This is a genomic window from Parasaccharibacter sp. TMW2.1890, from assembly GCF_023337645.1.
GTDB lineage: Bacteria > Pseudomonadota > Alphaproteobacteria > Acetobacterales > Acetobacteraceae > Bombella > Bombella apis.
The window spans coordinates 173,015-230,685 of record NZ_NWUV01000001.1 but is presented as its reverse complement, the minus strand read 5'-3'; the positions used below and the strand labels follow the sequence as shown (position 1 = coordinate 230,685).

The 57,671-nt window shown below is 61.8% G+C and carries 53 protein-coding genes, 1 tRNA gene and 1 riboswitch (2 of these 55 running past the window's edge); of the genes, 27 read left to right on the top strand and 27 right to left on the bottom strand.

Annotated features, from left to right (window positions below; all coding sequences use genetic code 11):
- Positions 1–464, bottom strand: partial view of a transketolase gene (tkt, locus tag CPA54_RS01050; protein ID WP_232086305.1) — the start only. Its footprint begins 1,588 nt before the window's first position; 464 of the gene's 2,052 nt are visible here — the first part of the coding sequence; its start codon is at positions 462–464; the stop codon falls past the left edge of the window.
- Positions 465–835: 371 nt separating this feature from the next.
- Between tkt and CPA54_RS01045 the strand changes: the two genes are divergently transcribed.
- The 5 genes from CPA54_RS01045 to CPA54_RS01025 all read left to right on the top strand — a co-directional run bounded on the left by CPA54_RS01045 (position 836) and on the right by CPA54_RS01025 (position 5,385).
- Positions 836–1,339, top strand: coding sequence for an ankyrin repeat domain-containing protein (locus CPA54_RS01045; protein ID WP_043560832.1), 504 nt, complete (start codon positions 836–838; stop codon positions 1,337–1,339).
- Entirely contained in the window at positions 1,336–2,400 is a 1,065-nt protein-coding gene (gene hisC / locus CPA54_RS01040) for a histidinol-phosphate transaminase (RefSeq protein WP_081562945.1), read from the top strand. Before CPA54_RS01045 ends, hisC begins: the two co-directional genes overlap by 4 nt.
- A 44-nt stretch (positions 2,401–2,444) precedes the next feature.
- A complete protein-coding gene (locus tag CPA54_RS01035; RefSeq protein ID WP_043561572.1) occupies positions 2,445–3,683 on the top strand; it encodes an aminopeptidase in 1,239 nt (412 codons plus the stop codon).
- A gap of 22 nt (positions 3,684–3,705) precedes the next feature.
- Positions 3,706–4,158, top strand: coding sequence for a hypothetical protein (locus CPA54_RS01030; protein ID WP_081563440.1), 453 nt, complete (start codon positions 3,706–3,708; stop codon positions 4,156–4,158).
- 483 nt (positions 4,159–4,641) lie between these two features.
- Entirely contained in the window at positions 4,642–5,385 is a 744-nt protein-coding gene (locus CPA54_RS01025; RefSeq protein ID WP_248630366.1) for a response regulator transcription factor, read from the top strand.
- Between the two features lie 101 nt (positions 5,386–5,486).
- Here CPA54_RS01025 and glmM read toward each other — a convergent pair whose 3' ends face one another.
- From glmM to secA, 15 genes are all read right to left on the bottom strand, one after another.
- Positions 5,487–6,851, bottom strand: coding sequence for a phosphoglucosamine mutase (glmM, locus tag CPA54_RS01020; RefSeq protein ID WP_043561575.1), 1,365 nt, complete (start codon positions 6,849–6,851; stop codon positions 5,487–5,489).
- Between the two features lie 196 nt (positions 6,852–7,047).
- Complete coding sequence (ftsH, locus tag CPA54_RS01015) at positions 7,048–8,934, bottom strand: ATP-dependent zinc metalloprotease FtsH (RefSeq protein ID WP_043560846.1); 1,887 nt, start codon at positions 8,932–8,934, stop codon at positions 7,048–7,050.
- A 149-nt stretch (positions 8,935–9,083) separates the two neighbouring features.
- Positions 9,084–10,373, bottom strand: coding sequence for a tRNA lysidine(34) synthetase TilS (gene tilS, locus CPA54_RS01010; protein ID WP_249085388.1), 1,290 nt, complete (start codon positions 10,371–10,373; stop codon positions 9,084–9,086).
- A gap of 5 nt (positions 10,374–10,378) precedes the next feature.
- The gene (locus CPA54_RS01005; RefSeq protein ID WP_249085387.1) at positions 10,379–11,323 is read right to left on the bottom strand and encodes a tol-pal system YbgF family protein; all 945 of its coding nucleotides are present in this window, start codon (positions 11,321–11,323) and stop codon (positions 10,379–10,381) included.
- 132 nt (positions 11,324–11,455) lie between these two features.
- The gene (gene pal, locus CPA54_RS01000; RefSeq protein ID WP_043560851.1) at positions 11,456–11,938 is read right to left on the bottom strand and encodes a peptidoglycan-associated lipoprotein Pal; all 483 of its coding nucleotides are present in this window, start codon (positions 11,936–11,938) and stop codon (positions 11,456–11,458) included.
- Positions 11,939–12,089: 151 nt separating this feature from the next.
- Positions 12,090–13,457 carry a Tol-Pal system beta propeller repeat protein TolB gene (gene tolB, locus CPA54_RS00995; protein WP_249085386.1) on the bottom strand — a complete coding sequence of 456 codons (1,368 nt, stop codon included), beginning with the start codon at positions 13,455–13,457 and terminating at the stop codon, positions 12,090–12,092.
- A 25-nt stretch (positions 13,458–13,482) separates the two neighbouring features.
- The gene (locus CPA54_RS00990; RefSeq protein ID WP_052349152.1) at positions 13,483–14,508 is read right to left on the bottom strand and encodes a hypothetical protein; all 1,026 of its coding nucleotides are present in this window, start codon (positions 14,506–14,508) and stop codon (positions 13,483–13,485) included.
- Between the two features lie 11 nt (positions 14,509–14,519).
- Positions 14,520–14,954, bottom strand: coding sequence for a protein TolR (gene tolR, locus CPA54_RS00985; RefSeq protein WP_043560856.1), 435 nt, complete (start codon positions 14,952–14,954; stop codon positions 14,520–14,522).
- A gap of 5 nt (positions 14,955–14,959) precedes the next feature.
- Positions 14,960–15,691, bottom strand: coding sequence for a protein TolQ (tolQ, locus tag CPA54_RS00980; RefSeq protein ID WP_043560857.1), 732 nt, complete (start codon positions 15,689–15,691; stop codon positions 14,960–14,962).
- Positions 15,692–15,818: 127 nt separating this feature from the next.
- Entirely contained in the window at positions 15,819–16,253 is a 435-nt protein-coding gene (locus CPA54_RS00975) for a YbgC/FadM family acyl-CoA thioesterase (protein ID WP_043560860.1), read from the bottom strand.
- Positions 16,254–16,277: 24 nt separating this feature from the next.
- Positions 16,278–17,327, bottom strand: a complete 1,050-nt coding sequence (gene ruvB / locus CPA54_RS00970; protein WP_373364562.1) for a Holliday junction branch migration DNA helicase RuvB — start codon at positions 17,325–17,327, stop codon at positions 16,278–16,280.
- A gap of 29 nt (positions 17,328–17,356) precedes the next feature.
- Positions 17,357–17,995 carry a Holliday junction branch migration protein RuvA gene (gene ruvA, locus CPA54_RS00965; RefSeq protein ID WP_249085385.1) on the bottom strand — a complete coding sequence of 213 codons (639 nt, stop codon included), beginning with the start codon at positions 17,993–17,995 and terminating at the stop codon, positions 17,357–17,359.
- Positions 17,992–18,498 (bottom strand): crossover junction endodeoxyribonuclease RuvC, encoded by a 507-nt coding sequence (gene ruvC / locus CPA54_RS00960; RefSeq protein WP_043560866.1) that lies wholly within the window; start codon positions 18,496–18,498, stop codon positions 17,992–17,994. The genes ruvA and ruvC overlap by 4 nt, the downstream gene beginning before the upstream one ends.
- A complete protein-coding gene (locus tag CPA54_RS00955; protein WP_043560868.1) occupies positions 18,495–19,244 on the bottom strand; it encodes a YebC/PmpR family DNA-binding transcriptional regulator in 750 nt (249 codons plus the stop codon). Before CPA54_RS00955 ends, ruvC begins: the two co-directional genes overlap by 4 nt.
- Positions 19,245–19,345: 101 nt before the next feature.
- A complete protein-coding gene (gene secA / locus CPA54_RS00950; protein ID WP_043560873.1) occupies positions 19,346–22,003 on the bottom strand; it encodes a preprotein translocase subunit SecA in 2,658 nt (885 codons plus the stop codon).
- Positions 22,004–22,331: 328 nt separating this feature from the next.
- On the opposite strand from secA, the gene CPA54_RS00945 reads away from it, so the two are divergent.
- The 8 genes from CPA54_RS00945 to CPA54_RS00910 all read left to right on the top strand — a co-directional run bounded on the left by CPA54_RS00945 (position 22,332) and on the right by CPA54_RS00910 (position 32,922).
- The gene (locus CPA54_RS00945; protein ID WP_227431380.1) at positions 22,332–23,285 is read left to right on the top strand and encodes a peptidylprolyl isomerase; all 954 of its coding nucleotides are present in this window, start codon (positions 22,332–22,334) and stop codon (positions 23,283–23,285) included.
- 3 nt (positions 23,286–23,288) lie between these two features.
- The gene (gene argJ / locus CPA54_RS00940) at positions 23,289–24,524 is read left to right on the top strand and encodes a bifunctional glutamate N-acetyltransferase/amino-acid acetyltransferase ArgJ (protein WP_192847991.1); all 1,236 of its coding nucleotides are present in this window, start codon (positions 23,289–23,291) and stop codon (positions 24,522–24,524) included.
- A 234-nt stretch (positions 24,525–24,758) separates the two neighbouring features.
- Complete coding sequence (locus CPA54_RS00935) at positions 24,759–26,021, top strand: NAD(P)/FAD-dependent oxidoreductase (protein WP_249085384.1); 1,263 nt, start codon at positions 24,759–24,761, stop codon at positions 26,019–26,021.
- Positions 26,022–26,257: 236 nt separating this feature from the next.
- Positions 26,258–26,995 carry a 2OG-Fe dioxygenase family protein gene (locus CPA54_RS00930; protein WP_249079333.1) on the top strand — a complete coding sequence of 246 codons (738 nt, stop codon included), beginning with the start codon at positions 26,258–26,260 and terminating at the stop codon, positions 26,993–26,995.
- 78 nt (positions 26,996–27,073) lie between these two features.
- Positions 27,074–27,622 carry a hypothetical protein gene (locus CPA54_RS00925; RefSeq protein WP_249085383.1) on the top strand — a complete coding sequence of 183 codons (549 nt, stop codon included), beginning with the start codon at positions 27,074–27,076 and terminating at the stop codon, positions 27,620–27,622.
- A 334-nt stretch (positions 27,623–27,956) separates the two neighbouring features.
- On the top strand, positions 27,957–28,937 hold the full coding sequence (locus tag CPA54_RS00920; RefSeq protein ID WP_249085382.1) for a homocysteine S-methyltransferase family protein: 981 nt from the start codon (positions 27,957–27,959) through the stop codon (positions 28,935–28,937).
- Positions 28,938–28,980: 43 nt separating this feature from the next.
- Complete coding sequence (locus tag CPA54_RS00915; protein WP_249085381.1) at positions 28,981–31,491, top strand: TonB-dependent siderophore receptor; 2,511 nt, start codon at positions 28,981–28,983, stop codon at positions 31,489–31,491.
- 39 nt (positions 31,492–31,530) lie between these two features.
- Positions 31,531–32,922, top strand: coding sequence for a cytosine permease (locus CPA54_RS00910; RefSeq protein ID WP_249085380.1), 1,392 nt, complete (start codon positions 31,531–31,533; stop codon positions 32,920–32,922).
- Between the two features lie 15 nt (positions 32,923–32,937).
- Here the strand turns inward: CPA54_RS00910 and CPA54_RS00905 are convergent.
- A tRNA-Gly gene (locus tag CPA54_RS00905) sits at positions 32,938–33,011 on the bottom strand.
- Positions 33,012–33,179: 168 nt separating this feature from the next.
- Positions 33,180–33,260, top strand: a riboswitch (SAM riboswitch).
- A gap of 78 nt (positions 33,261–33,338) precedes the next feature.
- Here CPA54_RS00905 and metZ point away from each other — a divergent pair.
- From metZ to ispF, 3 genes are all read left to right on the top strand, one after another.
- On the top strand, positions 33,339–34,550 hold the full coding sequence (gene metZ / locus CPA54_RS00900; RefSeq protein WP_192847986.1) for an O-succinylhomoserine sulfhydrylase: 1,212 nt from the start codon (positions 33,339–33,341) through the stop codon (positions 34,548–34,550).
- A gap of 161 nt (positions 34,551–34,711) precedes the next feature.
- On the top strand, positions 34,712–35,188 hold the full coding sequence (apaG, locus tag CPA54_RS00895) for a Co2+/Mg2+ efflux protein ApaG (protein WP_154981641.1): 477 nt from the start codon (positions 34,712–34,714) through the stop codon (positions 35,186–35,188).
- A 26-nt stretch (positions 35,189–35,214) separates the two neighbouring features.
- On the top strand, positions 35,215–36,438 hold the full coding sequence (gene ispF, locus CPA54_RS00890; protein ID WP_052349156.1) for a 2-C-methyl-D-erythritol 2,4-cyclodiphosphate synthase: 1,224 nt from the start codon (positions 35,215–35,217) through the stop codon (positions 36,436–36,438).
- A 99-nt stretch (positions 36,439–36,537) separates the two neighbouring features.
- Here the strand turns inward: ispF and CPA54_RS00885 are convergent, their stop codons facing one another.
- From CPA54_RS00885 to aat, 8 genes are all read right to left on the bottom strand, one after another.
- Positions 36,538–37,251, bottom strand: a complete 714-nt coding sequence (locus CPA54_RS00885) for an ATP12 family protein (RefSeq protein WP_249085379.1) — start codon at positions 37,249–37,251, stop codon at positions 36,538–36,540.
- A 20-nt stretch (positions 37,252–37,271) separates the two neighbouring features.
- Positions 37,272–39,884: an AsmA family protein gene (locus CPA54_RS00880; RefSeq protein ID WP_249085378.1), complete on the bottom strand. Its 2,613-nt coding sequence runs from the start codon at positions 39,882–39,884 to the stop codon at positions 37,272–37,274.
- 69 nt (positions 39,885–39,953) lie between these two features.
- Positions 39,954–40,925 (bottom strand): RluA family pseudouridine synthase, encoded by a 972-nt coding sequence (locus CPA54_RS00875; protein ID WP_249085377.1) that lies wholly within the window; start codon positions 40,923–40,925, stop codon positions 39,954–39,956.
- Positions 40,922–42,307: a replication-associated recombination protein A gene (locus tag CPA54_RS00870; RefSeq protein WP_373364564.1), complete on the bottom strand. Its 1,386-nt coding sequence runs from the start codon at positions 42,305–42,307 to the stop codon at positions 40,922–40,924. The genes CPA54_RS00875 and CPA54_RS00870 overlap by 4 nt, the downstream gene beginning before the upstream one ends.
- A 43-nt stretch (positions 42,308–42,350) precedes the next feature.
- Complete coding sequence (locus CPA54_RS00865; protein ID WP_249085376.1) at positions 42,351–45,644, bottom strand: DUF3971 domain-containing protein; 3,294 nt, start codon at positions 45,642–45,644, stop codon at positions 42,351–42,353.
- A gap of 102 nt (positions 45,645–45,746) precedes the next feature.
- Positions 45,747–46,262 carry a peroxiredoxin gene (locus tag CPA54_RS00860; protein WP_086431169.1) on the bottom strand — a complete coding sequence of 172 codons (516 nt, stop codon included), beginning with the start codon at positions 46,260–46,262 and terminating at the stop codon, positions 45,747–45,749.
- A 4-nt stretch (positions 46,263–46,266) separates the two neighbouring features.
- Positions 46,267–47,184 carry a hypothetical protein gene (locus CPA54_RS00855; RefSeq protein WP_156878838.1) on the bottom strand — a complete coding sequence of 306 codons (918 nt, stop codon included), beginning with the start codon at positions 47,182–47,184 and terminating at the stop codon, positions 46,267–46,269.
- Between the two features lie 35 nt (positions 47,185–47,219).
- On the bottom strand, positions 47,220–47,894 hold the full coding sequence (gene aat / locus CPA54_RS00850) for a leucyl/phenylalanyl-tRNA--protein transferase (RefSeq protein ID WP_081562935.1): 675 nt from the start codon (positions 47,892–47,894) through the stop codon (positions 47,220–47,222).
- A 32-nt stretch (positions 47,895–47,926) separates the two neighbouring features.
- Here aat and CPA54_RS00845 point away from each other — a divergent pair, with 32 nt between their 5' ends.
- Complete coding sequence (locus CPA54_RS00845) at positions 47,927–48,124, top strand: hypothetical protein (protein WP_043560907.1); 198 nt, start codon at positions 47,927–47,929, stop codon at positions 48,122–48,124.
- 79 nt (positions 48,125–48,203) lie between these two features.
- Here CPA54_RS00845 and CPA54_RS00840 read toward each other — a convergent pair whose 3' ends face one another.
- Together CPA54_RS00840 and CPA54_RS00835 are read right to left on the bottom strand one after the other, a co-directional pair.
- Positions 48,204–49,019 (bottom strand): EcsC family protein, encoded by an 816-nt coding sequence (locus CPA54_RS00840; protein ID WP_249085375.1) that lies wholly within the window; start codon positions 49,017–49,019, stop codon positions 48,204–48,206.
- A gap of 57 nt (positions 49,020–49,076) precedes the next feature.
- Positions 49,077–49,496 (bottom strand): EVE domain-containing protein, encoded by a 420-nt coding sequence (locus CPA54_RS00835; RefSeq protein ID WP_081562934.1) that lies wholly within the window; start codon positions 49,494–49,496, stop codon positions 49,077–49,079.
- A gap of 201 nt (positions 49,497–49,697) precedes the next feature.
- On the opposite strand from CPA54_RS00835, the gene ccmC reads away from it, so the two are divergent.
- From ccmC to CPA54_RS00785, 10 genes are all read left to right on the top strand, one after another.
- Positions 49,698–50,447, top strand: a complete 750-nt coding sequence (ccmC, locus tag CPA54_RS00830; RefSeq protein ID WP_249085374.1) for a heme ABC transporter permease CcmC — start codon at positions 49,698–49,700, stop codon at positions 50,445–50,447.
- Complete coding sequence (gene ccmD / locus CPA54_RS00825; RefSeq protein ID WP_043560918.1) at positions 50,444–50,635, top strand: heme exporter protein CcmD; 192 nt, start codon at positions 50,444–50,446, stop codon at positions 50,633–50,635. The genes ccmC and ccmD overlap by 4 nt, the downstream gene beginning before the upstream one ends.
- Positions 50,636–50,668: 33 nt before the next feature.
- The gene (gene ccmE / locus CPA54_RS00820) at positions 50,669–51,217 is read left to right on the top strand and encodes a cytochrome c maturation protein CcmE (RefSeq protein ID WP_052349160.1); all 549 of its coding nucleotides are present in this window, start codon (positions 50,669–50,671) and stop codon (positions 51,215–51,217) included.
- 19 nt (positions 51,218–51,236) lie between these two features.
- Positions 51,237–53,243, top strand: a complete 2,007-nt coding sequence (locus tag CPA54_RS00815; RefSeq protein WP_408902142.1) for a heme lyase CcmF/NrfE family subunit — start codon at positions 51,237–51,239, stop codon at positions 53,241–53,243.
- Positions 53,234–53,836 carry a redoxin domain-containing protein gene (locus CPA54_RS00810; RefSeq protein ID WP_249085372.1) on the top strand — a complete coding sequence of 201 codons (603 nt, stop codon included), beginning with the start codon at positions 53,234–53,236 and terminating at the stop codon, positions 53,834–53,836. Before CPA54_RS00815 ends, CPA54_RS00810 begins: the two co-directional genes overlap by 10 nt.
- On the top strand, positions 53,833–54,285 hold the full coding sequence (locus CPA54_RS00805) for a cytochrome c-type biogenesis protein (RefSeq protein ID WP_086431173.1): 453 nt from the start codon (positions 53,833–53,835) through the stop codon (positions 54,283–54,285). Before CPA54_RS00810 ends, CPA54_RS00805 begins: the two co-directional genes overlap by 4 nt.
- A 3-nt stretch (positions 54,286–54,288) precedes the next feature.
- On the top strand, positions 54,289–54,750 hold the full coding sequence (ccmI, locus tag CPA54_RS00800) for a c-type cytochrome biogenesis protein CcmI (RefSeq protein WP_043560921.1): 462 nt from the start codon (positions 54,289–54,291) through the stop codon (positions 54,748–54,750).
- Entirely contained in the window at positions 54,747–55,115 is a 369-nt protein-coding gene (locus tag CPA54_RS00795) for a hypothetical protein (RefSeq protein ID WP_052349162.1), read from the top strand. Before ccmI ends, CPA54_RS00795 begins: the two co-directional genes overlap by 4 nt.
- 79 nt (positions 55,116–55,194) lie before the next feature.
- Positions 55,195–56,862, top strand: coding sequence for an NAD-dependent malic enzyme (locus CPA54_RS00790; RefSeq protein WP_154981648.1), 1,668 nt, complete (start codon positions 55,195–55,197; stop codon positions 56,860–56,862).
- Positions 56,863–56,905: 43 nt separating this feature from the next.
- Positions 56,906–57,671: the 5' portion of a lyase family protein gene (locus tag CPA54_RS00785; RefSeq protein ID WP_249085371.1), read on the top strand. The gene runs 641 nt beyond the window's last position; 766 of the gene's 1,407 nt are visible here — the first part of the coding sequence; its start codon is at positions 56,906–56,908; its stop codon lies beyond the right edge, outside the window.

Below are 57,671 nucleotides of genomic sequence, written 5' to 3'. Positions count from 1 at the left end.
TGATAGCCAAAGAGGTCGAACCCCGGGCGGCCGTAATGTGTGGCAAGCCATCGCTCGGCCATGGCCATGCCCACCGCACTGCTGCACCCCTGCCCCAGCGGGCCGGTCGTGATCTCCACCCCGGCTGTCAGCCCGTATTCGGGATGGCCCGGTGTGCGGGATTCAAAACGGCGGAAATTTTTCAGGTCTTCCAGCGTCAGGGCGGGGCGATCGACCACCTGCCCGTTCTCAATATCCTTCACCCCGGCCAGAAACACCGTGGCATAGAGAAGGATGGACGCATGCCCACCCGAGAGGATAAATCGGTCACGCCCCGGCCAAAAGGGATCGGCCGGGTTATAATACATCGTAAACTGCCAGTAAGCATACATGGCCGGGGCCAGAGCCATTGCGGTACCCGGATGGCCGGATTTTGCACGCTCCACACTATCCATCACCAATGTGCGGATCGTGTCTATGCTCATTTTCGACAGCATACTGTTCACTGATCTAACGTCCTCAATTCAAACAATCATCCGATCACCCACAGCAGGCTCATGCCCCTTAACACGGCCCGATGCAGTCCGGATATTTCACAAGTGGCCTTATCCTGCGAAAGAACGCAATGCCCTACCGGCAAATAAGATCAATTTTCCTACCCATCCCTTACAGACAGGCTGGACCTGTCAGACCCGGCGGCAGATTCCGGTCAGCCTGCCCTCTTCCATCAGGCCTGCCGCAACCACATATCCTGCACGCCAGAAAGGCCTTTTCCCCCTTGACCTGACCACCGGCAGGCAGGACATTCAGAGGCCTCTGACACGACCCATTCTTTTACCGCAAAGGCAGCCCATCCATGACGCAGCCCGAAATGTCCTTCACCCCGGAGCAGATCACCGCTCTCTTCATCGATGCGGCCCGCAATGGTGAGAATGATCTGGTCAGGCAGTTTCTTGAGGCCGGCATGCCGGCAGACTGTGCCGACAGCCGGGGCTATACACCCCTCATCGTCGCCACCTACAACGACCAGCTCGACACGGCCAGCCTGCTGCTGGACAACGGGGCCGACCCGAACGGCGTGGACGCCAAGGGGGCCACGGCGCTCTCCGGTGTGGCCTTCAAGGGGTATGAGGCCATTGCCCGCCTGCTGCTGGAGCGTGGCGCCAATATCGACCAGGCCAACCATGCCGGGCGCACGCCGCTCATGTTTGCCATCATGTTCGGACGGCAGGGCATGGCCCGCCTGCTGCTGGAACGTGGCGCCAACCCGGACATCCGGGATACGGAAGGCCTTTCCGCCAGAGACCTTGCCCACCGCCAGGGCCTTGGCAGCCTCTTTGCGGAGGCCACCGCCCCATGAGCCGTTTCTGGAACCGGCAGGTCCACGACCTCCAGCCCTACATCCCCGGTGAACAGCCCCGCATGACCAATCTGGTCAAGCTGAACACCAATGAGTCCCCCTACGGTCCGTCCCCCCGTGCGCTGGAAGCGATGAAGGCCAGCGTAACTGATGACCTGCGCCTCTATCCAGACCCGACAGCCCTGGCCCTGCGCACGGCCATTGCTGAACAGGAAGGAGTTCCGGTCGAGTGCGTCTTCACCGGCAACGGTTCTGACGAGGTCCTGGCCCACGCCTTCCGGGCCCTCTTCCGTGACGATGCGCCGGTCCTGTTCAGCGATGTGACCTATGGCTTCTACCCGATCTACTGCCAGATGTTCGGGCTGGATTACCGCACCATTCCCCTGCGGGATGATTTCACCATCGCACCAGACGATTATGACGGTCCGGCTGGTGGTGTCATAATCGCCAATCCCAATGCCAACACCGGCATCAGCCTGCCCCTGCCAGCCATTGAAGGACTTCTGAAGCGCTTCAATACCCAGACGGTCATCATCGATGAAGCCTATGTCGATTTCGGCGGGACCAGCGCCGTGGCCCTGACACAGCGTTATCCCAACCTTCTTATCGTCCGTACCTTCTCCAAATCCTCCGGTCTGGCGGGGCTGCGCGTGGGCTATGCCATCGGCTCGGCGGAGCTGGTGGAAGGGCTGACACGGGTAAAAGACAGCTTCAACTCCTATCCGCTGTCCCGCCCGGCACAGGCCGGGGCTGAGGCCTCCATCCGGGACACGGAGTGGCTGGAACAGACCACCACCCGCATCATCGCCACACGGGAGCGCACCGTGGCAGCCCTGCGGGAGCGTGGCATGACGGTCCTGCCCTCCACGGCCAATTTCATTCTGGCCCATCACCCCTCATGCCCAGCTGACACGCTTTTCACCGGCCTGCGGGAGCGGGCCATCATCGTCCGCCATCAGGGCGGCAGCCCCCGCATCAGCGACTGGCTCCGCATCACCATCGGCACGGATGAGGAGATGGACGCCCTGCTGGCCGCACTGGATGACCTGCTGCCCCGCTGACGCATCAGCCCCCTCATCATTTTACAGATTAACAGGACAGACCCATGCCCACATCCTCTTTCACACATGACCAGCTTCTGGACCGTCTGGCCGAAGTTTCCGTCCGTACGGGGCTGAACATCACACCTGGCCAGCAGCTCATCATCACGGCAGGGCTGGAAGCCGTACCCCTCATCCGGCGCATCACGGCCCATGCATACAAGGCCGGAGCGTCACTGGTCACAACCCTGTATCAGGATGATGAGACTACGCTGGCCCGCTTCCAGCACGGTCATGAAGACAGCTTTGACACGGCAGCGGGCTGGCTAGCCAACGGCATGGCGGAAGCCTTTGGCAAAGGAGCCGCCCGCATGGCCATCACGGGGGGGAACCCGACCCTGCTGAAGGACCAGAACCCGGACCACATCTCCCGTGTCAGCCGGGCCAGCTCCACGGCCTATCGTCCGGCCATGGAACGCATCACCAATTTTGACATCAACTGGAACATCATTGCCTGCGCCACACCGGCCTGGGCCGAGCAGGTTTTTCCACATCTGCCAGCAGAGGAAGCCCTCACCGCCCTGTGGAATGGCATCTTCCAGGCCTCCCGCGTGGATGTGGCCGACCCGGTAGCCGCCTGGGCGGACCATAACCGGACCCTCCATGCCCGTGCTGCCATGCTGAATGACCGCCGCTTCGACGCCCTGCACTTCACCGGACCGGGCACAGACCTGACGGTCGGGCTGGCGGATGGCCACCTCTGGGCCGGTGGTGCCGAAGAAGCCAAGAATGGCATTGTCTGCAACCCGAACATCCCGACAGAGGAAGTCTTCACCACCCCACACTGTGCCCGTGTGGAAGGGACCGTCTCCAGCACCAAGCCACTCTTCCATCAGGGATCGCTGATTGACGGAATCCGGGTCCGCTTCGAAAAGGGGCGCATCGTGGAGGCTCATGCCAGCAAAGGCGAAGATGTGCTGAAACGCATTCTGGACAGTGATGAAGGCGCACGCCGCATTGGCGAGGTTGCCCTCGTACCCCACTCCTCCCCCATCTCCCGGAGTGGCATCCTGTACCAGAACACCCTGTTCGATGAGAATGCCGCCTGCCACATCGCTCTTGGGCAGGCTTACACGAAATGCATGACCAACCCTGAAGGGCAGAGTGAAGAAGAGCTGATCGCCCGTGGAGCCAATCATTCCATCATCCATATCGACTGGATGATCGGTTCCGACAGGATCAACATTGACGGCCTGAAGGATGGCCAGCGCACACCCCTCATGCGCTCTGGCGAATGGGTCTGACCCCTCCAAGGAAACAGTAACCGTGACCATTGCTCTTGACCCCGCCCGCCTGCCAAAGCTGGACATCCTCTCCCTCGCCCGGACCGGCCTCATCCTCCGTGCCGAGCGGGAGACACCCGATACGGGTATCCCCAGTTTCCTGACCCGGTCAGGCTGGGTCGAGCTGGTCACCCATCACCGTCGCTCCACAACCGACGGAATTGAAACGGAGGAGCAGACAGCCAACCGCCTGCTCCCCGCACTGGAGCGCATCTGCGCCCGCCTCCTCAGCGAGGCGGCCCGTGGGGCAAAGGCACAGGACAGGCAGGATGCCTCCGTCTTTACCGTGGAAACAGACCTTTTCCCCAGCTCTACGCAGACACGCATTGTCCTGGTTGCAGACAGGACCCATCCCGTTGCCTGCGCCCTGATCGGCACGCCAGAACAGATCACCCAGCTTCTGGCCTCCACCGATACGAAGAGCGGTGAAGCCTGAAACGATTCGGACCTCCTACATCCTATTTCCAAATGTTTTACCCTCGAAATAGGATTAAAACAGTTTTATTTTATCATTAAAAGAATTGATGACCTGCCCCGTTCCCATAAAAAAAATTAGGAACGTTCTATAACCCTTGTTCGACAGGCCCATTTAGCAAAACTATATTGTTGCTTAATTTTTCACTTATATTTAAATACAATTTTTTACTATGGTAATTGCTGAAAATAATTTCAGTATTTAAAAAAAAAATATAAATTAAATGTAAGTATAACTTCATATTACCTTATCAGAAGCCTATCATATTCTTCTTTTCTGTAAAGAAAAACATCAAAAAACCCATTATTTGACACAAAAAAGTCCTATGATCCTGACATATACGACGAAAGTTCTGGTTGTATGGATTGCTAAAAAAACAATCAAAGGTTGCATTTCATAAAAAATCTCTTCCATAATACAACCGTTCCAAGGGGAGTTGAAATTATGCGTATTCTCATCGCTGATAGCGACAGCGGCGCTGTAAGCCATCTGGTAAAGGTACTGGGGAAGTCCTCTTACGCGGTCGACCACGTCAAAACCGCCGATGAAGCCCTCAACATGTTCAAGCACTATGAATATGATCTCTTCATAACCGAGCTGGTACTGAGCGACCTGCCGGGAGAAGAGCTCATCCGTCAGGTCCGGCGCTCCCGGATCTCCACGCCCATCATGGTTCTGTCCGTCCGGACAGACTCCCCGACCAAGGTGGCCGCCTTCTCAGCTGGGGCTGATGACTACGTTACCAAACCCTTCGACATGAGCGAGACCCAGGCGCGCATCCAGGCTCTGACCCGCCGTTCTTACGGCATCGCTGAATCACGCCTGCGCGTTGGCCCGCTGGAACTGGACCTTGAAAGCCGGATGGTCAGCGTCAATGGTCACTTCCTGCACCTCACCAGCAAGGAATATTCCATTCTGGAGCTGCTGCTCCTGCGCAAGGGTGCAGTCCTCACCAAGGACATGTTCCTGAACCATCTCTATGGTGGCATTGACGAACCCGAAATGAAGATCATTGATGTCTTCATCTGCAAGCTGCGGCGCAAGCTTCAGCGCTTCGGTGCCGAACACATGATCACCACCGTCTGGGGTCGGGGTTACATCCTTCAGGATCCGGCCGTGGCGGCTGGTACCTCTGCTTCTTCGCAAGGCTTTACCGAAGGGTCAGCTCCCCTGCGTCAGGCAGGCTGAAATCCAGGCACGGAGCAGCCCTCCCATCTCCCGTGAAGTAAAGAAAAAGGCCCTTGCCCCATGGTGCAGGGGCTTTTTCCTTACTGAAAGGGAAAGGCTTTTCAGGCTCCGGCCAACGTCTGGATATGGGCACTGACCCGGTCCACGACCTCGGCTACCAGAGCCCTGTCCCGGGCCTCCACCATCACGCGGATCAACGGTTCTGTCCCGCTGGCCCGCAGTACAAGACGCCCCTTCCCCTTCAGCCGTTCTTCCGCCCAGCTGACAATCTCCCCAAGGGCCGGATGCTTCATGGGATTATCACCCTTGTAGGCCACATTTTTCAGGGTCTGGGGATAAGGCTCAAAAAGATGACACAGCTCACTGGCTGGCTGGCCGGATTCCACCAGAGCTGCCAGAACCTGAAGCGCCGCCAGCAGGCCATCCCCTGTTGTGGCGTGATCGGACAGCACCATATGGCCGGACTGCTCCCCGCCAAGATTGCCTCCCGTCTGGCGCATGCGCTCCACAACATAACGGTCCCCGACAGCCGTTCGATACAGGCTTAGCCCCTGCGTTGCCAGATAATCCTCCAGCCCGATATTGGACATGACAGTCGCCACGATCTCGGAACCATTCAGCCGCCCCATGCGCTTCCAGAGTGTAGCGATGAGAGCCAGTATCTGGTCCCCGTCCACCAGCTCGCCCCGCTCATTGGTGAACAGGACACGGTCCGCATCCCCATCCAGCGCAATACCGCAATCTGCCCCATGAGCCCGCACAGCTTCACAGAGTGCCTGCGGATGGGTAGAGCCGACACCATCATTGATGTTCAACCCATCCGGTGAGGCCCCTATGGTTATGACCTCTGCCCCCAGTTCCCAAAGGGCTGCAGGTGCCACACGGTAGGCAGAACCATGCGCACAATCGAGCACGATTTTCAGGCCATCCAGCCGCAATCCCCGCGGAAAGGACGATTTGACACTCTCAATATACCGGCCTGCCGCATCATTCAGGCGGGAGGCCCGCCCTATGGCCGCCGGCGATGCCAGCTGTCCGCTCAAATCGTCCCCCATCAGGGCTTCGATCTCTGCCTCAACAGCATCGGAAAGCTTGAACCCGTCCGGGCCGAACAGCTTGATCCCGTTATCCGTGAAAGGATTGTGGGATGCCGAAATCATGACACCCAGATCAGCCCGCAGGGAGCGGGTCAGAAAAGCAACAGCAGGCGTAGGCAGCGGCCCCAGCAGGACGACATCCACACCTGCCGAGAGAAAACCGGACACCAGGGCACACTCGATCATGTAACCGGAAAGACGCGTATCTTTGCCCAGCACAACCGTGTGGCGATGCTGGCGCCCTGTCTGCCGGCAGAAATACAGACCCGCCGCCTGCCCCAGCTTCTGGGCTATCTCCACCGTCATGGGTGCCGTATTGGCCTCGCCACGGATCCCGTCAGTCCCGAAAAACTTCCGCCCGTCTGCCATGACTTCCCCTCCGTCTTCCATACCATATGCGGCTTCTGCCAACAGCTGACAGGGCTTGCCTTCCTGCACCAGATGCTCCCTGCAATGCCAGCCATTCCCCCGATACGCAAGCCTTTCATAAACAGAACGGGCGCATGGCCAGTGCTGCCATGCGCCCGTCATCCCTGTCAGTCAGACCAGAATAGCCTCAGCCCGATCAGGCCGGCTGGGAGGCCACTTCTCCCCCACTGGCAGCGCCCGACATGGCACCGGAAGATGGCACCGACGGACGACGCCCATTGAAGGAATATTCCTCCTCTTCTTCCTTGCCCAGCGGTTCCCCCCGGATGACCTTTTTCACTTCCTCGCCCGTCAGCGTCTCATATTCCACCAGCGCCGCAGCAAGGGCATGAAGGGCATCAATATGGGTCAGAAGAGTATGCTTGCACTGGCCATATGCCTGATCGATCAGCTTGCGGACTTCCTGGTCGATCTCACGACCTGTCTGGCCGGAAATCTGACTCCTGTCCGTGCAGTCCACCATGCCGATAAGCTCGCTCATGCCGATCTGTGCCACCATGGACCGGGCTGTGCTGGTCGCCTGGCTGATGTCGGAGGCCGCACCGCTGGTCACGGCATCATGACCATAAATGATCTCCTCCGCCACACGCCCGGCCACGGCCACGACGATGCGGGCATAGGCCTCCCGACGGGATATGACATCAGGGTCCTTGTCCGGCAGGCTCATCACCATGCCAAGAGTCCGCCCACGAGGCACGATCGTAGCCTTGTGGATGGGGGTTGTCCCCGGGGTCAGCACGGAAGCAATGGCATGGCCAGCCTCGTGATAGGCTGTCATGCGCTTTTCTTCCTCCTCAATGACGGCAGACCGGCGCTCGGCACCCATCCATATCTTGTCCCGGGCCTCCTCAAACTGGGCCATGGAGACGACCTTCCTGTTCTGCCGTGCCGCAAACAGGGCGGCCTCATTGACAAGATTGGCCAGTTCCGCACCCGAAAAACCGGGCGTGCCCCGTGCAATCACCCTTGGGTTGACATCCGCAGACAGGGGCAGCTTCTTCAGATGAACCTGAAGAATCTTTTCACGCCCCAGCATGTCCGGGTTGGGCACGACGACCTGCCGGTCGAACCGGCCCGGACGCAGCAGAGCCTGATCCAGCACATCGGGACGGTTGGTCGCTGCAATGAGGATGACCCCCTCGTTACTGTCGAAACCATCCATCTCCACAAGCATCTGGTTCAGTGTCTGCTCACGTTCATCATTGCCACCTCCCAGACCAGCACCACGCTGGCGGCCTACGGCGTCGATCTCATCGATGAAGATGATGCAGGGCGCATTCTTCTTCCCCTGTTCGAACATGTCACGGACACGGGATGCACCAACACCGACGAACATCTCGACAAAATCGGATCCGGAAACGCTGAAGAACGGCACATTGGCCTCGCCAGCCACGGCACGGGCCAGCAGGGTCTTCCCTGTACCGGGAGGACCAACCAGCAGAACACCCTTGGGCAGGCGTCCCCCCAGACGGGTGAATTTATGCGGGTCCTTGAGGAAGTCGACAATCTCGACAAGGTCTTCCTTGGCTTCATCCACCCCGGCCACGTCAGCAAAGGTGACGCGCCCCTTCTTCTCCACCATCATCTTGGCACGGGACTTGCCGAAGCTCATCGCCCCCCGCCCGGCCCCGCCATTCTGCATCTGGCGAAAGACCATGAAGCCCAGGCCCAGCATCAGGATGATCGGCAGATAAGCCGCAATGTAACGAAGAACGGGATTATCATCACTCTGGGGCGGGTGGGCAGTCACCTCAACTCCAGCTGCCGTCAGCCGGGACACCATCGAGGGGTCGGACGGAGCATAGGTCTCGAACGACGTACCATTGGTCAGCACGCCGGAAATGTTCTGCTCCCGGATGGTAACGGACCGGACCTCATGACGCTCCACATCATGCACGAAGTCAGAATAGGCGATCTTCTGAACGGCCTGTCGGCTGCCCCCAGGCTGGAATGCCGCCAACATGCCGATGACCGCCAGGACGATGACCACCCAGATCGCAACATTACGGCCAATGTTTTTCATCTCTTCAAAAACCTCACAAATCGGGACGCACAGGCCGGGCCGGCGTCACACTCAGTGCCTTCAAGATAGGTATTTCTGGCAGCGTTCCCACCCCCATCAGGCCAAAATGGATGAAAAACCCTGATTCCGCCTCATTCGCACGGCCTGTTTCATCCCGTCCAGTCCCGTTCCCCTGTCAGGGGCGTTCCCCCATCCCAGACAAAAGTCACACGGGGCAGGTCGGGCCGCAGCCCTCTCATGCCCTCTGGAACTGCAACAGGTTCACCCCCAACCCACAGGGCAGGCAGAGCGGGCAGAACACAGGCCGGAACGGCCCGCCCCGCCCGCTGCCACGGTCCCAGAGCCGCCACGACCGCATCCGCATGATCAGGCCCCAGATACCGCCAGCGCCCGTCCCAGCACTGCCCATGCCGGGCCGGACGCTTTTCCGTCAGGTTCCGGGCCTCGCGGTACAGCATCCAGCCTGTTTCCCGCGCCCGGAGAGGATGCAGGCAGACCCGCCCCAGAGAGCCTTTTCCAGCCCGCCGCAGGGCCACAACAGCCTGACGGGAAGGCACATAATCCTGCCCCCCCACAAGGCGGATCAGCCGCCCCAGCAATTCATCCTCCAGCAACGGCTCCGTGTCATGATCCTCACCGCCCCCCAGCTGAAGAATTTCCGGTGCAAGTTTCAGCCATCCTTCCGGCTGCCAGGCTACCCCACAGGCCATGAGAGCCGCCAGCCGATCCTCAACCCTCTTCTGTCTGGCACAGGCACCCTGCCTTAGAACATGCATCGCCCGCCGCCCGGCATCTGTCAGATCCTGCCGGACTTCCACACGGCGGAAACGGCGGTTCTGATTTGATGGGTCCTCACACCAGGACACCCCAGCGGTGCGCAGCGTCATTTTCAGCCGTTCCGGCCGAATCCCCAATAACGGCCTCAGCAGAGTGATCCGCCCCCGCACAGTCCGGGCCGCCATGCCACACAATCCCCGGGGTCCACTGCCCCGCTCCTGACGCATCCAGAGTGTTTCCTCCTGGTCCGCCTCATGATGCGCCACCAGCAGAACGGAGCCTCCAGCGTCGATACAGGCACTTTCCAGAACACCGAAACGGGCTTCTCTGGCCCGGTTCTGTATCCCGCCGGGTCTGAGAGGGGCCAACGTGAGCTGCCGTGCCGGAATATCCAGTTCCGCAAGACGCTGGCAGGTCAGAGCAGCTTCCCCGGCCGATTCAGGCCGCAGGGCATGATCCACGACCAGCGCCAGAACATGGCGCCTCCACCCCCGGGCCAGCAGGGCCAATGCCATGGAATCGCCCCCACCAGACACGGCGATGCAGAGTGGATGCGCCGCCTCATCCGGCCCCACAGGACCGATCCGGGACATGATGTCAGAAAACTCACCGGGCGTGACGGGCCTCACCCCATCTTTATCCAGCTCCGTCGTCCCCACCATGCTCCTTAATGACAGCCTGCCCGCTCGCTGAAAATTTTCTCGGACGACTTCACCCGGGCCGAAGCATTGGGGAATTCCTTGTGCAGCCGTTGCAGGGCCTCGCAGGATGCCGTCCTGTTGCCCAGTGCCAGCATGGACGCCGAAACACCCAGCAGGGCCTCTGGTGCCCGTGGGGAATCAGGCGAATGGCTGTACACATCGTAGTAGGTCAGTGCGGCATTCTTGTAGGATTTCTGCCCGGCCAGCGACTGCGCCAGCAGATACTGGGCCTCCGTGCGGCTCCAGCCTGTCTTGCTCTGCTTGAGGGCCTGCCGGGCCTGTGTCTCCGCAGCCTCATACTGATGGGCCTTCAGGGCCGCACGACCTGCCTTGAGGGTATCGGCCACGGAAGTTGCCTGTGGCGTTGCCGGCGGCGGCGCTACGACCGCCGCCGGGGCTGATGCCGCCGCTTCCCCGGCTTCGGGAGCCGGACGGGACGCAGCATGATGACCATTCTCGAGGGCAAACTGCATGTCCCCCATCTGCTTCGCCACCGCAGCCTCATCCTGATGAAGCTGATTGCTCATCTGCTCCATCTGGCCATGCATCTCCCGCACTTGGCTCTCCAGAGAATTCACACGCTCCAGCAGATTGGCCACAAGATCGCCTCCGCTACGCCCTGATGAAACACCCGAAGACCGGTTGCTGTCATCACCGCTGGATGTCGGAAGGGGAGCGGAAAGATCCTCACCCTGCTCATCAACACTGCCCACACCATCACCCAGGCCACCACCATCATGCTGACGGGCCAGTGCCTGATGCTGCCGCATGATGGCCTCGCGGGAGAGACCATCCTCCGCCCATGCCGAAGCAAATGCTGCGCTTGCCGTGCAGGAGAGCAGCACGGCCCCCAGCGCACTTTTCAGAATGGCTGAAACAGGCCCCAGAACAGGCCGAGCAGAATGACCCATGATCTCATCTCCCAACGGACAGGCAATCATCACACATAAAAAAAATCGGGCCGGTTTCCTCAACCGGCCCGACCTTTCCCGGAAAGGGCATCATCTGCCCCTTCCTACAGGTTTCCCGGAACCGGGCCTGCTTTAACGGACAGACGTAATGGCGTTACGGTTCTGTGCCCATGCTTCCGGCGTATCACCATCAGCCGTCGGCCGGTCCTTACCATAAGAGATCGTCATGATACGGGACGGCGCCACACCCTTGGCCTCCAGATACTCACGGGCGGCATTGGCACGACGCTGACCCAGAGCAATGTTATACTCCTCGGTGCCACGGTCGTCACAGTTGCCAGCCACCAGGATGTTGACCTGCGGGTAACGGGCAAGCCAGGCAGCCTGCTTGTCCAGCGTGGCACGGCCTTCGCTGTTGAGCTGGTTCTTGTTCAGCTCGAAATAGACGCGGTCCCCGGCAGTGGCGACCAGATCAGCCTGGCTGCCCGGAACGGGACCCTGGCTCATCTGCTGCATGTTCTGCCCATCGCCATTGTTGTCGTGGTCCTTGTGGTTACCACTACAGGCGGTCAGAGCGCAGGCCATGCCCAGCACGGCGAACATCTTCAACTTCATGACAATCTCCTGCAAAAAGATGCACCCCAGTAGATGGGGAGTTTTTCACCCACCTGCAAGACGCAGATGGGGAAAGGCGGCTGGCAGCCCGAAGGCCACCGATGCCATGGAAGCACAAGGTCTCCCATGGCCAGAAAAACATTCCCTGCGCTCAGCGCCGCAGCGGCGACCAGGCCGGGTCAGAAGCCCCGGTCGTAGTAGGAATGATATGCTCATTGAAGCCTGCCACGTCAATCACGGCGATGGAAGAGCTGAAGCCCGCTCCCCCAGCCCCTGCCGCATTCTGGCGACAGAATGCCAGCGCACGGCCATTGGGAGCAAAGCTTGGGCTTTCCACCGTGAAGCCCTGTGTCAGAGACCGCTCACCAACGCCATCCGGCCCCATCACGCCAAGGGTGAACCCCCCTGAACCAATGCGGACAAAAGCGATCTGGTCCCCTCTTGGTGACCACACGGGCGAGCCATAGTGACCATGGCCGTAGGAAATGCGCCGGGCATCCCCACCATTGACGCTCATCACGTAAAGTTGTGGCGAACCGCCACGGTCAGAGTTGAAGACGATGTTCTGGCCATCCGGGCTGAAGCACGGGCTGGTATCAATCACACCCGGGGCCGATGTCAGACGACGCCGATGCTGGGTCGCCAGATCAATCAGGTACAGATCCGCCCCGCCATCCCTTGTCGTGGCGGACAGGATGATGCTCCGCCCATCAGGAGAAAAGCGGGGAGCGAAAGAGATCCCCTCGAACGTGCCCAGAATGGTCTGCTGTCCCGTATTGAGGTCATAGACATACACACGGGGCCGATTGTTGGCATAGGACAGAAATGCCAGCTGCTCGCTGATCGGGCTGAAGCGGGGTTCCAGCGTCAGCCAGCTGCCATTGGTCAGCATGTGGGCATTGGCCCCATCCTGATCCATGATGGCCAGACGGGTGGACTGATGCCGCCGGGGACCTGTACGGGAAATATAGGCGATGCGGGTATCGAAATAACCATCCTCACCCAACAGGCGCTTGTAGATGGCATCCGCAATGATGTGTGCAATGCGGCGCCAGTTGCTCTGGGAGGCCGTATAGGCCCGACCTTCCATCTGCTGGCCCGCCACAACGTCCCAAAGGCGCATCTCGACCCGCACGCTGTCAGACCCGGCGGCACTGCCAGCCACGGCCACACGGGCCCCACGGCCCTTCAGTGCCGAGAAATCCGGCTGAACGGAAGCCGGTACCGTTCCCCCCATGACCTGGAAAAGCCCTGTGCTGGACAGGTCGGCCGAAATGACGCCAGAAATCTGGTTCCCCAGCCCCGGCCCGAAATCAGGAATCACGATGGGAATGGGGGCCTGATGGGCGCCAGCGACCGTGATCTCTGCCGGAGCGCTGTCACCTGCTGCCCGGGCCGTCCCGCCCAGAAGAGCCAGCGGCGTGACAAGCACACCACCGGCGGCAGCACCGCCCAGAAGGGAGCGGCGGGACAGATGCCGCTGGAGGATGCCGGCTTCGGTATCAGAAAAAAACGACATGAAACAACCTCAGATAAATCCAGCCTCAGGGCTTGAACAGAAAACGGAACTGCCGCACCTGCCCCAGCAGGCGCTTCGGCACGGGCAGGCGGGAACAGGTTGGACTCAACACGGCATCCCTCGCCCGCTCGGCCTGGACCCGATAGGTCGGATCCGCTGCCATACGGGCACGGGTCTCCGGCAGAAATGTGACCATGCGGGCCTCGCCGGAGGCATCCACCGTCACCATCATGCGGGCAGAGAAATTCTGGTAATTCCGGGCCAGCGTATCCTCCTGGTAGCAGCGCTGCACGGACGACCCGATGGCATTCTGCTCACCACTTGTCAGCGCCCCGGTATCGCCATCAGGACGGCCACCACCACGGGGTGACCCACCCTGCGCCTGATTGGGCATCGCCTTGGGCGGGCGCTCCTGCTTCTCCTGGCTCCGGTACTCATCCAGCGTGGCCAGCAGGGAGCGGCTGTCCTCCTGCGTTTTTTTGGCCTCATGCTCCTGCTGGGTATGGGAGAGCTGCGGCTTGGCAGGGGGCTTTTCCACCTTGTGATCCGGCGCCTTGACCTGTGCCTGCTTATGCACGGGCTCCGGCTTCGGCTTTGCCTGTTCACTCACCTCACCCTTTTCCTGCACGGGAGCACGCTGCTGGACCGGCGTTTTCACCGCCACATGGGACGGTTCCGGCGCAGCCTGTACAGGCCGGGGTGGTGGCGGAGCGGGCGGAGGTGGCTCAACCGGCTTCGGCTTGGGCGGCTGTGGCGCCGGTGGGGCCTTTGTCTCCGTAGGTGCCTGCGGCGCCGGAACCTCGGCCTTGTGAGAAGACCGGGCCGCTGGCCGGGCCCCGCCGGTCGTCTCATACACCATGGTGACCGTCTGCTCGTCCGGCTGAGGTTCCGGCAGCGGTGGCTGTGGATGCCAGAGCAGAAAGCCCAGCACTCCCCCATGCAGCAGCAGGGAAGCCAGCACCCCGCCCGTCACCAGGCTGGACTGCTTCCTTTCCCGCCGCTGATAGGGCGGTGGTGTTTCGTCAAACGGTGATGACGCAGAGAGGCTCACACAGTCTCTCCTTACTGGCCGCCCTGCGGCTGCTGTGCCAGCAGGGCAACATGCGTGAAGCCGCCAGATGTGATCTGCCCCATCGTGCTCATCACCTTGCCATAGTCGATATGGGCATCGGCCCGCACAAAGATGCGACGGCCAGGATCATCGCTTGCCATCTGCTTCAGCCGTGTCACGAGGTCATCCCCACTGACAGGGTCATCCCCCAGATACAGGCTGCCGTCGCTCTTGATGGATACCGTAATGGGCTTGTCGTCCGAGTTGACCGGCTTGGCGCTTGTCTGCGGCAGATCGACATTCACACCGCTGGTCAGCATCGGTGCCGTCACCATGAAGATGATGAGCAGCACGAGCATGACATCCACCAGCGGGGTGACATTGATGCCAGCTTCAGGCTGGCTCCGCCGCCTGCCCCTGCGTCCACTGCGTGATGAAGCCTCCATGATGCTCAGCCCCTCCCGCTGCCGCGCTCTTCGGACTGGCGGGAGAGGATGGCTGCAAACTCGGTCCCGAAGCCTTCCATCCGCTCAGCAAAATTGTCCACGCTACGGCTGATGAGGTTGTAGGCCACATAGGCCGGGATGGCCGTGAGCAGACCGATGGCCGTCGCAAACAGGGCCTCGGAAATGCCCGGTGCCACGACGGAGAGGTTCGTATTGTGCATGGAAGCGATGGAGCTGAATGCGTGCATGATACCCCAGACCGTCCCGAACAGCCCGACAAACGGAGCTACCGGGCCGATGGTGGCCAGCATGACGAGGTAGCGGCTCAGACGTTCGGTCTCACGAGCGACCGTAATGCTGATGGCCCGGTCGATGCGCTCGGACGTACCCCCATGAATCACGTCAATGCCCGCAATACGGGAGGACCGACGCCACTCCCCCATCGCCGCCCCGAAAACGGCAGCCATCGGATGGACAGGCCGGGCACCCTCGCTGTCATAAAGATCATCCAGAGACCCGCCGGACCAGAATCTGTCCTCAAACCCCGTGGCCTCGCGATTGACCCGGCGAAGGAGAAGCACCTTCTCCACAATCACCGCCCACACAAAAATGCTGCACAGCACCAGCCCGATCATGACCAGCTGCACAGCCAGCGAAGCATTCAGGAACAGATGAAAGGGCGAAAGCCCCGCTGCCCCGGCAGCACCCAGAGCACTCGAATTCACAGCCTGATCCACTCCGCTTTCTCCTGTTTTCTATGGTTCTGTTGGATAAAGGACTACTGCCCCATGTTGCGGCAGGATGCTCCTTTTTCAATGGCACAGGACGCAGAAAGAGCAAACATCTTTATCTTTAAATCTTTTGTCAGGCGGAACGTTCTTCCGGCACCGTCAGTCCTGAGAGTTTTTCCCTGTAGGATGCCGGAAGACGCAAGGGGCTCATGCCAGCCAGCTTCAGGCAGGCCAGTTCCACCTCAATCACCACTGACTTCTGCCCCTCACGGGAAAGATTGGTGATGACCTGCCGCAGATTCAGCCGGGCTCCCGACATCTGAAGCAGCACCGTCTCCACATCCATCAGTTCATCCAGCCGCAGGGGCGCATGATACCGGATACCCAGCTGCCTGACGACAAAACCGATTCCATCCTGTTCTGCCATCTCTCCGACGCCAAGCCCAAGGCTGCGCAAGGCCTCGGCCCGGGCCCGTTCGGCAAAACCCAGATACCGGGCATGATAAACGATGCCCCCTGCATCTGTATCCTCATAATAGATACGGAACTGACAGTGATGTGCCGCCATGCTGTTCTCCCCCGATGACGGCCCCTACAGGAACCGTGGTGCCAGATTGTCTGATGGCGGTGTGAGACCGAGATAACGCCAGCCCGGTTCACCCAGCATCCGCCCCCGTGAGGTCCGCAGGACGAGCCCTTCCTGTATCAGATAGGGTTCCACGACGTCCTCCAGCGTATCACGGGCTTCTGCCAAAGCTGCTGCCAGAGTTTCCACCCCTACTGGGCCACCCCTGTGATGCTCGGCAATGCGGCGCAGATAGCGCCTGTCCATCGCATCAAGACCATGACTGTCCACCTCCAGCCGGGAGAGGGCTGCATCTGCCAGCGCACGGTCAACAATCTCTTTCTTCGCCACAAGCGCAAAGTCCCGCACGCGGCGCAGCAGCCTTCCGGCAATGCGCGGCGTCCCTCGGGAACGGCGGGCAATTTCCTCGGCTCCTTCATCTGTCAGGGCCATGCCCAGCTTCCCCGCCCCCCGGCTGACGATCTGCCGCAATTCATCAGGCGTATAGAACACCAGACGCAACGGAATGCCGAACCGGTCCCGCAATGGTGTGGCCAGCAGGCCGGACCGTGTCGTGGCTGCCACGAGCGTGAAAGGCGCCAGATCAATCCGCACGGAACGGGCCGCGGGGCCTTCCCCGATGACGAGGTCCAGCTGGAAGTCCTCCATCGCCGGATAGAGGATTTCCTCAATCGCTGGCTGAAGACGATGAATCTCATCAATGAACAGCACATCACGAGGCTGAAGATTTGTCAGGATGGCCGCAAGGTCTCCAGCCCGCTGGATCACCGGCCCGGACGTGGCACGAAAGCCCACGCCAAGCTCACGGGAGACGATCTGCGCAAGAGTCGTCTTTCCCAGCCCCGGCGGGCCATGCAGCAGGACGTGGTCCAGCGCATCACCCCGTTTGCGGGCTGCCTCGATGAAGATGGAGAGATTTTCCCGACTGGCTTTCTGGCCCGTAAAGTCGGCCAGGGTCTGCGGCCGCAGGGTGGCATCGGCCACATCCTCCGGCTGGCGTGTGGCATCCGTCTCCGGCGCACGGCCGGGCGGCATATCTGGCACAAACTGGTTCATCGGCCCCGTTCTTTCCCTCTACCCTCTGCCTACCGGGCCAGTTCCTTGAGAGCAAGACGGATGATGACATCCAGCCCTTCCCCAACGTGGTCTCCAATGAGACGGCTGATGATGGGCCAGCTTTCAGCCCGACGGAAGCCCAGCCCTTCCAGCGCCATGAGGGCATCCTGCTCCAGCCCGGCACTGCCATGCAGGCTGGTACCGATGGCTGCTCCGCCCCCCCCAGCACTCATGGACGTCCCACTCATGCTGGCAGGAGCCGGCATTTTGGCCACTTTGCTCCTGAGCTCCGTCAGGAGGCGGACTGCCAGCTTGGGGCCAACCCCGGCAGCCTGCGTAAAGGCTGTCCTGTCCTCAGCATGGACAGCCTGCCAGAGCAGACTGGGGCGGCTAACTGACAGAATGGCCAGAGCCACACGGGCCCCTACACCCTGAACGGTCGTAAGAAGACGGAACCATGCCTGCTCATCCGCCTCCGCAAAACCAAAAAGCTGGATGGCATCTTCCCGCACAACCGTTTCCACCAGTACACGGGCGACTTCCGGCGGGCGGGGCAGCAGCCCCAGCGTATGGCTGGAGGCTGAGACAACATACCCCACCCCATTCACATCAATGAGGCAGTGATCACCATCGATATGAGAGACAAGGCCTGTCAGCTGTCCGATCATGCCATGCGTACTCCTGCGGCTACATGCCGGGCACTGGCCCGATGATGGGCATGGCAGATGGCGATAGCCAGTGCATCGGACGCATCAGCCCGCCGGACCTCCGCCCCCGGCAACAGACGGCGGACCATCATGCTGACCTGCTCCTTCGTGGCCGCCCCCGTACCAACCACAGCCCGCTTCACAGCCATGGCCCCATATTCATGCACGCTCAGCCCGGCAAGGGCGGGCACAAGCAGGGCCACGCCACGGGCATAGCCCAGCTTGAGCGTGGAGGAGCCGTTGCGGTTCACATAGGTTTCCTCAACGGCAGCTTCTGCAGGACCATACTGCTGGATGAGCCTCATCAGCCCCTCATGCAGGTCGCACAGACGGCGGGGAACGTCATCACCACTCTGGGTCGCCAGCACACCGTCAGCCACATGGCGCAGGCGGTTCCCCTCCACATCCACGATACCCCAGCCCATGAAACGCAGGCCGGGGTCGATCCCCATGAGACGGATCAAGCTGCCAGAGCCTCGGCCACCTCATCAGGGAGGTCGAAATTGGCATAGACGGCCTGCACATCGTCATTCTCCTCAAGCACGTCAATCAGCTTGAGAACGGAGCGGGCCTGATCCTCATCCAGCGTGACGGTCGTCTGCGGACGCCAGTCCAGCTTGGCGGAACGGGGTTCGCCAAAACGGCCTTCCAGCGCATCACGCACGCTCATCAGGGCCTCCATGGCCGTGGTGATTTCGTGGCCGTCTTCCGTGGTCTCCACGTTATCAGCCCCGGCTTCAATGGCGGCTTCCAGCATGTCATCCTCAGAAGCAGCATCCTGCGGATAGGTGATCACGCCGATATGGTCAAAGCCAAAGGACACGGAATTGGTTTCTCCCATGGAACCACCATGCTTGGAGAAAGCCGCCCGGACTTCGGAGGCCGTACGGTTGCGGTTATCGGTCAGCCCCTCGATGATGATGGCCACACCAGCCGGACCGTAGCCCTCATAACGGACGGCCACATAATCCTCACCACCACCGGCACCGCTGGCCTTCTTGATGGCACGCTCGACCGTATCCTTGGGCATGTTGACCTCACGGGCTGCCGTGATGGCAGCACGCAGGCGGGGGTTCATGGCCGGGTCTGGCATGCCGGACCGTGTGGCCACCGTGATCTCACGGATGACCTTGGCAAACTGCTTGGCGCGCTTGGCATCCTGCGCACCTTTGCGGTGCATGATGTTCTTGAACTGTGAATGTCCTGCCATGGACCTTACTTCTCCCAAAACAATGTTGAAACACCCATTACCATGCACCAGCACACCGTGCATCAGAAGGGGCTGCCCCCAGCAGGAAGCAGCCCGCCTTCTCAGATCATCCTGCCGTGGCAGTGCTTGAATTTCTGCCCGGACCCGCAGGGACAGGGAGCATTGCGGGGGACCTCATTGAGCCAGCGGGCCAGCGTGGCCGTATCCAGCGCCTCCTCATCAGCGGGACCATCCTCCTCCATGAAGGCAGTCGGCCCCGGCGGCATGGACGGTGCCTCGCTGACAGGCTGGACATGCCCGACAGACTGCACGACACGCAGCCGCAGGTCCTCCAGCATGTATGTGAACATCTGGAAGGCTTCCTGCTTGTACTCGTTCAGCGGGTCACGCTGGGCATAAGCCCGCAGGCCGATCCCCTGACGCATCTGGTCCAGCCCGTGCAGATGTTCTTTCCATGCCGCATCGAATGATGTCAGAAGAATATGCTTCTCGATCAACCGCATCATTTCCGGGCCAACAGTCGCTGAACGGGCTGCATGGGCCTTCGTGGCTGTTTCTTCGATGCGGTCGATCAGATGCTCCTCATCCATGCCATCTTCTTTTGCCCAGTCGGCAATCGGCATGTCCAGATTCAGGATGCGATGCAGCTCACCAGCAAGGCCATCCACATCCCAGGCCTCCACAAAGGAATTCTCCGGAATATGGGCATGGACGAGCTCTTCAATCACCTTCCCCCGCATCTCGGCAATCACGCCAGACACATCGGCGGATGCCATATATTCACGGCGCTGGGCATAGACCTCCTTGCGCTGTGCATTCATGACATCATCGTATTTCAGCGTGTTCTTGCGCATGTCGAAGTTGCGGGCCTCGACCTTCTTCTGCGCCTTTTCCAGCGCACGGTTCAGCCACGGATGCACGATGGCCTCACCCCGCTTGAGACCCATCTTCTGCATCATCGCCCCCATGCGGTCGGAGCCGAAAATGCGGATGAGGTCATCCTGAAGGGAAAGGAAAAAGCGGGAATTGCCCGGGTCACCCTGACGGCCAGACCGCCCACGCAGCTGGTTGTCCACCCGGCGGCTCTCATGCCGCTCCGTCCCGATGACATACAGCCCACCAAGCTCGTGCACCCGCTTGTGGTCAACGGCCACCTGCGCCCGGACCTGTTCCGCAATGGCAGCCCGCTCAGCTTCATCCTCAATACCGGCAGTCTTTTCAGCCACCAGCATCTCGACATTGCCACCGAGCTTGATGTCCGTACCACGCCCTGCCATGTTCGTGGCGATGGTGATGGCACCCGGCGCACCGGCCTGCGCGATAATGCTGGCCTCACGCTCATGATGCCGGGCATTCAGCACATTATGCGGAATACGCTTCTGCCGCAGCAGGTGTGACAGAACCTCGCTCTGCTCGATGGAGGCCGTACCGACAAGAATGGGCTGGCCTGTCTCATGCACCTTGCGGACGAGTTCAGCCACGGCCTCATATTTCTCTTCCGCCGTGAGATAGACCTCGTCATCCGCATCCTTGCGGCGCACGGGCAGATTGGTCGGAATCTCCACGACCTGAAGATTGTAGATCTCGGCGAATTCATCAGCTTCCGTCATGGCCGTGCCGGTCATGCCAGCCAGCTTGGGATAGAGACGGAAATAATTCTGGAAAGTGATGGAGGCCAGCGTCTGATTTTCCTGCTGGATTTCCACACCTTCCTTGGCTTCCAGCGCCTGATGCAGGCCATCAGAGTACCGGCGGCCATCCATCATGCGGCCCGTGAACTCGTCAATCAGCATCACCTTGTCGTCACGGACGATATAATCGACATCCCTCGTAAAAAGCGTCCGGGCCCGCAGGGACTGCTGGACATGATGGACAACCGAGACGTTGTGGAGGTCATACAGACCGCCTTCACGCAGCAGGCCCGCCTCCTGAAGCAGCTCCTCGACACGGTCGGAGCCTTTTTCCGTCAGCGTGACAGTACGCAGCTTCTCATCCTTGTCATAAACATCCGGCTCTTTCACCAGCCGGGCAATCACGGCATCCACATGGCGATAAAGGTCGGAGCTGTCATCCGCCGGACCGGAAATGATGAGCGGCGTACGGGCCTCATCAATGAGGATGCTGTCCACCTCATCGACAATGGCAAAGCTGAAGGCACGCTGGACCATTTCATCCAGCGAATACTTCATGTTGTCCCGCAGATAGTCGAAGCCGAACTCGTTGTTCGTGCCGTATGTGATGTCCGCTCCATAGGCCGCACGGCGCTGGTCGTCCGTCAGGTTCGGGATGATCACGCCGGTGGTCAGGCCAAGGAAGCCGTAGAGGCGGGACATTTCCTCAGCGTCACGCTTCGCCAGATAATCATTGACGGTAACAACATGCACGCCCTTGCCAGACAAGGCATTCAGATAGACAGCCAGGGTCCCGACAAGGGTCTTGCCCTCACCCGTCCGCATCTCGGCAATCCGCCCATCATGCAGGACCATGCCCCCGATGAGCTGCACATCAAAATGACGCATCCCCAGCACACGGCGGGAGGCCTCACGACAGACAGCAAAGGCCTCGTCCAGAAGATCATCAAGGGAGGCACCCTCAGCCAGACGCTGGCGGAATTCCGCAGTTTTACCCTTCAGTTCATCATCCGTGAGAGCCTGCATCTGCGGCTCCAGAGCATTGATCTCCGGCACGCGCCGCTGATACTTCTTGAGTGAGCGGTCGTTGGAGTGGCCGAAGAGGGCGCGAGCAAGGCGTGAAAGCATGAGTTACCCTGAAAATTTTGCCACCAGCAACCATGTGCGCCCCTCTCCCCTGTGGGAAACAAAGAAACGCCCGCTGCGGATGGTCACAACGCTTTTCATATCATGTCCGACATAAGGGCCCTCGTCATCATGGTCAATGGGAAAGCCCCCGTCCGGCTTCCGGACGCAGCGCAATTCTCCGCTTTTTCCCCTGTCAGGCCCCAGCAGCCCAACCTGACGTCCGTACCAACATAAAATATAGGCAATACTTCGCCTTTCCGGCACCAAAGCCCTTGCTAGGGCAGGCAGGCTTTGTCATGGTGAAAGGGCTGAGTTTTAACAGATCGAAATGATGAGGTCTTACATGCGGCTTTCCCGCTCTCTTCTCCTGTGCACGGCCCTTATCGGGGGTGTCTCCTCTTCTGCCTCGCTGACAGCGCAGGCCGTGGCCGCCGACGCCCAGCCGGCCCCCGCCGCACAGCCGCAGGCCAAGCCCGCAGCAGACCCGAACATGCTGCTCGCCACCGTGAATGACCAGAAGATCACCCTGGGCGATGTCCAGCGCGCTGCTGCCACCCTGCCGCCGGAGGCGCGCCAGCTCCAGCCGGCCGTCATCATTCCGCTCCTGATCAACCAGCTCATCGACCAGAAGGCCATCCAGCTCCAGGCGGACAAGGCCGGTCTGGCCAGCAAGCCGGCTGTCAAGGCTGCCATGGAAGCAGCAGCAAACAATGTGCTCCAGAATGCCTATCTGGAGGAGCAGGTTGCACCGAAGCTGACGGACGATGCCCTGAAGGCCTACTATCAGGAGCATTTCGCCTCCAAGAAGCCTGAGGAGGAAGTCCATGCCCGCCACATCCTCGTGGATAGCGAGGCCAAGGCTGAAGGGATCATCCGGCAGCTGAACAAGGGGGCCGACTTTGCCAAGCTGGCTGGCCGTCTCTCCACGGACAAGGCATCCGGCGGCACGAATGGTGGCGATCTTGGCTGGTTCAAGCGTGGGGACATGATCCCGGATTTCTCCAACGCCGCTTTTGCCATGAAGTCCGGCACCATCACCCAGAAGCCGGTCCATACCCAGTATGGCTGGCACGTGATCCAGGTTCTGGGGACCCGCACGGCCCCCGTGCCGAGCTTTGAGCAGGTGCGTGACCAGATCCGCCGCGACCTGATACGCCAGGAAGTCCGCAAGGTGGTGGAAGCTGCCGAGAAGCAGGCCCGAATCGTGCATTATGATGCCAAGGGCCAGCCCATCACCAGTGCACCGGCACCTGCCGCTGCCCCGGCACAGGCAACACACTGAGCCATGGCCAAACCATACCCCCGCTCCCCACTGGCACTCTCACTGCCCAAGCTGACCTCGATTGCCGGGGTGCGGCTCAGTGGTGTGGAGGCCAACATCCGCTACAGCGGGCGGACCGACCTCATGCTGGTCGAGTTCGCCCCTGGCACGACGGCCGCAGGTGTCTATACCCGCAATCTCTGCCCGGGGGCTCCCATCCCCTGGTGTCGCCGTGCGCTCGCCAGCACGCCCCATGCCCGGGCGCTGCTGGTGAACTCCGGCAATGCAAATGTCTTCACCGGTCGTGCCGGGGAAGAGGCCGTGGTAGCCTGTGCCGGAGAGGTCGCCCATCAGCTGGGCTGCCCTGTCGAGGATGTCTTCCTGGCCTCTACCGGGGTGATTGGCGAGACGCTTCCCTACAAGAAGATCCTCTCTGCCCTGCCCGCAGCCATTGAAGCCCTGCATGATGATGGATGGGAGGAAGCAGCCCGGGCCATCATGACCACGGACACCTTCCCCAAGGCGGCCCGTCGTGAAGTGAAGATCGGCAGCACAACGGTCTGCCTCCAGGGCATAGCCAAGGGGTCGGGCATGGTTGCGCCGGACATGGCCACCATGCTGGCCTACGTCGCCACAGATGCCTCCCTGCCCCAGCCGGTCCTTCAGGCCCTGCTGGAAGAAGGCGTGGGGCCGAGCTTCAACTCCATCACGGTGGACTCTGATACCTCTACATCCGACATGCTGATGCTTTTTGCCACCGGGCAGGCCGAGCATGAAGAGATCGGCAGTCATGAGGATGCCGCCCTGGCGGAATTCCGCACGGCCCTGAAGGACCTGCTCCATGAGCTGGCTCTGCTGGTCGTTCGTGATGGCGAGGGTGCCACCAAGCTGATCCGTGTCGATGTGCAGGAAGCTCAGGATGACGGGTCCGCCCGCAGGATCGCCATGGCCATTGCCAATTCTCCGCTGGTGAAAACCGCCATTGCCGGAGAGGATGCCAACTGGGGGCGTATTGTCATGGCCGTTGGCAAGAGTGGTGAGCCTGCCGACAGGGACCGCCTTTCCATTGCCATCGGGGACCACTGGGTGGCCAGCCAGGGCAGTGTGAAGGACCATGATGTCGAGGCGCTGAATGCCTACATGCGCCAGCAGGAGATCACGATCACGGCAGATCTGGGGCTTGGATCCGGCCGTGCGAGCGTCTGGACCTGTGATCTGACACACGGTTACATCGACATAAACGGCTCATACAGAAGCTGATACCGGGGGCGTTTCCGCCCGTATCCGGCAGGGTCAACCCCCAGTTGCGGACGGGGGCAGGCCCTGCCCCGGCAGGCACCGGTACCCCCCGGGGTGATAGGGGACCGGGACAATCAGAAAACAACATCGATGACCATGACAGGGCTTGTATATGGCAGGGCGGACCGCTAGAGCTCAGATATTGCTGCGCGTTCTGTTTGCGCCTGTCACGTCGGAAAAACGAGGAACGGTTCCATGTCCGCAAAGAAACATGTCGTCATTCTGGGAGGTGGTGTTGGCGGGCTGGAAGCCGCAACCCAGCTCAGCCACAACTCCCATGTCCGCATTACCCTGATTGATCAGAACGCCGTCCATATCTGGAAGCCTGTCCTGCATGAGCTGGCATCCGGCACGATCGGTCAGAAGGGCAACCTGTTCGCCTTCAATGAGCTTTCCAAACGTTTCGGCTTCTCCTTCATCCAGAGCACGCTGGACACCATCGACAGCACGACAAAGACGCTGAACCTGGAAAACGGGCAGGTCCTGAATTACGATCTGCTCATCGTGGCTCTAGGCTCCTGCGCAAACGACTTCGGCACGCCCGGGGCGAAAGAAAACTGCCTCTTCCTCAATACCCTGGCTGATGCCAACGCCATCCACGACCGTTTCCGTACGCTCATCGAGCGGGCGCAGCTGACAAACAAGCCTGTCCACCTGAACATTGTTGGGGGTGGTGCCACTGGGGTGCAGCTGGCTGCCGAGCTCTGCCAGGCCATCGACAGCACTCCCGGCCTTGGCCCCTCTGCCCGCAAAAGGCTGCTCAGGCCCACGCTGATCGAGGCGCAGGACAGACTGCTGCCGCCTTTCCCCGAGCAGGTTTCGGTCGAGGCCAAGGCCGAACTGGAGAAGCTGGGATTCGATGTCATCACCGGCGGCATGGTCAGTGAGGTCGGCTGCGGCTACATCGCCCTCAAGGATGGCCGGCGCATCGAGTCCGACTTCCCCATCTGGGCTGCTGGGGTGAAAGCCTGCGTGGCGACCTCCCTCCTGAAGAATCTTGAGCTCAGCCGCAGCGGGCAGATCATGGTCACCAACACGCTCCAGACCACGAAAGACCCGTCCATCTATGCCATCGGTGACTGCGCCCGCATGGAGGTCAACCCCACAGCCCCCACGGCGCAGGCTGCCCGGCAGGAAGGCCGTTATGTCGGCCGGGTTGCCATTCCCCGCCAGCTGGCTGGCAAGGCAGCGGTCCCATTCGTCTATAACGACCGTGGCGCCGTCGTGGCCCTGGGGCGGTACAATGCCTGGGGCATGTGGCCCTCCAAGAAGGGGTTCGGCGGCCATGGCTTTGGGGCCCAGCTGGCCCGCTTCATCCATGAAGGTCTGTTCCGCCAGCACCAGATGGGCATCAGCGGTCTTTTCCGTACCGTCTGCGCAGCCCTCGGCGAACGCTTCAAGCCCAACAATCCTGATCTGAACGGCAAGAAACCGTCAGCACAGCCGGAACAGGACTGAAGCGGCCCTTCCCCCCAACCCGGCAGCCCCCTTCACGGCAGGTGAAGGGGATTTGCCCTGCGGGGGCTCAAAAGGCCTGTACACTCCACCATCAAGGTTTCTCACCAGGACGGCACAAGGCGCAAGACAGTTGCCGGGAGACCTTTTATACTCGGGCTCTGTGCCATCATGATCCGTACCGCCAGAAAAGGGCAGCCCCAGTCTGCTCCCCTTGCGGCGACAGGGGAACGCCTGCCATGACCCTATCCTGTACAGCTTCCACCGGTTCTATCGAACAGCAGATCATCAAAAACGGTTTTGCCTTTCTCCCCGCTCGACAGGCCAGAGCGTGGCTGGAGCCCTGCGGCCTGAAAGACTGGCAGGGTTTTGCTGAAAGCTGGAATGATCTGGGCATGGACCTCTACATGGCTGATGGCGGGCGCTACCGCCGTCGTCGCTATGGGACCTTTTCCATCACCGGGAACAGCCTGACCCGCAAGGACCATCAGCCCCATTATCAGAGCCGGGATTACAATCTGCTCAATGGCGGGGTAGAACGCTGGTTCAGTCCCATCACTGACGAGATGGGGCGACATCCGGCCCTTGCGGCCATTCTCCAGGCCACCTCCACCATGGCGGACCACCTCTCCCCGGAACGACCCCAGCCAGCCCCGTGGCATGTGGAGGTCCATCAGTTCCGCATCGAGGCCGCCAGCGATGCAGAGGCTCTTCCCACGCCGGAAGGGATGCATCGTGATGGCGTGGACTGGGTTTTCGTCTTCATGGTCAACCGCTGCAACATACGGGAAGGCGTCACGAGCATCCATGCGCTGGACCAGCAGACCGTATTGGGGTCCTTCACCCTGACAGAGCCGCTGGATACTGCCATTGTGGACGATCACCGCGTCTATCACGGTGTGACGGCGGTAGAACCGGAAGACCCCACCCTGCCCGCCTACCGTGACGTGCTCGTCGTCACCTTGCGGTATGAATGAACACAACCCCGTTACCCTGCCATTCATGGCGGGCTTCCCTGTCTTTTCCTGACCCGTCCCCCAGAGGATAACGACGCCATGACACGTTCATCACCTGTTCCTGTCCGCCTCCGTGGCCTTGCCGGAAACCTGTGCCGTTCCGCCATCGTCATGGGTCTCTTCGGTTTCATCCAGACCAGCCCGGCCGAGGCGGCCAGCCAGAAGCATCCGTCACGTCATCATCATTCAGCACAGCACTCCAGCACGACACCCGTGGAGCTGAAAGCCCAGCCCGGCACGGAGCTGGACAGGCAGGCCCGCAGCCTGAATGCAGACCTTCTGAACGATGCGGCCCGCCACAACGAGACACCCATCGTCCTGACAGGGACAGCCAAACTCGCCCCAAAGCAGAAAAACATGATCCTGTTCGTGCAGCTGCAATCATACCGCCTCTGCGGGTCTGCAGGCTGTACCACCTCCATCTATCGCAGGAATGGCAACAAATGGGACACACTGCTGGACAGCGTGAACGGTTCCATCCGTATTGCCCGCCAGCGTCACAACGGTCTGGCTGACATCATTATTGATGGCAACGACCGCTGGGTATTTGACGGGCAGAAATACGAGGACACTCTCAACAGCCCCTGATTCTTCGGGCCCCACCGTCATGTTGGCAGGCGCTGGGGCCCTTTTTCATCTTTCTGCAAAGGAATGACAAAATCCGGCTGATACCGGAGAAAATATTTTTTACAGTTTTTTATATGGATATAATCATATCATTATATGATAAATACAATAAATTAACTTGCCGTCACCTTTAGCTCTCAATAATACCCATCTCCGCCCACTTCTATACTTTACATATAACATCATGCTTATATGTGTATGGGATTGATATTTTCGTCAAGTTTTTTTACCCATGGCGCTCCTTCAACAGACAGAAAACGGGGACCAGACCACAGCCCCCCAATGAGCCAGCGCCATGCCTTCTTCCACCACGCCCTTCTCTTCCGTAGCTGACCGGACACCTCTCATCCTTGATGGTGGCATGGGGCGGGAGCTGCACCGCATGGGAGCTCCGTTCCGCCAGCCGGAATGGTCAGCCCTCAGCCTGATGGAGCGGCCCGATCTGGTGCAGCAGGCCCATGAGAACTTCCTCAAGGCCGGGGCGCATGTCATCACGACCAACAGCTATGCCGTCGTGCCATTCCATATCGGTGAGGAACGTTTTACCGCACGGGGCGAGGAACTGGCCCGCCTCTCCGGCCATCTGGGACGGCAGGCCATTGCAGCACAGGCCCAGGGTGGAAAGCCGTCTCTTCTGGCCGGTTCCCTGCCCCCGGCTGGTGGTTCTTACCGTCCCGACCTGTTCACCCCCCAGAAGGCAGAGGCTATCCTGACGCCGCTCATCCGTGGGCTGGCACCCTCGGCCGATCTCTGGCTGGCAGAAACACAGAGCAGCATCGCCGAACTTCAGACAGCCCACAGGCTCGTCCAGCAGAACACGGATGATGCACGCCCCTTCTGGGGCAGTTTCACGCTGGATGATTCCGATCCCGCCGCTCTCATCCACCAGCACGCCCCGGTCCGCCTGCGGTCGGGTGAACTGCTGGAAGAAGCCGTGGAAGCCGCCCTTCAGCTGAAGCTGGAGGCCCTGCTCTTCAACTGCAGCGACCCCCGCATCATGGAAACGGCCCTGCACACAGCCCGAAAGGTGCTGAAGACCCACGGAGATTCCACCACCCTGAAACTGGGCGTGTATGCCAACGGTTTCGCCCACAACCATCATGACGGCGAAGGCGAAGGAGCCAATGAAAGCATCACGCCACTGGATGGCACGCTGACATCCCAGCGTTACGCCGACTTCGCCCAGCACTGGCTTGCTGCCGGGGCCGACATCATCGGGGGCTGCTGTGGCATCGGGCCGGAGCATGTCGCCGCCCTCGCCGCCCGTTTTTCCTGACCCTGCTGACCCACCGCCCATTTCGCACTCTGGAGACACCACAATGCCCCGCCTGCATGGCTCTCACCGTCTGCCTGCCTCCCTGCTGTCCCTCTCCTGGCTGATGGGGTCATGCGGCATGGGCCTTGGCCTCGCCACGGCCCTGTCAGGCTCACTATCCACCGCCAGAGCCGCCACAGTGACAGGCACGACCACGACCTCCCCAGCGGCCAGCAGAAAGACACAGGCCCGCAAGAGCACATCCACAACCCGCCACAAGCCCCATGCCATCAATGCCAGATCAGCCGAACATCTGACCGTCCACCGGACAAACACACCGCTGAAACGGGCACGGGCCAGCACCTCACCGGTGGATATCGTCACGGCACAGCAGCTCCAGCGCACGGGGCAGCTGAACGTGGCGGATGCACTGGCCCGCATCAATCCGTCCATCACCATCAGTGCAGCAGGGTATGACGCCTCGGCCCTGACCTCCTCCATCCGCCTGCGGGGGCTGAACCCCAACCACACGCTCGTGCTCGTCAACGGCATACGCCGCCACACCACGGCGAACATCAGTGCCGACAGCGGGCCGGAGGAAGGCTCCAGCCCGGTGGACCTGAACATGATCCCCCCGGAAGCCATCGACCATATCGAAATCCTGCGGGACGGTGCCGCCTCCCGCTACGGGGCGGACGGGCTGGCCGGTGTCATCAACATCGTGCTGAAAAAGGACGTCAGAAGCTCCGACATTGATGCCCAGACAGGCGCAAATGCCTATAACGGCGATGGCTGGCAGTACCAGTTCGGCTTCGACAAGGGCCTAGCCCTGGGCGAGGACGGGTACGTCAATCTGGCCGGGCAGATGTACCATACCGACCATTTCATCCAGAAAGGTCTGGACGTCCGCACGAACCGTTATGACGACCCGGCCCTCAGCCTTGCCGAGGAAACCCGCCAGACCCTCAGCCTCAATTTCGGCAAGCATTTCACCCAATCCCTGGAAGGCTACGGCTTTGTCACCTATGCCCACCGTCACGGTGAAGGCTTCCAGGATTACCGGACGCCGGACACGTTCCCGCAATATTATCCCGACGGGTTTTCTCCCATCGAGGCCATGGAGGAACAGGACTACGCCGTCACACTGGGGCTGAAGGGCCGCCTGCCTGCCGGGTTCCACTGGGATGCCAACACGACATACGGGGCCGATGATGACCACATGACCCTGAAGAACAGTGGCAGCCCGGCCTATTATGCCGATTATGGCACATCCCCCACGAAGGTCCGGACGGAACGCTTCAAGAACGAACAGTGGAACAACACGCTGAACATCAGCCGCAGGTTCGCCTTTGCTCCCGGCCGCTCGCTGGACCTCTCCTTCGGTGCCCAGCACAGGCTGGAGAAATACACCATCGGGGCCGGTGAGCCTGCCTCCTACTACAAAGGCGGCCTTCAGGGCTTTGCGGGCCTGATGCCACAGAATGCGGGATCATGGACCCGCAACGTCTGGGCGGGCTACATTGATGCGGACTTCCACCCGCTCCGGCATCTCGATGTCGATTTCGGCGGGCGGTATGAGCATTATACCGATTCCGGCAATGCCGAGACGGGCAAGATCGCCGCCCGGTATGACGTGACGAAACGCTTTGCCCTGCGGGCCACCATCAGCAACGGCTACCGTGCTCCCACCCTGCTGGAGCAGCATTACAGCGTGCTCAGCGTCATCCCCAACGGGGCCTCGGCCAGTCTGCCTGTCAGTTCCGCAGCGGCCAGCTCCCTCGGGGCCCAGCGGCTGAAGGCGGAACGCTCCACCAACGCCAGCGGCGGCATCGTGCTGGAACCCGTCACGAACCTTCATGTCTCGGCTGACGTGTACCAGATCAACATCCGCAACCGCATCTCACCGGGCGGCAGCTTCCAGGGCAGTGCGGCAGAAAATGCCATCGCCCTGATGGGGGCCTCCCTGCCCGGCGGGCTGGACCCGGACAACGTCACGGCCACCTACTTCACCAACGGGGCCAGCACCCGCACGCAGGGACTGGACATCATGGCCGATTACGCCCTGAAGCTGCACCGCTACGGGTCACTCAATCTCAGCCTGGCCCTCAATCTGAACCGCACCCGCATCCACCATCTCAACACCTATGCGGACGGATCGCCCATCCTCAATGCCCAGCAGATCGGCTACCTCACCACGGCGTCACCCCGCAGCAAGATCGTTCTCAACGCATACTGGAAGCTGAACCGCTGGAATGTGAACCTCCGCCAGACACGCTATGGCGAGACGGTCAACAACGTGACCTATCAGGACCAGGCCCCGGCGGCCCTGCAATATTCGCAGAGCCAGTTCCACCGCTTCGTGAACACACCTGCCTGGCTGACGGACCTTGAGGTCGGCTTCCAGGCCACGAAGCGCATCCATCTGGCCGTCGGCGGGAACAACCTCTTCAACGTCCGGCCCCGCCGGATGCCGCTGGAAAACTCCTACACCGGCTCACTGTTCTACGACAACAATTCCGCCGGTATCCCCATGACGGGCGGCTATTACTACGGGCGCATCAACATCAGCCTGTAACCCCGGAGACAGGCACGGACCACGACAGGGCAGACCACCATGTTCTCAGCGATCGAGCAGCACACCATCCACCCCATCCCCGCCTCGGACAGGCGGGGCCGCCCGCGGGACCAGTTCACCATCTGGTTCAGCACCAACATGACGCTGCTGACGGTCGTGACGGGTGCGCTGGGGCCGTTGCAGTGCCACATCTCCTTCACCCTAACGGCCCTCGCTTTCCTGCTTGGCAGCCTGCTCGGGGCTGTCTTCATGGCCCTTCATGCCGTGCAGGGGCCACGGCTTGGGGTGCCGCAGATGATCCAGAGCCGGGGGCAGTTCGGTGCATGGGGGGCCATGCCGGTCATCCTGATGGTCGTCGTCATGTATGTCAGCTTCGTCGCCTCCAACTGCGTGGTGGGCGGCGATGCGCTGCGGAGTGTCCTGCCCTCGCTGGGAGCACATCCGGCCATCCTCATCATGGCCGTCCTCAGCCTGCTGCCCTGCATCATCGGCTACCGGACAATCGAGATATTCTCCTCGGCGGTTTCCTTCATCACGACGGCCGTCATCCTGCTCTGCTTCTTTGTCGGGCTGGCGAGCCTGCCACACGGGCAGGCCTTTCTGGCAGACATGCACGGCTCCTTTGCCGGGTTTCTCCAGGCCTTTTCCATCGCCGTGCTCTGGCAGATCGCCACGGCTCCCTATGTCTCCGATTCCTCACGCTACCTGCCGGATGAGAAGGCCAGCTATCCCCGCATCTTCCTCGCCTGTTATGGCGGCACGATCGGCGGAACCTTTCTGGCGATGGCAGCGGGGGCCTTCCTCAGTGCCGCCACAGGGCTATCACCCGCCGTCGCCATCACCCACATGACGGGACCGTGGGCAGGGCTGATCATCCTCGTCCTGGGGCTGTCCATCGCCTTCGCCAATGCCATGGACCTCTACTGCTGCACGCTCTCCCTCATCACGCTGCTGCACAGCTGCCGCACCAGCTGGCAGCCACGGGGACGCAGCCGCCTCATCATCACCCTGCTGATCATCCTGACAGCCACGGCGATGGCCCTCTTCATGGCGAAGTCCTTCAATGCCGCCTACAGTGCCCTGCTGGACCTGCTCATGGCCGTCATGATCCCGTGGACAGCCATCAACCTCTCGGACTTCTACCTCGTCCGCAAGGGGGACTATCACGTCCCGTCCTTCTTCGAACGGGATGGCGGGGTCTATGGGCTTGTGAACGGCCCGGCCCTGTTCAGCTACGGGCTGGGGATTCTGGCGGAGATCCCCTTCCTCAACCTGTCCTTCTATCACGGCCCGCTGCTGGAACGGCTGCATGGCGTGGACATCTCATGGCTGACGGCCCTGCTCGTCTCCACGCTCAGCTATCTTCTGCTGGCACGGCACGGAAAAGCCCACCACACCCAACAACCGGGGGATGAAGAGACGACCTTCTGATTTTCAGGGGAAGACTGGAGCGGATGAGGGGAATCGAACCCCCGTATGCAGCTTGGGAAGCTGCCGTTCTACCATTGAACTACATCCGCTTCGTGGGGCCTCTTATACCGGCTGGCAAAACCCTGCGCAATCCCCTTTCCATCATATTTTCCAGCAGAGTATCGCCCTTCCCCGAACATCTTCCGGCGAACCGTGACCGGTTCTCCTTGACGCCCCCTTCCACCGGGCGCATAGTCGGGGCGTGGCGTTGCTGGACGGTAACCCACCCTCGTGATTTGATAGGCCGGCTTGCGGCGAGGTAAAAGAACATGCGCTAAAGAGGCCCTGTTTCTCTCCCGCAGAATCAGGACTTCATACGGCCTCCATCCTAATCGGGCAGGCCGCCGGGTGGTCTGCCTCTTCAGCTGGAGGAACCCATGCCCTCTACCGACCAGTCCTTCCTCTCCTCCTGCCGCACCGACACACGTCTGCTGCACGAGGCCCGCAACCGCACCGAACATGGTGAAACGTCGGACGCCATCTTCCCGACCTCCGGTTTTGTCTATGACAGTGCAGAACAGGCCGAAGCCACCTTTGAAGGAACAATCCAGCATCTTCAGTATTCCCGCTATGGGAACCCCACGGTTGATGCGCTGCAGGATCGCCTTGCCCTGCTTGAAGGGGCCGAGGCCTGCCAGACGACATCCACCGGCATGGGGGCCGTCTCCTGTGCCCTGCTGGCCCAGCTGAAGGCTGGTGACCGTGTCGTGGCCAGCAGTGCGCTCTTCGGCTCCACACACTGGCTGCTGGACTCGCTGCTGCCCGGCTATGGCATCGAGACCGTCATGCTGGACGGCACCGACCTCAAGGCCTGGGAAGAGGCTCTTTCCAAACCCACCCAGGCCGTGCTGATCGAGACCCCCTCCAACCCGATGCTGGATGTTCTGGACATCCGCCACATTGCCGACCTTGCCCACAAGGCGGGGGCCATCTTCATGGTGGACAATGTCTTCGCCACACCTGTCGGCCAGAAGCCGCTGGAACTCGGGGCAGATGTCGTCATTTACTCCTGTACCAAGCATATTGACGGTCAGGGCCGTGTGATGGGCGGGGCCATTCTGGGCAGTCAGGAATGGATCACCGGAACACTCCAGCCCTTCGTCCGCAATACGGGCAACACGCTGTCTCCCTTCAATGCCTGGGTGCTGTCCAAGGGGCTGGAAACGCTGCGCCTGCGTGTGGAGGCCATGGCCCATAATGCGGCCCGCCTTGCTGACGCCCTGAGCGAACTGCCCGGTATCACGTCCGTCCGCTATCCCGGCCGCAAGGATCATCCCCATGCCGACCTTGCCCGGAAACAGATGAGCAATGGCGGAACACTGGTGGCCTTCAGCGTCGCCAATGGCAAGAAGGGAGCCTTCGCCTGCCTCAACGCTTTCCGGCTCATTGCCATTTCCAACAATCTGGGGGATGCCCGCAGCCTTGCCACCCACCCCGCCACCACCACCCACCGCAAGCTGACGCAGGAACAGCGTGATGCCCTGGGCATCACGGATGGCTCCATCCGCTTCTCGGTCGGGCTGGAAGATGTGGAAGACCTTATCGAGGACCTGCGCCGTGGGGCCGAAGCCGCCCGGCAGGCAGGCTGAACGACCCGGCCTGCAAGCCCGTCCCCGCACTCCCCGTGAACGGGACGGGCGGCCACGACAGGTCAGACATATGAAGACATTCCAGAATACCAGTAAGGGAAAATCCGCCGCTCCTGACAGAATGACCTGACAAATCCCCATAATGATTCTAGTAAAGGCCCATGTCCGATAATTCCCTCCCCCCGGAAGGCCCGATGGCCGAGACGGAAACCCTCGAGATGGAGCCCATCACGTCCCTGCCCGCCTTTACGGCCCATACCGGCGACGTGACCGTGAATGTCCGCCCTTTCTGGGTTGATGAACATTCCGACCCGGAAGAACACCGTTATGTCTGGCTCTATCATGTACTGATTGAAAACAGAGGCAAGGAGAGCATCCAGCTTCTCTCACGCAGCTGGACCATCACGGATGATCGGGGTGGGCGTGAAGACGTGCATGGTGAAGGCGTGGTGGGCGAGCAGCCCGTCATTGCTCCAGACAGCAGCTATCAATATACATCCGGAGCTGAACTCAAAACACCGAGCGGCTTCATGGAGGGCCTCTATCACATGGTCACTCCGGCCAGCGGCCATCGTTTTGATGTCACCGTGCCCGTATTCAGTCTGGACAGTCCCCATCACATGGGCATGACCCACTGACGGACAGCAGAAAAGGACCCGCCATCTTGAACGCCCCTCATGCCCGCCCGAAACACAGACGCATTGCCGCCCTTCTTCTGGCGGCGGGGCGTGGGCGGCGGTTCTCTGCCGGTGCCCCGCAGGAACAGGCCAGCATAAGCAAGCAGTTCCATCTTCTGGCCGGGCAGCCGGTCATCCGGCACGCCGCCATGGCCCTGCTGCCGCATGTCGATGTCCTCCAGCCGGTTGGCAGCGACCCGCTCCTGCCCGAGGCCCTGGCAGGGCTGGATGTCCTTCCCCCGGTCGAGGGCGGAGCCGAACGGCATGACAGCGTGCGGGCCGGGCTGGAGGCCCTGGCAAAACTGCCCGAGCCGCCTGATGTCGTTCTCGTGCATGACGGGGCCCGCCCCTGCGTCCCGGCTGCTGTCATCACCCGTACCCTTGAGGCACTGGAGACCCATGAGGGTGTCATCCCGGCCCTGCCTGTCAGCGACACGCTGAAGAAGGTGGAGAATGGCCTCATCACCGGGACGGTCTCACGGGAGGGCCTCTGGCGTGCCCAGACCCCGCAAGGCTTCTCCTTCCCGCTGCTGCGGGACCTGCATGCCCGGCACCGCACCGCCCTGACCGATGATGCCGGCCTGCTGGAGGCGGAAGGCCACAAGGTGGCGATCGTCATGGGTTCGGAAGACAATATCAAACTGACCGTTACGGAGGATCTGATGCGGCTTGAACGTGTAATTGAGGACCAGAAGACCCAGCCTGCGCAGGCTCCCGTTCTTCTGCCCCGTGTCGGTCTGGGCTATGATGTTCATGCCTTTGCCGAGGGCCGCAAGCTCATCCTCTGTGGCATCGAAATTCCTCATGAGAAGGGCCTTGCCGGTCACTCCGATGCCGATGTGGGCATCCATACACTCTGCGACGCCATCTATGGTGCGCTGAATGAGGGCGACATTGGCCGTCACTTCCCCCCCACGGATGAGAAATGGCGTGACATGGATTCCGCCCGCTTCCTCATCCATGCCGGAGAGCTGATCCGCTCCAAGGGTGGGATGCTGGTCAATGCGGACCTGACGATCATCTGCGAGCGCCCGAAGATCGGCCCTCATGCCAAGGCCATGTGTGCCCGTCTTGCCGAGCTGCTGAAGGTCAGTCCCAGCCGCATTTCCGTCAAGGCCACGACCTCCGAGCGTCTGGGCTTCACGGGGCGGGAAGAAGGCATCGCCGCCACGGCTGCCGTCAGCATCATGGTGCCGGACAGCGGGGAGTAAGACGCTCCCTCCTTCCGCAGGGCCAGTCGTGAAAAAGCCCCTCCAAAGACCCGTTCTGGAGGGGCTTTTCCGTTCCATGAAATCACGCTTCCTGTCCGGTCAGGCTGCTTTCACCCGCCCCTGCGCCAGATGCAGGAAACGGAGCGCATCGGCAATGTCCGTGTTCCGCTTCTCAAGCAGTGTGGCGAGTTCCCTGTCGTGGCCCCATTTTTCCAGCTGACGGTATTCGTCGGCGTGGGCAAGGTGCACGGCCTCGTCAAAGCTGACCACGTCATGCACCAGAGCCAGCGGCAGAAGCAGGCTGCCCATGATGGGCACCATGACACCCAGAGCCGTCAGCTGGGCAGGCTCCAGCTGCGACAGGTAATGCGTCAGGGCCTCGCCATAGGCGGCAGGCTGCTCCAGAGGCATGAGACCATCCGTCATGGCCGGATGCAGCCCCTGTTCCGCTGCCCAGGCCCGGATGCGGGCCGTCACGGCGTCATCCTGCGCCGCACTCCGGTAACAGAGATTGTCATCAATGCCATAAGCATGCAGGGCAGCTTCCATCGCTGCACGATCGGGCAGGATGCGCTCGATATGACTGCCCGCCATGCGGGTCAGGACCAGATCATCCGGGGTGAACTGGGCACCCTCGGCAATCTGACGCCATTCTTCCGCAAGGGCCTCTGCCAGAGCAGGAGATGACACGGCCAGGGCCGTTCCGGCAGGCAGCTTCACGGGCCTGCCATCCAGCAATGGTCCCTGCTGGCCAGACTCACCGACTGGCCCCACTGTCACCTGTTTCCAGAAACGCCTGTGCAACTGTGCCATGACACTGCTCTTCCTTCCTGTCAGTTGCCACCAAGACCAAGGGCCCGGAGAATCCCGCCTGCCCCGCCAGAATGGCCATCATCCCGTGCAGGCAGGGCCAGACCCTTCTGCCCGCCACGAGCCTGCTGGACAGCATGAGCACAAGCATCACTGCCAAAACGGGCTGTATCCAGAACAGCCTGATCCTTGTCCTGCGCTCCTATGTGAACCGTGCCATTCTGCCCTGAAAGGGCCAGTGGTGTGGAAAAATCCGCCCCTACAAGCGTGACATGCGGCATGAGCTGGAACGTGTAGCTCATGTCACCCAGCTTCATCGTCCCCTGCCCGATGAGGGAAAGATGCTTCACCTCCAGAGCCATGTCACTGAAATGTGCCTGACCATGCCCGAATGTCGCCGTCCCGGCAAAGCAGCGCAGCCCCATCGTGCCAGAACCCAGCTTGAGGAGACTGGCCGCAGGGCCTGCCAATGGTGCCAGAACCTCCCTTTGGACACGGCCATCCACAAGGGACAGGCCCATCTGGCCATCCAGGGCCTGCCACAGAGCCTCAGGCTGGGCGCCTTCCGTCCCGAGAGCCCCTTCCAGCTGCACAGGTCCCTCAAACATCACAGGCTGCCCCAGCAGGCTCTGTACCCAGCTGGCCGGCAGAATGAATGGATGCGCCTTCATGCCCATCCGCAGAGGGTCAGCCGTGCCATCCAGCACAACCTCACCAGCAAGCGGCACGTCCTGCACGCTCCCTCCCAGCACGGAAAGACTCAACCGCCCCCCCAGCCCCAGAAGATGCAGATGCAGCCCCTGATAGGCGATGCCTGCCACATGGAGCTGATCTGCCGTCATGTCTACATCGAACGGTCGCCCCGCCATGCTTCCGAACCACTGCATCAGACGGGTCTCAGACGCCTTTCCTTCCGCAGGGGCCACCTCTGGCGGCCGGGATGCCTGCGCAGCATCACCGGGCTCTCCCTTGCCCGCAGCGGGCACAGGCCCCGCCTGCACTGTCGGCTCGGCAGCAGGTGTGAGCGACGCGGAAGAGACACGCTCCCCCTCCAGATGGGTCAGATGCAGTTTGCCCACAAGCCCCGCATCCGGCTGCATGGGCAGGTCCGCCGACAGGTTTCCGCCCGCTTCCTGACTGTCAAACACCACATCCTGAAGCGACAGGGAAGAAAGGCCTGCATCCTTCACCGGCCCCAAGACAAGCTGCCCCTTCACATGACCATCATGCACCAGCAGGCCCGGAATTCCCCTGATGTCAGGAAACTGGAACAGGGCTGCCTGGCCGGAAAAAGCCAGCGTACTGCCCTGCCGCCCGGCCTGTCCCTGAAGGTCGAAAGACACATTGTCCTGCCTGGCATCCGTTCTGGCGGCATCACCCCGGCTGAACAGGCTGGATAATGTTCTGTCCTGCCCCTGCACGTTCAGCTTCAGCCCGACAGATGCCGGGATGCGGCCCAAAAGAGCAGACTGTGCCTTCTGCAAACTCTCTGCCTCACCATGAAACAGCCAGGCATAACGCCCCCAGGCAGCCTGCCCCTGAAGGACAAATGGTGCCTGCGCACTGTCAGCATCAATCTGGATGTCGCTCAGCTGCAGCGGTGCCGCCACATGCCACATGCCCGCAGGCAGGGTCGCACTGCCCAAATGGGCATGAACCTGATCCAGCACCAGACGCCGGGGCAGATGCAGCAGGGCATCCGTCAGAGCCATGTCCGTTCCGTTGCTGGCAGCCACCATGTCATCATCACTGTGGAAACGGACTGTCCCCTCAAGCTGCCCCAGATCAACCGGCATCGCCCGTGAGAGCAGATGCCGCAGGCCCCGCAGGGATGTCCAGCGACCGGACAGCGTGAAATTCACACCTTTCAGCCGGTGGGCGTCCCGCATGAGGCCATCAAGCGTGGCATGGTCCTGGTGCTCGCCGGTCCCCAGCGTCAGCCCCAGGCTGAAAGCCCACGGGTCTTTCTGTCCGGCAGACGCAGAGAGAAGCTGATGGAGAGGGCCAAGCCGTCCCCGCAGCGTAAAAGGCGTGTGCCCATATGTGCCCCGCAGATCCACCCACGGGCTCACACTGCGCATGCCCGCCATCTCCAGACTTGCCAGATGAAGGTGGCCTCCTTCCGGGACATGACTGTCCGACAGATCATCCTGCCATGAGAGTTCAGCATCAGTCAGATGCAGCCCTCCGAAGCTGACCTTCCAGCGGGGGGTGACGGCATCACCGGCCACAGGCGCTGCGGCCCTCTGATCCTGCGAGATTACAGGGAGCCACGTGGAGCACTGTTTCTCGCTGGCCCGATGCAGCATGATGCCCGCGCCCCTCACCGTGAATTCCTGAAAGGAAATCTCCCGGTTCAGTATCGCCAGCAGAGACAGGTCCGCATGGACGGACCGGGCCGCCACGAAAGGCGTGCAGCCCGGTCTTGTCAGTACGACATTTGTTGCCTGAAAAGACGGCCATGGCAGCAGCTGGAAGGACGTTTCCCCCATCTTCAGCTCCAGCCCCGTCTGCTGCTGGAAGGCCTCCGTGACACGCTGCCGCAGCCTGTTCTGGTCTATCAGAAACTGCGGAGCAAGGCTCACGCCTGTCACCACCACCACCAGCCCGATCAGGATTGCTGCCAGCTTTTTCATCTGCCTGTGTCCTCGTTTTCTCAGGCGGCCAAGTCCCCCTGCAAAGGACCAGCCGTCCCTGTCAGTCTTTCACCGTGTCCGGCGTGGTGCTGGTGTGTCACCAGCAATGAAACCCAGCGTCTGGAACGTCTCACGCATATGGGGCGGCAAGGGAGCCGTCACCTGCAACCTTCCCCCCGCCGGATGAGGGAACTCCAGCATCCTTGCATGGAGGTGCAGCCTGTCCGGGAAACCCTCCACATGGGCCGTTTCGCCCCCATAGCGGGGATCACCCAGAATGGGCGTGCCCAGACTCTCCGTATGGACACGCAGCTGGTGCGTCCGCCCCGTCCAGGGGGACAGGGCCAGCCAGCTGAAACGCTTGCCTGTGGCATCCAGCGTCTCGTAGGAACTCTTGGCACTCATCGCATCCTCTTCCCCACGGGCGACCGGCACGATAAGCGAGGCCCCCCCGGCCCCGACCTTGGCCAGAGGCTGGTCAATCACACCTTCAGCAGGGCTGGGCCGCCCGACAACCACCGCCCAGTAGGTCTTGCTCACCTCACGACCCCGAAAGGCCGCTGCCAGTTTTGCCGCCACACCAGGCGTGCGGGCCAGCAGCAGGATGCCGGACGTGTCACGGTCAATGCGATGCACGAGGCGGGGCTTGTCGCCTCCCTCCGGCCTCAGCCCCTCCAGCATCATGTCCACGTGTACGGTGATGCCGGGGCCACCCTGTGTTGCCAGTCCGGACGGCTTGTTCAGCACGATGAGATGGTCATCCTCATAAAGGATCATGTCCCGCAGCTGCTGGACGAGTTCCGGGTTGGGCGGTGGCGGCGGGGCCGGGCGGCTCTGGTCCGGCAGAGGGGGGATACGGATGCTCTGGCCGGGATTGAGCCTTTTATTGGGCTGCACCCGCCCTCCATCAACCCGCACCTGCCCCTTGCGGCACAGCTTCTGCAACCCGCCCTGTGTCAGGTTGGGATAATGACGGCGAAACCAGCGGTCGAGACGCAGATCGGCCTCATCTTCGCTGACAATACGATTCTCAACACTCATGACTGGCGAGATGCCCGTTTCTGCGCCAGCATGTCCAGCCGTTTCCTGATTCTTTCTTCAAATCCACGGTCAACCGGCCTGTAGAGCGTCACCCGTTCCATGCCGTCGGGGAAGTAGTTCTGGCCGGAAACACCATCCTCGCAGTCATGATCGTATTCGTAGCCCTTCTTGTAACCCAGCTCCTTCATCAGGGCTGTCGGAGCATTGCGGATATGGGCCGGAGGCATGAGGCTGCCCGTCTGCTTCGCCAATGCCCTGGCCTCATTATAAGCCCGATACACTGCGTTGGACTTGGAGGCGACCGCCAGATGGACCACAACCTGCGCCAGGGCCACCTCCCCCTCTGGAGAGCCGAGCCTCTCATAAGCCATCGCTCCGGCCTGTGCCAACGGCAGGGAGGTCGGATCAGCCTCGCCAATATCCTCACTGGCAAAGCGGACGAGACGGCGGGCAATGTAGCGGGGGTCTTCCCCGCCTTCCAGCATACGGGCGAACCAGTAAAGTCCCGCATCAGGGTCACTCCCCCGCAGGGATTTGTGCAGAGCGGAAATCAGATTGTAATGCTCGTCCCGGTCCCTGTCATACAGGACAGGCCGCCGGGACAGGGACCGGGCCAGCTCCTCCGGCCCCAGCGGGCGGGTTCCATCCTTCGTCAGGGAAAGAAGCTGCTCGACCATGTTCAGCAGATAGCGCCCATCCCCATCCGCCATGGCCCGCAGGGAGGCCCGGCCCTCATCCGTCAGGGGCAGGGTCCGCTCCGTGGCCGTTTCGGCCCGCACAAGAAGCTGCTCCAGCGCAGCATCATCCAGCCTGTGCAGGACAAGAACCTGACAGCGTGACAACAGGGCGGAGTTCAGCGTGAAGGACGGATTCTCGGTCGTGGCTCCCACCAGCACGACCGTTCCCCGTTCCACATAGGGCAGAAAGCCATCCTGCTGCGCCCGGTTGAAGCGGTGAATCTCATCCACGAAGAGCAGCGTGCCACGCCCGGTGGCCTCAGCCTTGCGGCGGGCTTCATCAAAGGCTTTTTTCAGATCCGCCACACCGGAAAAAACAGCGGAAATCTTCGTGTAAAACAGTCCCACCCGTTCGGCGAGCAGCTGGGCAATGGTTGTCTTGCCGCATCCCGGCCCACCCCAGAGAATCAGGCTGGACAGATGGCCGCTTCCCAGCATCCGGGTCAACGTACCCTCCGGCCCCAGAAGATGGACCTGCCCCTGCACCTCATCCAATGACTGCGGACGCAGACGGTCCGCCAGCGGCTGGGTGCCCGCAGCACGGCGTGACGGAGAGGACTCTGACCGACGTGCCCCCTCCTCATGCCGGGAAACACCACCCGATGAGGAACCCCCAAAGAGATCCGGCATGGTATCCGACATCATCATCCCTCCTGCCTTTCCCACCACTGCCAGACCCGGCAGCCTCTCATTCGAACAGACGCCGCAGCCCACCGGGCAGCAGGGCGGAGAAAGGGTTAACATGCATCTGTGGCTTGGCCAAACTGCCATCCAGCCTGTAGGTCATGGCCATGATACCACTTCCCTTCCGGGCCCCGAAAAAACTGCCCGCAGCCTGATTGATCCCAAAGAATGGCGAGATGGTGCCCTGCATCTGCATCATGGCCTGCCCGAAATCCATCTGCCCTTTCATCGTCACCCCCAGAATGGCATTGCCGGCCCGCGCCTCTGCCAGATCAAGCCGCTCCCCCGCTACCCGGAAGGACGCCCGCAACTGGACATCTTCAAACTGTTTGCGGGAAATCTGCCCCCAATGCAGAGGGGCAGCCAGCGTGGCAATGACAAGAGCCGTCGGCGGATTTTTCAGCGTCAGATGGTCCACGGCCAGCGTGCCATCAAAGGGCGGCAGCCCCAGTCCCAGCCCCATGGTACGCTCGGCACTGGTCACATGCGCATCGGCCGCCACGGGCTGGCAATGGCCCTGGAGGTCCACCGTGCCACCAGCCAGCTGGTCATACACACCAAGAGACGCCAGAATCCTGCCCAGATCAGCAGCAATGAGCCTTACATCCAGCACGCCTATCCGTCTGGAATCCTGTGCGAGATCAAACGTGAGGGACGGCTGGGCCACATGCAGGAAAGCCCCCTGCACCCGCTGCGCTGCCCAGCGAAGGTTGGCTGACACATGGCTGGCTGTCTGTTCAGCTCCATAGATCACCCTGTCAGCCCGCAACCCGATAGCCCATATCCCCTCCGGCAGGATGGAGGCCTGGCCGGCGCTGCCGGGTGCCCGTCTGACCTTTTTCTCCACGGGATGAATAGGCTGTGAGCGTGACTTTCCGGTGGCCGGATGCCCGAACCAGGGGGTCAGGTCCAGAGTACTGGCCTGCACGGATATCTGGTACCGCCGGTCATCCGCCGTTCCGTCCCGCACCGGCCAGTCCATCACGGCACTGCCGCTCGTCCGTCCAAACTGGAAATGGGTGAGATTGATCCCTCCCAGCTGACCAGACCTCATGCGCCCTTCTGCCTGAAGGGCCAGCTGGGGACCATGGGCGCGAACATCATCCAGACGGATCATCTGCCCATCCTGCCATGTCACTCCTGCCTGCAAGCCCGCAGGGACACCAACAGGCTTGTGCCAGAAACGGGCCCGGACACCCAAACCTCTCAGGTCCACCTGCACCGAGGCAGTCCCCCGACTATGGCCGGGGCCCCCACCGTACTGGCTGTAGACAACATGCCCCACGCCACTGCCCTGCATGATGGAGTCCTGCGCCAGCCCCGCCGGAACCCCGAGACTGCGCAACTCCTTTGCCCCCAATGAGGCCTGCAGATCTGCTTTCAACATCAGGCGTCCCGGCACATTGGCCTGAAAACTGTCGAACAGGCTGCCCGTCATCATCACGCCACGGAACCGGGCACCTCCCTTCACGGCAAGTCCGGCTTCATTGACCGAAAAGTGCCCATTCCCCTGCTGTATCCGCCCCAGGGACGGCAGAGCGAACCAGATGTTCTGGAAATCAAACTCTGCCCCATATCCCACATCCTTCATCAGAAGGTGACTGTTGAGCGGCAGCTTCAGCGAGAGCGTGCCTTTCAGCATCCCGCCCGTATTGGCTGGATTGACCGGATGACGGGACAGCAGATTGAGCCGTGGATAGGAAAGGACCGCCACAAAAGCTGACAGGGGACCTTCCATCCCCAACGAGAATTCACCTGTCTGCTCCCGCTTGAGAAGATCACTCAGAACAATATGCCCCGTCGGTACGGTCACCGAGCCCCCTCGACCATCCGCAAGATGACCATGCTGCACGTCGATCAGCAGACGGTCATCATCCACAAAATGGGCGTAGGCATCCTCCCCCGTGACCTGTGGCATACCCTCCATCCATGTCACGCTCAGGCTATGGCCTGTCAGTTCGCCCCCCAGCGCCCTGACATCCAACCCGTCGAGACCGGTATTGCTGGTAAAATCAAGCTGAAGATGCAGATTCTCACCACGTCCTGCCGTCATGTTGGTGGTCATCCAGCGACGGGCTCCACGGGCTGTGCCATCCGGCCAGACACTCGCCAATGTGGCAAAATCGAATGTTGGCACATGGCCATCCACCAACAGCTCCACATCCTTTGGCCTGTCCAGATGATCCAGCCGCCCATGGGCATCAATGATGAAAGGGACCGTCCGCCCCAGGGAGTCCAGTGCCGCAAGCTCCGTATGCAATGCCAGAACCAGGGGGGCCTGCTGGCCAGCCTCCGCAGGGTCCAGATGGAACGATACCTTCCCCGATGAGAGACGGAACGGAATGCGGCCAGGCCGGTCAATCTCGCCAGCTCCAGCGTCCATCTCCCCTGCCATGTGAGCAAAATGGCCGACCAGTCCATGCCCCTCCAGAATCCCTTCCAGATGAAACGCCAGAGGCATGTTCGGGATGCCCATGCCTTTTTTCCCGGCTGGCGACAGCGGCAGCCAGGCCGCCAGAGCCGGAAAACGGACCGGAGAAACAGTCAGCTGCCAGCGTGTCCGTGCCGCTCCGTCGGGAGCCATGTCACCTGCCAGATGGACCGTGGCCTCCTCCTGCCCTGCACCCAGCCCGACCCCCTGGAGGGACGCCTCCATCCGCCCCTGCCAGCCGGTCTGCCTGTCATGATCCGCCTTCAGTTCCGGCAGGGTTACAATGAGCGAAGAATCCGGTGCCGTCTCATCCCTTATGGTCAGCCTGATATCCTGAAGATCAAGATGCCAGGGCATGATGGCAGCCAGAGGTGGCAGAGTGCCTCCACCCGGATGCTGCGCCCCGGGCTTCACACCGCCCAGGCTGACATGACCCTCCGCATCCCGGAACGCCACAAGGCGCAGCCCCCGGACATCCAGCGACCGCAGGCCCACCTGCCCATGCAGCAGGCTCGCAAGCCGGAAAACAACCCCGACATGATCAAGCTGCTGTTCCGGCACTTCGGCAGCCACCTCATCAGCCCCCCCGCCTTCTGGAAGGGCACGATACCGGACACCCTCAAGGCTGAGCAGAATCTTGGCCGAATGACCGTTCTTTCCGGGTTTCCACGACAGGGCCATGCGCTCCCAGTGGAGACGCCCCCCACCAGCATGGGTCAGGGCCCCTCCCCAACGATGGGACAGCCCCGTCACATCCAGAGGCCCCTGGGCCAGCCGTCCCAACAGCAGGGCCACCGCCAGCAGCAGCCCCACCAGCGGCACCAGAAGCCCCAAGGCCACACGGCGCAGGATTGTCTGCCATGTCATGTCCACGATACCCCGGATAAAGAGACATCCCGTGATGTCCTGAAACAGAAAAACAGGAGAGCGGCTGCCCGGAACAGACCGGAGACTGGCGGAAACCGGCTGTCAGAGCCGGGACAGAGCCTCCTGCACCCATGCCACATGCCTGGCGGGGCTGACCTTCCGCTTGAAAGCAGCAAGACGCCCTTCCGCATCGACCAGAAAGGAGCTCCGCTCAATCCCCATGAACTCCCGCCCATAGAGCTTCTTCTTCACCCACACGCCATAGGCTTCGGCCAATGCATGATCGGGGTCTGACAGCAGGGTGAAGCTGAGCGCCTGTTTCAGAATGAATTTTTCCAGCGCTCCCACACCATCGGGACTGACACCCAGCACACGCAGACCATCCCCACCGGGGATACGCAGCTCGGCCAGATGGTCACGCAGATCGCAGGCCTGAGTGGTGCAGCCCGGCGTGGAAGCCCGTGGATAGAAATACAGAAGATAGGGCTGCCCGCGGAGGGCATGGCTGCTCACCCTCTCCTCGCCTGTGGGGCCCATCCCCGCTAAGTCGAAATCGGGCACCGGGGCCCCCACGGCCAGCCCCTCACCGGAACCTGAAACCTTTTCTGCCTGTGTCATGCTTTTACTGCTCCGCACTGTTGGGCTGGTCACCATGGGAGACACTGCCATCTCCCACCGAATCATCAGGGCTGTGTGGCTGATCCGGCACGCTGCTGCCCTCACCCCCGGTACGGGCGGCACCATGCGCCGTACCATCCAGTGGAGCATCCGGAACGGGACGGGCCTGTGCCGGCTGGGATGCCGGCCTGCCCTTGAGGAAGGGACTGACCCTCTGAAACCCGGCAGGCGGCTGGAAACGGTCTGCCGGAATGTCCTCATACCGCACGGACACGGCCTGAAGATGGCCCTGAAGACCATCAGCATCCACACCATCCTCGGCGAGGATGAGGCCATCCTCCGTCACGCAGGCCGTTGCCTTGCCACGAGGGCTTTCAATGGCCCACTCCCGGCAAGGCACGCCAGCAATCTGCTTCATCCCGCCAGCATGGTAGGTCATATCCAGACTGAGCAGGAACGTATTGTGCAGCCCATGCATGGGACGGAACTGGATGTAGCGCCTCTCCTGCATGCTGACGAGCGTCATGATCTGGTTGGGGCGGTCCAGAATGGTGGCGCTCTGCCCATCATCAGGATCAATCCGCAGCCGGTCACCCGAAGCAGCAAAAGAAACCGCCACCTGATGCTCCGGCCCGGCTCCCTTCCCCTTGCCCGGCAGCACTTCTGTCTGGAACCGGTAGGTCACCACGGCATCCCGCATCGGTGCCAGAGGGGGATGATCCGCTGGCGCAGCGGCTTCGGCAATGCCACAGGCCAGCACGGCAGCCCCAAGGGCCGCCAGCACTGTCCCCCCGGCCCGCCGCACGACCTTATCCCGCCCCGGCATGACTTCCCTGATACACCACTGCATCCGCACGTCTTCCTCCATCTCCATCCATGACCGGCGCCGGACACCGCCCAGCCTGCAAACGGGCAGAAGCATATCAGACCATGACAGCAGGGCCAGAGAGAAATTGGTTACCTTTCTGCCCGCCCGGCAGAGCCCTGCACCATGGCCTCCAGTTCCGGCCCCAGAGCAGCAAGGCTGACATCTCCAGGCCATCGGGCAGGCTGCTGCATGGCCGCCGCAAGCTGCTGCCTGTAAGCCGCAAAGGGCACTCCCACACAGCCAAGACTGGCCAGATGCGGGGTGACGTACTGCGTATCCAGCAGGCCATATCCCCCCTGCCGCAGGGCCGCCATCAGATGTACCAGCGCTATCTTGGACGCATCCCGCACATGGGACACCATGCTCTCCCCGAAGAAGGCACCATGCAGGGACACACCATAGAGCCCCCCAAGAAGCGCTCCGCTCTCCCTGTCCCGGACCTCCACGGAATGGGCATGGCCCAGACGGTGCAGCTCGCCATAAAGCTGGCGGATGCGCCCGCTGATCCATGTTTCCGGCCGGGAGGGCGTCAGGCGGGCGCAGGCCTGCATCATGCCATCGAAATCCTCATCACTGCACAGGCGGTACTGCCCGGCCATGACGGTCCGCATCAGCCGCCGGGGCAGGGCTGGTGCCTCCAGGGGAATGATCCCCCGCTCCTGCGGGCAGAACCATTCCAGCTCATCGCTCTGCTCATCCGGTGCCATGGGGAACAGACCTTCCCCATAAGCACGCAGAAGCAGGTCAGATGTGATAGGCTCCATCAGATAATCTTTCCCTACAGAGAAGCCGAATCATGTCCAGCCAGTCTCCCTCACGCCCTTCATCGCAGACCTACATCTATACGATCGCACTGGCCCTGTCCTTCCTTCTTCAGCTGGTCTGGCCTGCATTGACTCCCCTCATGGGTGTCATGCGCGTTTTTGCCCTCATGGGTATTCTCGTCTTCGGACCACTGGAGCTGTATCAGCTCTACCGCATGGCCCCACGCTGAAAACGCCACCCGGACAGAAAAACAGAGGGGCGGCCCCTGCCGGAGTCCGCCCCTCTGAAAGCCGTGCAGACAGCCCTGCTCACGCTTCTGCGCTGCGACCTCGATACGCCTCGGCGGCATCCCGCACAGCAGCCCCGTGCAGGCGCTCCAGCCTGCGGATGGTGAAATGGGCCTTGGCCAGAGCCCGATAATGAGCAAGGAAGGCCGAGTTGATGGCCGCCCCGCACAGAGCCCCGGCTACCGGCACCATCTGGGCTGCCAGCTTGCGGGACAGGGCCATGCCATAATGTCCCGCCACCTCGGCCATCAGCATCACAAGCGGCTGGCCACGCATCAGGCCACGGGCAGCGAAAAAGCCCAGCTCCCCCTCGCCTTTCTGCTCTCCCATGCTCCGCAGGGCGAAGACTTCCAGACAGGCCCGGCATGTCTCCTCGCTCCGCAGGTCTTCACCATTTTCCTGAGCGATGGCGGCAATCTCCCGCATGATGGCCAGCGTGGTGAACCCGACATCCGGCACCATGCTGGCAAAGCCACCAAAACCACCCGCCGCACCGGAGACCGCCACGGCGGCCTGGATCAGATTCTCACGCCGTGCCCCGGCCCCACCTGCCTTGCGGTCCAGACCAAGAATGGCCAGACGGTAGGCCTGGTCCAGCGCAGAACTGGCCAGCTTCTGGAGTTTTTCCTGAAGGCCCGGCGCCAGAGACAGGCCCTGCAACCCCATATGGGCTGCCCGGCCCACAGCACCACCCATCAGGTCACCCAGACGGGCCAGCGTGCCCCGACCTTTCTCCACCCCATCCAGCACGGCATGGAGCTGGGACAGGGCTTCTGCATCAAGATCATGGGACAGGAAACTCGCACTGGGCACATGGTCCTTACGCTGTTCCGTCATGGTCTGAATCTCCTCATTTCCAGAGCGGGCCACCACAGCAGGGGGCCGGGTCCATCGTTACTGCGCTTTTTCCCACTGGCCCTTGCGGGTCAGATAGGCGAATTCTTCCTCTGTCACCGGGGCAACAGAAAGGCGGGACTGCTTGAGCAATGCCATGCTTTCCAGAGCCGGGTCAGCCTTGATCTCCGCAAGCGTGATGGGGGAGCGAAAGGCTCCATCGGCCTTCACGTCCACGCAGACCCAGCGGGGATCATCCGCCGTCGGGTCCGGAAAGGCTTCCCGCACGACCTCGACCACACCGACGATGCGCTTTTCCGTCACGGAATGGTAGAACAAGGCCCTGTCCCCGCACTTCATGGCGGCAAGATTGTTGCGTGCCTGGTAGTTCCGTACGCCGGTCCACGGTTCGACATCATTCTTCACCTGCTCATCCCATGAGAAAGAGGCCGGTTCCGATTTGATCAGCCAGAAGGCCATGCGTCACAATCTCCCTGTTTTCCGGGGCGGCACTCCCGGTTTTTCCGCTCCATCTGTCCACGGCCATATCGTGTGTGGCCAGCCACTCTACAATGCCTGACTTTGAGGCTTTTTCAAAGCGGGAGCTTCCCGGAACGTCTGCCGCCATGATGACACCATTTTTCATTTCTCTTCTTTCCGTGAAGCCGCCATACTTGCCCCATGTCTTTTTCCACCTACCCCGCACCATCCGGACGATGGACAGGCAGCCCGGCCCGATTCCTGCATGTCACCCGCCCCATGGCCCTGCCCTGCCTGCTTGTCGGGCTGGCGGTACTGGCTGCCGGGCTGATCTGGGGCCTCGGCTTCGCCCCGGCAGACTGGCAGCAGGGCGAGACGGTGCGCATCATGTATCTGCATGTCCCCATGGCGTGGCTGGCTTCTGCCGGTTACGTGCTGCTGGCTGCCTGCGGGCTTCTGTCCCTCGTCTGGCGGCATCCGCTGGCCGGTATCGTCGCCCTCGAAACCGGACCGCTGGGAGCCACGGCCGCCGCCCTGTGCCTGATCACCGGGTCGCTCTGGGGCAAGCCGGGCTGGGGGACATGGTGGGTCTGGGATGCCCGACTGACCTCCATGCTTGTGCTGTTCTTCCTCTATCTCGGACACATCCTGACCATCCGGGCCTTTGACGACCCCGTGCGGGGCCAGAGGGCCGCTGCCCTGCTGGCTCTGGCCGGTGTGGTGGACCTGCCCATCATCAAGTTCAGCGTGCAGTGGTGGAACACCCTGCACCAGCCCGACAGCATCACCCTGACCGGTGCCCCCACCATGGCCATGAGCATGTTCTGGCCCCTGCTCGTCTGCACGGCAGGCTTTACACTGACGGGAACGGCCCTGCTCCTCATACGCTGCCGGGCCGCCCTGCTGGAGCGCCGCACCCAGGCATTGGCCCTGCGGGACATCTCACCATGACCGCACCCGCCTTCTGGCCCCCGCACTGGGGGTTCGTGCTGGCCAGCTACGGGCTGGTCATCGTCATCCTGGCCGTGACGGTCAGCAGCAGCCTGCTCCGCCTTCGCCGGGCCAAACGGCGGCTTGCCCTCATGCAGCGTCTCCAGCAGAAAACGGCAAATCTGCCTGCCGGACAGGAAAGGGATTAACAGCCCGCCCTCGTGTCTTTAAACGGGAACGGTATGTCTGCGTCATTTCCCCTCACCCGCCGCAAGGCCGGACGTTTCTGGATCATCCTGGCCTGCCTGCTCTGCCTAGGTGGGGCGGTCGGGCTGGTTCTCAATGCGCTTTCCAGCACCATCGTCTTCTTCATGGCTCCTTCACAGGTGCTGGCCCATCCGCCGGCACCAACCCGGACCATCCGGCTGGGCGGCATGGTCGTGGCCGGGTCCCTCCATACTGGCAGGGCCTCCGACGACACGCCAGAGGCCCGCTTTGACGTGACGGACGGGCAGGCTGCCGTCACCGTGCAGTATAGGGGCATCCTGCCGGACCTGTTCCGGGAAGGGCAGAGCGTGGTGGCTCTGGGCCGGTATGATGGCCACGGCTTCACCGCCAGCGAGGTTCTCGCCAAGCATGATGAAACCTACATGCCCAAAGAGGTTGCCGATGCTCTCCAGAAAAGTGGCCGGTGGGACCCCCGTTTCGGCCCTCCTCCCAATGCCGCCGACTGGAACAGCATGACCGTGCCCCACCCGGACACGCCTCCCGGGCCAGGGGCCGCACCGTGACATGACCATGCTGGCCACCATCTTCTGCCCCGAGGGCGGGCATTTTGCGCTGGCTCTGGCCTGTGCCCTGGCCCTCATGCAGGGTGTCCTGCCGCTGGCCGGTCTCCGCCGGACGGACAGCCCCCTGACGGCCCTGGCCCGCCCTCTGGCCCTCAGCCAGTGCCTTGCCCTGCTTTTTGCATGGACCTGCCTCGTCACCGCCTCTCTGGGCAATGATTTCTCCCTGAAACTCATTGCCGAAACCTCGGCCATCAACAAGCCGTGGGCCTACAAGATCGCCGGTCTCTGGGGCAATCATGAGGGTTCCCTCCTGCTCTGGGTCACGCTGCTGAGCCTCTGGTGTGCAGGGCTGGCCCTTCTCCCCGGCCAGAGTGCCGCCCGGCCGGAAGGGCTGCCCCTCCGCCTGCGGGCACGGCTTCTGGCCCTGCTGGGACTGGTGGGAGCTGGCTTCCAGCTCTTCTGCCTGACGACCTCCAACCCCTTCCTGCGGCTCTGGCCCGTTCCGGCCGACGGGATGGGCATGAATCCGCTCCTTCAGGACCCCGGCCTAGCCGTGCATCCCCCGCTGCTCTATAGCGGTTATGTCGGCTTTGCCGTGCCCTTCGCCTTTGCCATCAGTGCACTGCTGGACGGCAGGGCTAATGCGCTCTGGGCCCGCCACATGCGCCCGTGGGTCATCAGTGCCTGGGCCCTGCTGACGCTGGGAATCACGCTCGGGTCATGGTGGTCCTATTCCGTGCTGGGATGGGGGGGATACTGGTTCTGGGACCCGGTGGAAAATGCCGCCCTCATCCCATGGCTGACGGGCACAGCCCTGCTGCACAGCGTTCTGGTCGTGGAGAAACGCAATCTGCTGCACGTCTGGTGCCTGCTGCTGGCAATTGCCACCTTTGCCTTTTCCCTCTCCGGGACGTTCCTCGTCCGGTCGGGCATTCTCAATTCCGTCCATGCCTTCGCCAACGACCCAGCCCGGGGGCTGTTCATTCTGGGGCTTCTGGGCCTGTATGGCGGCGGCAGCCTGCTGCTCTTCGCCATCCGTGCTCCTGCCCTGCCCACCCCGCAGGCAGGTTTCTCGCCCCTCTCCCGTGAGAGTGCGCTGCTGCTCAACAACATCCTGCTCTGCACGCTCTGCGCCGTCGTGCTGACGGGGACGCTCTACCCCCCCTTCATGCAGCTGCTCTTTGGCCGCACCCTCTCCGTTGGCAAACCCTTCTTTGACGCCACGACCATTCCGCTCACCCTGCCACTTCTGGCCGTCATGGGGGTGAGCATGGCCCTGCCATGGCGACAGGCCAGAGCGGACAGGCTCCTGCCCCGTCTGGCCCCGGCCCTGCTCATCACGGCCGGAAACATCCTGCCCGCCTTCTGGCTGTTCCCCACACCACTGGCGGCCCTGTCGGCCCTGCTGGCCCTGTGGGTCATCAGCGCCGCCCTCTGTGACCTGATCCTCCGTCTGCGTGGCCTGCCTGAAGGCAGCCGCCAATTGCACCGCCTGCCCCGCAGTCTCTGGGCCGCCAGCCTGGCCCATGTCGGCGTGGGGGTGACCATCCTCGGTCTCTGCGGCATGGCGGGCAGCCAAGAACGCCTCATAGAGGCCAGACCCGGCACCCATGCCACGCTGACCGGGCGGGACTGGGAACTGACCGCCCTGACCGCCCATCACGGCCCCAATTATGAGGCCGTGGAAGCACACCTGACCATCCGCCATCACGATGCCCACGGGCCGGTTCTCACAGAACTGACGCCAGAGATCCGCCTCTTCCCCCGGCAGGGGCAGCGTACACTGCATGTCGCCATCCTCCACCGCCCGCTGGAAGACCTCTATGCTGCCCTTGGCAGCGTGAAGGAAGAGCGTGACCCACAGGGGCAGAGCCATTACAGTGCCATCCTGCGCCTGCATGAAAATCCTCTGGCCTCATGGATATGGCTGGGCGGCATCATCATGGCCCTTGGCGGGGGGCTGCATCTGCTCCCCTCACGGCGGCGTCCGAAACCGGTGGAAGGGGAGCTCAGATCATGCCGCTGACACGCCGCCATCTTCTGGCCGCCCTGCCCGTCTTGGGGGCTGCGGGGCTGGGACTTGGATTCATCAGGATACTTCATGGACTGGATCGGGGGCAGTTTGATCCCAGAGCCATCAACACCCCGCTGACGGGCCAGCCCGTGCCGGAGTTCCCCGCCCTCTCCTCCCTGCCCGGACAGGCCGGGCTGACCCGGGAAGATTTCAGGACCATGACGCAGCCGGTCCTGCTGTCTGTCTGGGCCTCATGGTGCCTGCCCTGCGTGGAAGAAATCCCGTTCATCAGCCAGCTTGCCGCCTCCCTCGCCGCTCCCCGGAAGAAGCGTGATGCACCGCTGGCCCTCTGGGGCCTCTGCTACAAAGACCAGCCCGCCAGTGCCTCCCGCTGGCTGGAACGGGCAGGCCAGCCTTTCACCCGGCTTGGTCTGGATCAGGATGGACAGGCCGCCATTGAATGGGGTGTGACCGGCGTGCCGGAAGCCTTTCTCATCATGCCTGACCCGCAGATGGGCGGACGGATTGTCTGGCATGGAACGGGTGGCCTGACGGAGGCGGTCTACCAGACCCGTGTCGTTCCGCATCTGGAGGCAGCACCATGAGGCTGGCCGTCACCCTGCTCCTGCTGCTTCTCGTCAGCCCGACCTGTCTGGCCGTGGACACGCCGGATGAGATGCTGTCTGACCCGGCTCTTGAGCGGAAGGCCCAGCAGATCGGCCAGCAGCTCCGCTGCCTCGTCTGCCAGAATGAAAGCATCGAGGAAAGTTCTGCCCCTCTGGCCAGGGACCTGCGCCATGCTGTCCGCCAGCAGCTCCAGCAGGGACATACGGCAAAAGAGATCAGGGCCTGGATGGTCCAGCGATACGGAGAATTCATCCGGCTTCGCCCCGCCTTCTCGCCAGCCACGGCGCTGCTCTGGCTCATGCCCCTGCTCGGCCTCATGGTGGCCCTGCTTCTGGCCTGCCGTTTCTGGTACCGTCCCGCTCCGCCACCGGCACCCCTCACACCGGAAGAACGCCGCACTCTGGACAGCCTGCTGAGAAAGGACTGACCTATGTCACTGCTGATCGTTGCCCTCATCTGCCTGTTCATCGGGCTGCCCATCGGCCTCAGCCTCATCCTGCGGATGAAGGTCTCCAGCCAGACGGACGACCCCACCCTGTCCCTCTACAGACGTCGGCTTGATTCGCTGGAACGGGACCGGAAGGCCGGCCTGCTGGAAAAACAGCCCTATGATGCAGCCCGCATCGAGACGGAGCGGGAGATCGTCAACCATGTCTCCACCCCGCCCCGGAGCCTCTCCGGTGCAGGCAATGCCCACAAGATCATCGGCCTTGCCACCCTGCTGCTCATCCCCCTGCTGGCCCTGCTGCTCTATGCCATCAATGGCCAGCCCTTCTTCGGACCGCAGCCTGCCAGCCAGATTCCAGCATCCGCCTTCAGGACCTCGCCCATCAGCCCACCGGCCAGCACCATGACACCATCATCCACTTCCCAGAGTGGCCAACAGCCATGAAACCCGGTCCACTCCCCCGCCTGACACGCAGTGCGGCCACCCGTCTGGACAGCACCCCGCAAAGCCTGCCCCCACGCAGCATGAGTGCCTGCCCCTGCTGCCATCAGCCGCTACAGAACACGGCCAGTGTCTGCCCGCACTGCCGGGCCGAAAAACATTATGGCCCTGTGAAACGGGAGGTCCTACTCTCCTCTCTTTGCGGTCTGGCGCTGGTCCTTGGCCTCACCCGGCTGCTTTTTCCCCAGCTCTTCGCCCCCTTCTCCCCATGGTTGATTCTGCTCATGCTGGCAGGACTGGCCGTAGGGTTCATCTTTGCCCAGTTCCGCTTTGCCGGAGACCGGTGGCTGCACCTCCACAAAGACTGAAGGCGGGTTCCTTTTCACCCTTCATGAGCCTATCATCTGCCCCGTTTTCCAGCCTGCATGATTCCGGAGGATCATACCCATGTCCGCTACGCCATCTTCCCATCCCGTCACCCAGCGTGGCATGGCAGTGCTGAATGATCCCCTCCTGAACAAGGGCACCGCCTTCCCCTGGGAAGAACGCACGGCCCTGGGGCTGCATGGTCTCCTTCCACCCGGCATCCACACGCTGGAAGAGCAGGTCGCACAGGCCTATGAAAACATCATGAGTGAAACGGACATGCTGGACCGGCATGTTCGCCTCCGTGCCATACAGGACACGAACGAGACCCTCTTCTATGCCCTGTTGCAGAAGTATCTCACGGAGCTCATGCCTGTCGTGTACACACCGGGTGTAGGGCAGGCCTGTCAGGAGTTCTCCAGAATCTGGCAGAAACCACGGGGGCTCTTTCTCTCCGGGTCGGACCGTGGACACATGGCAGGTCGGCTGGCTGCCATCCCCAATGACGACATCCGCCTTGTCATCGTCACGGATGGTGAGCGCATCCTCGGGCTGGGCGATCTGGGAGCCAATGGCATGGGCATCCCCATTGGCAAGATTTCCCTCTACACGGCCTGCGCCGGGATCAATCCAGCCCTGATGATGCCCATCATGCTGGATGTCGGGACGGACAACGTCGCCCTCCGCAATGACCCTACCTATATCGGCAGCCGCACCCCCCGCCTGAGAGGGCAGGACTATGAAGACTTCATCGAGGAATTCGTAACGGCCCTTCAGGCGCGCTGGCCGGGCTGCCTGCTGCACTGGGAGGATTTTGCCGGACGCAATGCCGCACCACTTCTCCAGCGTTATCGGAACCGTATTCCCAGCTTCAATGATGACATTCAGGGCACGGCAGGCATTGCCACAGCTGCCATCCTCAGCGGCCTGAAGGCCAAAGGCGAAACACTGGAGCAGCAGTGCATTGCCTTTGCAGGCGGCGGTGCGGCGGGTATTGGCATTGCCGGGCTTCTCCTTGCCGCCATGAAGGCCGAAGGGCTGTCGCAGGAAGAGGCCCTGAAGCGTTTCTATATCGTGGACCGCCAAGGCCTGCTGACCCATGACATGGACGGGCTGAGCGAAGGGCAGGCCCTCTTTGCCCGGCAGGATGAAACAGCCCAGAATGGACAGGGCCGGACTCTGGCGGAGGTCATCAGCAAGAATCACCCGACCATCCTCATTGGTGTTTCCGGTCAGGCGGGCCTCTTCAAGGAAGCCATGATCCGGGAGATGGCGTCATACTGCTCCCATCCCCTCATCTTCCCTCTCTCCAACCCGACAAGCCATGTCGAGGCCACTCCGATGGACATTCTGACATGGACAGGCGGACGGGCCATCGTCAGCACGGGCAGCCCGTTCTCCCCGGTTGAACTTGATGACCGCAGCATCATCATTGACCAGACCAACAATTCCTACATCTTCCCCGGTCTTGGGCTGGGGGCGCTGGCCTGCAAGGCAGAAAACATCAGCGAGGGGATGATCATGGCCGCAGCACAGGCTGTTGCAGCCCTCTCCCCGATGCAGACCGGGGGCAGCAACCTGCTTCCCCCCATTGAGACCATTCATGATGTCGCCCTGAAGGTTGCCCACGCCGTAGCCCGGCAGGCCCAGGAAGAACAGCTCTGCCCTGCCCTTGATGATGAAACCTTGCAGGAAGCCCTCTCCACCCTGAGCTGGCGGCCCCGCTACCAGCCCTACCGGGCAGCCTGACCCTCTCCTCTTTTCCACCATTCTCCGGCAGGACCTCTTCATCATGGCAAACCGTACAGAAACTGATGGCCTCGGCCCGATCGACGTTCCCCAGACAGCCCTCTGGGGGGCCCAGACCCAGCGGTCACTCCGCTATTTCAGCATCGGGCAGGAACTCATCCCCCGTGAGATGATCGAGGCCTATGCCATTCTCAAGCGGGCCTGCGCCGTAGCCAATGCGGCCAGCGGACGGCTGGAAAAGGACAAGGCAGAGCTCATCGTCCGCATCTGTGACGAGATCATGAGCGGAATGCATGACCGGCACTTCCCTCTCCATGTCTGGATGACTGGCTCCGGCACGCAGTTCAACATGAATGTCAATGAGGTCATCGCCAACCGGGCCAGCCAGATGACCGGGCAGAAACTGGGCAGCAAGAAGCCGCTGCACCCGAATGACCATGTAAACATGGCACAATCCACCAACGACACCTTCCCCAGTGCCATGTACATTGCCAGCGCCCTGACAGCCCATCGCCGCCTGATCCCGGCGCTGGAACGCCTGCACGGGGCCATTGCCCACAAAGCCGCACAGTGGAAGCACATCGTCAAGGTAGGGCGGACACATCTTCAGGATGCCGTGCCCATCACGCTGGGACAGGAATGGAAAGGCTATGCCGGGATGCTGGAAGACAACCTCCAGCGGCTGGAGCAGGCCCGTGACGGACTGCTGCCGCTGGCTCTGGGGGGGACAGCCCTTGGTACGGGCGTGAACACCGACCCGCAGTTCGCTGCCCGGGCCTGCAAGGAGATTGCCCGCCTCACCCAGCTGG

Excerpts from the sequence above, each read along its gene's own strand:
- CPA54_RS01045 (WP_043560832.1), top strand. The coding sequence starts at position 836 with ATGACGCAGCCCGAAATGTCCTTCACCCCGGAGCAGATCACCGCTCTC.
- hisC (WP_081562945.1), top strand. The coding sequence starts at position 1,336 with ATGAGCCGTTTCTGGAACCGGCAGGTCCACGACCTCCAGCCCTACATC.
- CPA54_RS01035 (WP_043561572.1), top strand. The coding sequence starts at position 2,445 with ATGCCCACATCCTCTTTCACACATGACCAGCTTCTGGACCGTCTGGCC.
- CPA54_RS01025 (WP_248630366.1), top strand. The coding sequence starts at position 4,642 with ATGCGTATTCTCATCGCTGATAGCGACAGCGGCGCTGTAAGCCATCTG.
- glmM (WP_043561575.1), bottom strand. The coding sequence starts at position 6,851 with ATGGCAGACGGGCGGAAGTTTTTCGGGACTGACGGGATCCGTGGCGAG.
- ftsH (WP_043560846.1), bottom strand. The coding sequence starts at position 8,934 with ATGAAAAACATTGGCCGTAATGTTGCGATCTGGGTGGTCATCGTCCTG.
- tilS (WP_249085388.1), bottom strand. The coding sequence starts at position 10,373 with ATGGTGGGGACGACGGAGCTGGATAAAGATGGGGTGAGGCCCGTCACG.
- CPA54_RS01005 (WP_249085387.1), bottom strand. The coding sequence starts at position 11,323 with ATGGGTCATTCTGCTCGGCCTGTTCTGGGGCCTGTTTCAGCCATTCTG.
- pal (WP_043560851.1), bottom strand. The coding sequence starts at position 11,938 with ATGAAGTTGAAGATGTTCGCCGTGCTGGGCATGGCCTGCGCTCTGACC.
- tolB (WP_249085386.1), bottom strand. The coding sequence starts at position 13,457 with ATGTCGTTTTTTTCTGATACCGAAGCCGGCATCCTCCAGCGGCATCTG.
- tolR (WP_043560856.1), bottom strand. The coding sequence starts at position 14,954 with ATGGAGGCTTCATCACGCAGTGGACGCAGGGGCAGGCGGCGGAGCCAG.
- CPA54_RS00975 (WP_043560860.1), bottom strand. The coding sequence starts at position 16,253 with ATGGCGGCACATCACTGTCAGTTCCGTATCTATTATGAGGATACAGAT.
- ruvB (WP_373364562.1), bottom strand. The coding sequence starts at position 17,327 with ATGAACCAGTTTGTGCCAGATATGCCGCCCGGCCGTGCGCCGGAGACG.
- ruvA (WP_249085385.1), bottom strand. The coding sequence starts at position 17,995 with ATGATCGGACAGCTGACAGGCCTTGTCTCTCATATCGATGGTGATCAC.
- CPA54_RS00955 (WP_043560868.1), bottom strand. The coding sequence starts at position 19,244 with ATGGCAGGACATTCACAGTTCAAGAACATCATGCACCGCAAAGGTGCG.
- secA (WP_043560873.1), bottom strand. The coding sequence starts at position 22,003 with ATGCTTTCACGCCTTGCTCGCGCCCTCTTCGGCCACTCCAACGACCGC.
- CPA54_RS00945 (WP_227431380.1), top strand. The coding sequence starts at position 22,332 with ATGATGAGGTCTTACATGCGGCTTTCCCGCTCTCTTCTCCTGTGCACG.
- argJ (WP_192847991.1), top strand. The coding sequence starts at position 23,289 with ATGGCCAAACCATACCCCCGCTCCCCACTGGCACTCTCACTGCCCAAG.
- CPA54_RS00935 (WP_249085384.1), top strand. The coding sequence starts at position 24,759 with ATGTCCGCAAAGAAACATGTCGTCATTCTGGGAGGTGGTGTTGGCGGG.
- CPA54_RS00930 (WP_249079333.1), top strand. The coding sequence starts at position 26,258 with ATGACCCTATCCTGTACAGCTTCCACCGGTTCTATCGAACAGCAGATC.
- CPA54_RS00925 (WP_249085383.1), top strand. The coding sequence starts at position 27,074 with ATGACACGTTCATCACCTGTTCCTGTCCGCCTCCGTGGCCTTGCCGGA.
- CPA54_RS00920 (WP_249085382.1), top strand. The coding sequence starts at position 27,957 with ATGCCTTCTTCCACCACGCCCTTCTCTTCCGTAGCTGACCGGACACCT.
- CPA54_RS00915 (WP_249085381.1), top strand. The coding sequence starts at position 28,981 with ATGCCCCGCCTGCATGGCTCTCACCGTCTGCCTGCCTCCCTGCTGTCC.
- CPA54_RS00910 (WP_249085380.1), top strand. The coding sequence starts at position 31,531 with ATGTTCTCAGCGATCGAGCAGCACACCATCCACCCCATCCCCGCCTCG.
- metZ (WP_192847986.1), top strand. The coding sequence starts at position 33,339 with ATGCCCTCTACCGACCAGTCCTTCCTCTCCTCCTGCCGCACCGACACA.
- apaG (WP_154981641.1), top strand. The coding sequence starts at position 34,712 with ATGTCCGATAATTCCCTCCCCCCGGAAGGCCCGATGGCCGAGACGGAA.
- CPA54_RS00885 (WP_249085379.1), bottom strand. The coding sequence starts at position 37,251 with ATGGCACAGTTGCACAGGCGTTTCTGGAAACAGGTGACAGTGGGGCCA.
- CPA54_RS00880 (WP_249085378.1), bottom strand. The coding sequence starts at position 39,884 with ATGAAAAAGCTGGCAGCAATCCTGATCGGGCTGGTGGTGGTGGTGACA.
- CPA54_RS00875 (WP_249085377.1), bottom strand. The coding sequence starts at position 40,925 with ATGAGTGTTGAGAATCGTATTGTCAGCGAAGATGAGGCCGATCTGCGT.
- CPA54_RS00870 (WP_373364564.1), bottom strand. The coding sequence starts at position 42,307 with ATGATGTCGGATACCATGCCGGATCTCTTTGGGGGTTCCTCATCGGGT.
- CPA54_RS00865 (WP_249085376.1), bottom strand. The coding sequence starts at position 45,644 with ATGACATGGCAGACAATCCTGCGCCGTGTGGCCTTGGGGCTTCTGGTG.
- CPA54_RS00860 (WP_086431169.1), bottom strand. The coding sequence starts at position 46,262 with ATGACACAGGCAGAAAAGGTTTCAGGTTCCGGTGAGGGGCTGGCCGTG.
- CPA54_RS00855 (WP_156878838.1), bottom strand. The coding sequence starts at position 47,184 with ATGCTTCTGCCCGTTTGCAGGCTGGGCGGTGTCCGGCGCCGGTCATGG.
- aat (WP_081562935.1), bottom strand. The coding sequence starts at position 47,894 with ATGGAGCCTATCACATCTGACCTGCTTCTGCGTGCTTATGGGGAAGGT.
- CPA54_RS00845 (WP_043560907.1), top strand. The coding sequence starts at position 47,927 with ATGTCCAGCCAGTCTCCCTCACGCCCTTCATCGCAGACCTACATCTAT.
- CPA54_RS00840 (WP_249085375.1), bottom strand. The coding sequence starts at position 49,019 with ATGACGGAACAGCGTAAGGACCATGTGCCCAGTGCGAGTTTCCTGTCC.
- CPA54_RS00835 (WP_081562934.1), bottom strand. The coding sequence starts at position 49,496 with ATGGCCTTCTGGCTGATCAAATCGGAACCGGCCTCTTTCTCATGGGAT.
- ccmC (WP_249085374.1), top strand. The coding sequence starts at position 49,698 with ATGTCTTTTTCCACCTACCCCGCACCATCCGGACGATGGACAGGCAGC.
- ccmD (WP_043560918.1), top strand. The coding sequence starts at position 50,444 with ATGACCGCACCCGCCTTCTGGCCCCCGCACTGGGGGTTCGTGCTGGCC.
- ccmE (WP_052349160.1), top strand. The coding sequence starts at position 50,669 with ATGTCTGCGTCATTTCCCCTCACCCGCCGCAAGGCCGGACGTTTCTGG.
- CPA54_RS00810 (WP_249085372.1), top strand. The coding sequence starts at position 53,234 with ATGCCGCTGACACGCCGCCATCTTCTGGCCGCCCTGCCCGTCTTGGGG.
- CPA54_RS00805 (WP_086431173.1), top strand. The coding sequence starts at position 53,833 with ATGAGGCTGGCCGTCACCCTGCTCCTGCTGCTTCTCGTCAGCCCGACC.
- ccmI (WP_043560921.1), top strand. The coding sequence starts at position 54,289 with ATGTCACTGCTGATCGTTGCCCTCATCTGCCTGTTCATCGGGCTGCCC.
- CPA54_RS00795 (WP_052349162.1), top strand. The coding sequence starts at position 54,747 with ATGAAACCCGGTCCACTCCCCCGCCTGACACGCAGTGCGGCCACCCGT.
- CPA54_RS00790 (WP_154981648.1), top strand. The coding sequence starts at position 55,195 with ATGTCCGCTACGCCATCTTCCCATCCCGTCACCCAGCGTGGCATGGCA.